Source organism: Kineococcus auxinigenes, assembly GCF_050871525.1.
GTDB lineage: Bacteria > Actinomycetota > Actinomycetes > Actinomycetales > Kineococcaceae > Kineococcus.
The window spans coordinates 1-57,671 of record NZ_JBKBCT010000001.1; the positions used below are offsets into that span (position 1 = coordinate 1).

49 protein-coding genes and 1 other annotated feature (1 of these 50 running past the window's edge) are annotated in these 57,671 nt (G+C 75.1%); of the genes, 21 read left to right on the forward strand and 28 right to left on the reverse strand.

The genetic code is table 11. The annotated features are described in order from the left end of the window. Nucleotides 1–47: 47 nt before the first annotated feature. Nucleotides 48–161: a sequence feature (AL1L pseudoknot), on the reverse strand. The 3 genes from ACRYR9_RS00005 to glgX form a co-directional block, all read right to left on the reverse strand. Further along, nucleotides 122–439 carry a transposase gene (locus ACRYR9_RS00005; protein ID WP_432492937.1) on the reverse strand — a complete coding sequence of 106 codons (318 nt, stop codon included), beginning with the start codon at nt 437–439 and terminating at the stop codon, nt 122–124. Its footprint overlaps the feature before it by 40 nt. A 169-nt stretch (nt 440–608) precedes the next feature. Further along, complete coding sequence (locus ACRYR9_RS00010) at nt 609–1,436, reverse strand: alpha/beta fold hydrolase (RefSeq protein ID WP_432492939.1); 828 nt, start codon at nt 1,434–1,436, stop codon at nt 609–611. Then, nucleotides 1,406–3,592 carry a glycogen debranching protein GlgX gene (gene glgX / locus ACRYR9_RS00015; protein WP_432492941.1) on the reverse strand — a complete coding sequence of 729 codons (2,187 nt, stop codon included), beginning with the start codon at nt 3,590–3,592 and terminating at the stop codon, nt 1,406–1,408. Before glgX ends, ACRYR9_RS00010 begins: the two co-directional genes overlap by 31 nt. A gap of 91 nt (nt 3,593–3,683) precedes the next feature. Between glgX and ACRYR9_RS00020 the strand changes: the two genes are divergently transcribed. Beyond that, complete coding sequence (locus tag ACRYR9_RS00020) at nt 3,684–4,925, forward strand: cysteine desulfurase family protein (RefSeq protein ID WP_432492943.1); 1,242 nt, start codon at nt 3,684–3,686, stop codon at nt 4,923–4,925. After that, complete coding sequence (gene mnmA / locus ACRYR9_RS00025) at nt 4,925–6,013, forward strand: tRNA 2-thiouridine(34) synthase MnmA (protein WP_432492945.1); 1,089 nt, start codon at nt 4,925–4,927, stop codon at nt 6,011–6,013. The genes ACRYR9_RS00020 and mnmA overlap by 1 nt, the downstream gene beginning before the upstream one ends. Before the next feature lie 43 nt (nt 6,014–6,056). Here mnmA and ACRYR9_RS00030 read toward each other — a convergent pair whose 3' ends face one another. The 4 genes from ACRYR9_RS00030 to ACRYR9_RS00045 form a co-directional block, all read right to left on the reverse strand. After that, complete coding sequence (locus tag ACRYR9_RS00030) at nt 6,057–7,091, reverse strand: glutathione S-transferase family protein (protein WP_432492947.1); 1,035 nt, start codon at nt 7,089–7,091, stop codon at nt 6,057–6,059. Nucleotides 7,092–7,157: 66 nt separating this feature from the next. After that, nucleotides 7,158–7,829, reverse strand: coding sequence for a hypothetical protein (locus ACRYR9_RS00035; RefSeq protein ID WP_432492949.1), 672 nt, complete (start codon nt 7,827–7,829; stop codon nt 7,158–7,160). A gap of 155 nt (nt 7,830–7,984) precedes the next feature. Continuing rightward, entirely contained in the window at nt 7,985–9,286 is a 1,302-nt protein-coding gene (locus tag ACRYR9_RS00040; protein WP_432492951.1) for a DUF445 domain-containing protein, read from the reverse strand. Between the two features lie 88 nt (nt 9,287–9,374). Continuing rightward, nucleotides 9,375–11,177 (reverse strand): alpha/beta hydrolase, encoded by a 1,803-nt coding sequence (locus ACRYR9_RS00045; RefSeq protein WP_432492953.1) that lies wholly within the window; start codon nt 11,175–11,177, stop codon nt 9,375–9,377. Nucleotides 11,178–11,335: 158 nt separating this feature from the next. On the opposite strand from ACRYR9_RS00045, the gene ACRYR9_RS00050 reads away from it, so the two are divergent. After that, nucleotides 11,336–12,418, forward strand: coding sequence for a uroporphyrinogen decarboxylase/cobalamine-independent methonine synthase family protein (locus ACRYR9_RS00050; RefSeq protein WP_432492955.1), 1,083 nt, complete (start codon nt 11,336–11,338; stop codon nt 12,416–12,418). Further along, on the forward strand, nt 12,411–12,980 hold the full coding sequence (locus ACRYR9_RS00055; protein WP_432492957.1) for a GNAT family N-acetyltransferase: 570 nt from the start codon (nt 12,411–12,413) through the stop codon (nt 12,978–12,980). The genes ACRYR9_RS00050 and ACRYR9_RS00055 overlap by 8 nt, the downstream gene beginning before the upstream one ends. A gap of 10 nt (nt 12,981–12,990) precedes the next feature. Here ACRYR9_RS00055 and ACRYR9_RS00060 read toward each other — a convergent pair whose 3' ends face one another. Beyond that, nucleotides 12,991–14,208: an esterase-like activity of phytase family protein gene (locus ACRYR9_RS00060; protein WP_432492959.1), complete on the reverse strand. Its 1,218-nt coding sequence runs from the start codon at nt 14,206–14,208 to the stop codon at nt 12,991–12,993. A gap of 142 nt (nt 14,209–14,350) precedes the next feature. On the opposite strand from ACRYR9_RS00060, the gene ligA reads away from it, so the two are divergent. Next, nucleotides 14,351–16,513, forward strand: coding sequence for an NAD-dependent DNA ligase LigA (ligA, locus tag ACRYR9_RS00065; RefSeq protein ID WP_432492961.1), 2,163 nt, complete (start codon nt 14,351–14,353; stop codon nt 16,511–16,513). A 3-nt stretch (nt 16,514–16,516) separates the two neighbouring features. Here the strand turns inward: ligA and ddaH are convergent, their stop codons facing one another. From ddaH to nirB (ACRYR9_RS00080), 3 genes are read right to left on the reverse strand one after another with little or no spacing between them, the layout of a single operon-like run. Beyond that, nucleotides 16,517–17,371, reverse strand: a complete 855-nt coding sequence (gene ddaH / locus ACRYR9_RS00070) for a dimethylargininase (RefSeq protein ID WP_432492963.1) — start codon at nt 17,369–17,371, stop codon at nt 16,517–16,519. Continuing rightward, a complete protein-coding gene (locus ACRYR9_RS00075; protein ID WP_432492964.1) occupies nt 17,368–17,706 on the reverse strand; it encodes a Rieske (2Fe-2S) protein in 339 nt (112 codons plus the stop codon). Before ACRYR9_RS00075 ends, ddaH begins: the two co-directional genes overlap by 4 nt. Next, complete coding sequence (nirB, locus tag ACRYR9_RS00080) at nt 17,703–20,312, reverse strand: nitrite reductase large subunit NirB (RefSeq protein WP_432492966.1); 2,610 nt, start codon at nt 20,310–20,312, stop codon at nt 17,703–17,705. Before nirB (ACRYR9_RS00080) ends, ACRYR9_RS00075 begins: the two co-directional genes overlap by 4 nt. Before the next feature lie 202 nt (nt 20,313–20,514). Between nirB (ACRYR9_RS00080) and ACRYR9_RS00085 the strand changes: the two genes are divergently transcribed. Further along, a complete protein-coding gene (locus tag ACRYR9_RS00085; protein ID WP_432492968.1) occupies nt 20,515–22,416 on the forward strand; it encodes a SpoIIE family protein phosphatase in 1,902 nt (633 codons plus the stop codon). Here ACRYR9_RS00085 and ACRYR9_RS00090 read toward each other — a convergent pair. From ACRYR9_RS00090 to ACRYR9_RS00100, 3 genes are all read right to left on the reverse strand, one after another. Beyond that, a complete protein-coding gene (locus ACRYR9_RS00090; RefSeq protein WP_432492970.1) occupies nt 22,406–23,335 on the reverse strand; it encodes a carbohydrate ABC transporter permease in 930 nt (309 codons plus the stop codon). The two genes, ACRYR9_RS00085 and ACRYR9_RS00090, sit on opposite strands and share 11 nt — an antisense overlap. Next, a complete protein-coding gene (locus tag ACRYR9_RS00095; RefSeq protein ID WP_432492972.1) occupies nt 23,332–24,321 on the reverse strand; it encodes a carbohydrate ABC transporter permease in 990 nt (329 codons plus the stop codon). Before ACRYR9_RS00095 ends, ACRYR9_RS00090 begins: the two co-directional genes overlap by 4 nt. Nucleotides 24,322–24,398: 77 nt before the next feature. After that, nucleotides 24,399–25,793: an ABC transporter substrate-binding protein gene (locus ACRYR9_RS00100; protein ID WP_432492974.1), complete on the reverse strand. Its 1,395-nt coding sequence runs from the start codon at nt 25,791–25,793 to the stop codon at nt 24,399–24,401. Nucleotides 25,794–25,973: 180 nt separating this feature from the next. Here ACRYR9_RS00100 and ACRYR9_RS00105 point away from each other — a divergent pair, with 180 nt between their 5' ends. Genes ACRYR9_RS00105 through gatB form a run of 6 tightly spaced genes read left to right on the forward strand, consistent with a single transcriptional unit; the run spans nt 25,974 to nt 33,170 of the window. Continuing rightward, entirely contained in the window at nt 25,974–27,749 is a 1,776-nt protein-coding gene (locus ACRYR9_RS00105; RefSeq protein ID WP_432492976.1) for an ABC transporter ATP-binding protein, read from the forward strand. A gap of 11 nt (nt 27,750–27,760) precedes the next feature. Then, the gene (gene gatC / locus ACRYR9_RS00110; RefSeq protein WP_432492978.1) at nt 27,761–28,060 is read left to right on the forward strand and encodes an Asp-tRNA(Asn)/Glu-tRNA(Gln) amidotransferase subunit GatC; all 300 of its coding nucleotides are present in this window, start codon (nt 27,761–27,763) and stop codon (nt 28,058–28,060) included. Then, complete coding sequence (gatA, locus tag ACRYR9_RS00115; RefSeq protein ID WP_432492980.1) at nt 28,057–29,607, forward strand: Asp-tRNA(Asn)/Glu-tRNA(Gln) amidotransferase subunit GatA; 1,551 nt, start codon at nt 28,057–28,059, stop codon at nt 29,605–29,607. Before gatC ends, gatA begins: the two co-directional genes overlap by 4 nt. Continuing rightward, on the forward strand, nt 29,604–31,004 hold the full coding sequence (locus tag ACRYR9_RS00120; RefSeq protein WP_432492982.1) for an AAA family ATPase: 1,401 nt from the start codon (nt 29,604–29,606) through the stop codon (nt 31,002–31,004). The genes gatA and ACRYR9_RS00120 overlap by 4 nt, the downstream gene beginning before the upstream one ends. Continuing rightward, the gene (locus tag ACRYR9_RS00125) at nt 31,001–31,660 is read left to right on the forward strand and encodes a DUF4276 family protein (protein WP_432492984.1); all 660 of its coding nucleotides are present in this window, start codon (nt 31,001–31,003) and stop codon (nt 31,658–31,660) included. Before ACRYR9_RS00120 ends, ACRYR9_RS00125 begins: the two co-directional genes overlap by 4 nt. Beyond that, nucleotides 31,650–33,170 (forward strand): Asp-tRNA(Asn)/Glu-tRNA(Gln) amidotransferase subunit GatB, encoded by a 1,521-nt coding sequence (gatB, locus tag ACRYR9_RS00130; RefSeq protein WP_432492986.1) that lies wholly within the window; start codon nt 31,650–31,652, stop codon nt 33,168–33,170. Before ACRYR9_RS00125 ends, gatB begins: the two co-directional genes overlap by 11 nt. 70 nt (nt 33,171–33,240) lie before the next feature. Here gatB and ACRYR9_RS00135 read toward each other — a convergent pair whose 3' ends face one another. Continuing rightward, complete coding sequence (locus ACRYR9_RS00135; RefSeq protein ID WP_432492988.1) at nt 33,241–34,029, reverse strand: sulfite exporter TauE/SafE family protein; 789 nt, start codon at nt 34,027–34,029, stop codon at nt 33,241–33,243. Between the two features lie 179 nt (nt 34,030–34,208). Here ACRYR9_RS00135 and pflB point away from each other — a divergent pair, with 179 nt between their 5' ends. The 4 genes from pflB to ACRYR9_RS00155 all read left to right on the forward strand — a co-directional run bounded on the left by pflB (nt 34,209) and on the right by ACRYR9_RS00155 (nt 39,423). Further along, a complete protein-coding gene (gene pflB / locus ACRYR9_RS00140) occupies nt 34,209–36,500 on the forward strand; it encodes a formate C-acetyltransferase (protein WP_432492990.1) in 2,292 nt (763 codons plus the stop codon). 7 nt (nt 36,501–36,507) lie between these two features. Beyond that, nucleotides 36,508–37,302, forward strand: coding sequence for a pyruvate formate-lyase-activating protein (pflA, locus tag ACRYR9_RS00145; RefSeq protein ID WP_432492992.1), 795 nt, complete (start codon nt 36,508–36,510; stop codon nt 37,300–37,302). A 158-nt stretch (nt 37,303–37,460) separates the two neighbouring features. Then, nucleotides 37,461–38,660 (forward strand): acyltransferase family protein, encoded by a 1,200-nt coding sequence (locus ACRYR9_RS00150; RefSeq protein ID WP_432492994.1) that lies wholly within the window; start codon nt 37,461–37,463, stop codon nt 38,658–38,660. Between the two features lie 85 nt (nt 38,661–38,745). Beyond that, the gene (locus ACRYR9_RS00155; RefSeq protein ID WP_432492996.1) at nt 38,746–39,423 is read left to right on the forward strand and encodes a response regulator transcription factor; all 678 of its coding nucleotides are present in this window, start codon (nt 38,746–38,748) and stop codon (nt 39,421–39,423) included. Here the strand turns inward: ACRYR9_RS00155 and ACRYR9_RS00160 are convergent. Next, nucleotides 39,396–40,844, reverse strand: coding sequence for a sensor histidine kinase (locus ACRYR9_RS00160; protein WP_432492998.1), 1,449 nt, complete (start codon nt 40,842–40,844; stop codon nt 39,396–39,398). The genes ACRYR9_RS00155 and ACRYR9_RS00160 overlap by 28 nt on opposite strands. Nucleotides 40,845–41,030: 186 nt before the next feature. Between ACRYR9_RS00160 and ACRYR9_RS00165 the strand changes: the two genes are divergently transcribed. After that, nucleotides 41,031–41,774: an SDR family oxidoreductase gene (locus tag ACRYR9_RS00165; protein WP_432493000.1), complete on the forward strand. Its 744-nt coding sequence runs from the start codon at nt 41,031–41,033 to the stop codon at nt 41,772–41,774. Between the two features lie 61 nt (nt 41,775–41,835). Here the strand turns inward: ACRYR9_RS00165 and ACRYR9_RS00170 are convergent, their stop codons facing one another. After that, nucleotides 41,836–42,441, reverse strand: a complete 606-nt coding sequence (locus ACRYR9_RS00170; RefSeq protein WP_432493002.1) for a DedA family protein — start codon at nt 42,439–42,441, stop codon at nt 41,836–41,838. A gap of 6 nt (nt 42,442–42,447) precedes the next feature. Further along, a complete protein-coding gene (locus ACRYR9_RS00175; RefSeq protein ID WP_432493004.1) occupies nt 42,448–42,840 on the reverse strand; it encodes a PPOX class F420-dependent oxidoreductase in 393 nt (130 codons plus the stop codon). Nucleotides 42,841–42,918: 78 nt separating this feature from the next. Here ACRYR9_RS00175 and ACRYR9_RS00180 point away from each other — a divergent pair, with 78 nt between their 5' ends. After that, the gene (locus ACRYR9_RS00180) at nt 42,919–43,386 is read left to right on the forward strand and encodes a hypothetical protein (RefSeq protein WP_432493006.1); all 468 of its coding nucleotides are present in this window, start codon (nt 42,919–42,921) and stop codon (nt 43,384–43,386) included. 22 nt (nt 43,387–43,408) lie between these two features. Here ACRYR9_RS00180 and ACRYR9_RS00185 read toward each other — a convergent pair whose 3' ends face one another. After that, on the reverse strand, nt 43,409–44,617 hold the full coding sequence (locus tag ACRYR9_RS00185) for a PQQ-dependent sugar dehydrogenase (protein WP_432493008.1): 1,209 nt from the start codon (nt 44,615–44,617) through the stop codon (nt 43,409–43,411). Nucleotides 44,618–44,675: 58 nt separating this feature from the next. On the opposite strand from ACRYR9_RS00185, the gene ACRYR9_RS00190 reads away from it, so the two are divergent. The 3 genes from ACRYR9_RS00190 to ACRYR9_RS00200 all read left to right on the forward strand — a co-directional run bounded on the left by ACRYR9_RS00190 (nt 44,676) and on the right by ACRYR9_RS00200 (nt 47,443). Continuing rightward, complete coding sequence (locus ACRYR9_RS00190) at nt 44,676–45,596, forward strand: 2-hydroxyacid dehydrogenase (protein WP_432493010.1); 921 nt, start codon at nt 44,676–44,678, stop codon at nt 45,594–45,596. A 418-nt stretch (nt 45,597–46,014) separates the two neighbouring features. After that, on the forward strand, nt 46,015–46,875 hold the full coding sequence (locus ACRYR9_RS00195; RefSeq protein ID WP_432493012.1) for an alpha/beta fold hydrolase: 861 nt from the start codon (nt 46,015–46,017) through the stop codon (nt 46,873–46,875). Continuing rightward, a complete protein-coding gene (locus ACRYR9_RS00200; RefSeq protein WP_432493014.1) occupies nt 46,868–47,443 on the forward strand; it encodes a TetR/AcrR family transcriptional regulator in 576 nt (191 codons plus the stop codon). The genes ACRYR9_RS00195 and ACRYR9_RS00200 overlap by 8 nt, the downstream gene beginning before the upstream one ends. Before the next feature lie 9 nt (nt 47,444–47,452). Here ACRYR9_RS00200 and ACRYR9_RS00205 read toward each other — a convergent pair whose 3' ends face one another. The 9 genes from ACRYR9_RS00205 to ACRYR9_RS00245 all read right to left on the reverse strand — a co-directional run. Further along, nucleotides 47,453–48,124, reverse strand: coding sequence for a Pr6Pr family membrane protein (locus ACRYR9_RS00205; RefSeq protein ID WP_432493016.1), 672 nt, complete (start codon nt 48,122–48,124; stop codon nt 47,453–47,455). 52 nt (nt 48,125–48,176) lie between these two features. Further along, nucleotides 48,177–48,923 carry a sirohydrochlorin chelatase gene (locus tag ACRYR9_RS00210; RefSeq protein ID WP_432493018.1) on the reverse strand — a complete coding sequence of 249 codons (747 nt, stop codon included), beginning with the start codon at nt 48,921–48,923 and terminating at the stop codon, nt 48,177–48,179. Next, the gene (locus ACRYR9_RS00215; RefSeq protein ID WP_432493050.1) at nt 48,920–50,089 is read right to left on the reverse strand and encodes a uroporphyrinogen-III synthase; all 1,170 of its coding nucleotides are present in this window, start codon (nt 50,087–50,089) and stop codon (nt 48,920–48,922) included. Before ACRYR9_RS00215 ends, ACRYR9_RS00210 begins: the two co-directional genes overlap by 4 nt. Before the next feature lie 5 nt (nt 50,090–50,094). Next, on the reverse strand, nt 50,095–51,435 hold the full coding sequence (gene cobA, locus ACRYR9_RS00220) for a uroporphyrinogen-III C-methyltransferase (protein ID WP_432493020.1): 1,341 nt from the start codon (nt 51,433–51,435) through the stop codon (nt 50,095–50,097). After that, nucleotides 51,432–51,770 carry a Rieske (2Fe-2S) protein gene (locus tag ACRYR9_RS00225; protein WP_432493022.1) on the reverse strand — a complete coding sequence of 113 codons (339 nt, stop codon included), beginning with the start codon at nt 51,768–51,770 and terminating at the stop codon, nt 51,432–51,434. The genes cobA and ACRYR9_RS00225 overlap by 4 nt, the downstream gene beginning before the upstream one ends. Beyond that, nucleotides 51,767–54,364 carry a nitrite reductase large subunit NirB gene (nirB, locus tag ACRYR9_RS00230; RefSeq protein WP_432493024.1) on the reverse strand — a complete coding sequence of 866 codons (2,598 nt, stop codon included), beginning with the start codon at nt 54,362–54,364 and terminating at the stop codon, nt 51,767–51,769. Before nirB (ACRYR9_RS00230) ends, ACRYR9_RS00225 begins: the two co-directional genes overlap by 4 nt. A gap of 5 nt (nt 54,365–54,369) precedes the next feature. Then, nucleotides 54,370–54,717 (reverse strand): molybdopterin oxidoreductase, encoded by a 348-nt coding sequence (locus tag ACRYR9_RS00235; protein ID WP_432493026.1) that lies wholly within the window; start codon nt 54,715–54,717, stop codon nt 54,370–54,372. A 71-nt stretch (nt 54,718–54,788) separates the two neighbouring features. Further along, nucleotides 54,789–56,180, reverse strand: coding sequence for an MFS transporter (locus ACRYR9_RS00240; protein ID WP_432493028.1), 1,392 nt, complete (start codon nt 56,178–56,180; stop codon nt 54,789–54,791). Between the two features lie 180 nt (nt 56,181–56,360). Further along, a protein-coding gene (locus ACRYR9_RS00245; RefSeq protein WP_432493030.1) for a molybdopterin-dependent oxidoreductase crosses the window boundary here: on the reverse strand, nt 56,361–57,671 show its 3' portion. Its footprint extends 2,769 nt past the window's final position; 1,311 of the gene's 4,080 nt are visible here — the last part of the coding sequence; its start codon lies beyond the right edge, outside the window; it ends in the stop codon at nt 56,361–56,363.

Below are 57,671 nucleotides of genomic sequence, written 5' to 3' on the forward strand. Positions count from 1 at the left end.
ATCGACCGCTTCGAGGTCGGTCGAGTGCGGGCGGCGTAGTAGGTGCTCGGGGCGATCTGCAATTCTCTGCAGATCGGCTCGACCCCGAATTGGTCCTTGTGCTCGTCGATGTAACGGTGGGTCAGTGGGAGGGGCGGTCGAGCTCCGCCGCGAAGAAAGCCGATGCTGACCTCAAGATCGCGTTGGCCCGGCGAAGCTCGCGCACTTCCTTCTCCAGCTCGGCCAGGCGGGCGGCGTCGTCGGTGGTCGTTCCGGGCCGGTCGCCGGCATCGACCTCGGCCTGGACGACCCAGTTGCGCAGCGTTTCGGGGTTGATGCCGAGCTGACCGGCGATGCGCTTCAGCGCCCCGTTCTTGGTGGTGGGGTCCCGGCGGGCGTCGACCGCCATGCGGATCGCCCGCTCACGCAGCTCGTCGGGGTACTTCCTGGGTGCAGCCATGGAGACCATCATCCTCTCGAAGGCGTTGTTTGGAGGTCTCCATCAAACCCGGGCCTTGACAAGGCCGAGTTGCTCGGCGATGCAAGCGGCTGGGCGATGCGCGCGGTCATCCCGCGTTCCATGCGCGGTCACGACTGCGTGCCACCACGATGATCCGCAGGGCAGGGGACTAGCGGGTGCCCCTCGCCGGTGACGGCGAGGGGCCGTGCGCTCCACCTGCCGCCTCGCCGTCGAGGAAGCCCCGCAGCAGGTCGTTCACGGCCGCCGGCTCGACCAGGTGCGGCCAGTGCCCCGCCGCGAGCGCCCGCAGGTCCGCCGAGGCCGCCAGCGGGTTCAGCGCCCGCAGCCGCCCGCCGTCCACGTCGCGGGTGCTGCGCACGTGCAGCAGGGGCACCCGCGCGGCCCGCAGCAGCGGCCGCGGGTCCAGCTCCAGGACGTCTGCCCACAGCGGCCGCACCACCGCGGCCGGCGTGGCGGCGATGCGCGCCACGACCTCCTCGCGCAGCAGCGGCAACCGTCCGCCCCACGCGGCGCGCATGGAGGCGACGAGCACCTCGTGCCAGCCGTCGGCGCGCGCCGCCGCCGCCCGCGCCCGCTTGGCGCGCACGGCCTGCTCGGTGACCGGCACGTTGGAGTCCAGCAGGACCAGCCGGCGCACCAGGCCGGGCCGCCGCACGGCCAGCGCCAGGCCGACCACGCCGCCGGTGGAGTGCCCCACGAGGTCCACCGCGTTCGACCCGGCCACCCGCGCGACGCGCTCGCCCACCTCCGCGGCCACCGCGTCCAGGCCGGCCGGGCCCGCCACCGGCTCCTGGTCGCCGTGCCCGGGCAGCTCCAGCGGCACGGCGCGGCGCCCGGCGGCGGCCAGCGCGTCGCGCTGCGCCGACAGCTCCACCGCGCGGCAGCCCACGCCCGGCAGCAGCACCACCGGTGGCCCGCCCGCGGCGCCCACCCGGCGCGGCCCGCTCAGGCGCTCGCCAGCACGCGCACGGACCACGCCGGCACCCGCAGCGCCGCCCCCGCCGGTGCGGCCCGGCGGCGCCGGTCGGGCGTGCTGCTCCAGCGCGGGTGGAAGCGGGGCAGGCCCTCGACCGCGGGCAGCACCACGTCCCGCTGGCGCGCGCCGGCGTTGACGACCACCAGCACCGACGCCAGGCCCCGGTCCCGCCCGTCGACGAGCACCTGCAGGATGCGCCGGCCCGCGTCGTGCCAGTGGCCCACGGTCATCGGCGTGCCGTCCTCGGCGAACCAGCGCAGGTCCTCGCGCTGCTCGCGCACCGGGTGCCCGCGGCGGACCCCCGCCTCGGCCAGCACCGGGTAGCGCGTGCGCAGCGCCACGAGCTCACGGGTGTCGGCCAGCAGGTCGCGCTGCCAGTCGGCCAGGTCCCAGTCGATCCAGGACACCTCGTTGTCCTGGCAGTAGGCGTTGTTGTTGCCGCCCTGCGAGCGCCCGAACTCGTCGCCCGCGGTGATCATCGGAACGCCCGAGGACAGCACCAGCGTCGCCAGGAGGTTGCGCACGCTGCGCCGCCGCGCGGCCAGCACGGCCGCGTCGTCGGTGGGCCCCTCCACGCCGTGGTTCCAGCTGGTGTCGGAGTCGCTGCCGTCGCGGTTGCCCTCGCCGTTCGCCTCGTTGTGCTTGCGGTCGTAGGAGACCAGGTCCGCCAGGGTGAACCCGTCGTGGGCGGTGACGAAGTTGACGCTCGTCAGCCGCCCGCGGGTGACGTCGAAGGTGTCGGCCGACCCGGCGAAGCGGGTCGCGAACTCGCGCAGCCCCCGCCCGGCCGCGTCCGGCACCGCGTGCCCCAGCGCCACCTCCCGCGCGTCGGTCAGCCAGAAGCGGCGCACGCCGTCGCGGAAGCGGTCGTTCCACTCGTGCACGGGCGGCGGGTACTGGCCGGTGCGCCACCCGAAGGGGCCGATGTCCCAGGGCTCGGCGACGTGCTTGACCTGCGCCAGGACCGGGTCGGCGGTCAGCGCCACCAGGAACGGGTGGTCGGGGGTGAAACCCTCCCGGCCGCGCGCGAGCGTGGTCATGAGGTCGTAGCGGAAACCGTCCACCCCGTACTCGCTCACCCAGTGCCGCAGCGAGTCCAGGGCCAGCTGCACCACGCGCCGCTCGCCGAAGTCCAGCGAGTTGCCGCAGCCGGTGACGTCGAAGGGCCGCCCGCCGGCGTCGCGCAGGTAGTACGTGGCCTCGTCCAGGCCGCGCAGCGACAGGTGCGCGCCGTCGGGGCCCTCCTCACAGGTGTGGTTGTAGACGACGTCCAGCAGCACCTCGATGCCCGCCTCGTGCAGGCCCGCGATCGCGCGGCGGAACTCCTCGCGCACGGCGCCCGCACCCGCCGCGCGCGCCGCGGCAGTGGCGTACCCGGGGTGCGGGGCGTTGAAGGCCAGGGTGTTGTAGCCCCAGTAGTTGACCAGCCCCCGCCGGCGCAGGTGCACCTCCGAGGTGCTGGCGTGCACCGGGAGCAGCTCCAGCGCGGTGACGCCCAGGCCCGTCAGGTGCTCCAGGACCGCGGGGTGGGCCAGGGCCGCGTACGTGCCGCGCAGCTCCTCGGGCACGTCCGGGTGCCGCTTCGTCAGGCCCTTGACGTGCGCCTCGTAGACGACGGTGCGCGACCAGGGCGTGCGCGGCTGCTCGCCGGGGCGCACCCGCAGCGGCTCGGGCATCGGGCCCAGCACCACCCCGCGCGGCACGTGCGGTGCGCTGTCGCGCCCGTCGGGCACCGCGAGGTCCCCGCGCAGGTCGGCGTCCACGGCGTGCCCGAAGACCTCCGGGGCCAGGGCCACCTCGCCCTCCACGCCGTGCGCGCACGGGTCCAGCAGCAGCTTGGCCGGGTTGTGCCGCAGGCCCCGCTCGGGCTCCCAGCGCCCGTGCACCCGCAGGCCGTAGCGGCTGCCGGCGCGCAGGTGCGGCACGTGCCCGTGCCACACGCCCAGCTCCACGTCCGGCAGGGGGGTGCGCACCTCGCGGCCGGAGTCGTCGAACACGCACACCTCCACCCCGTCGGCGTGGGCCGCGAGCACGGCGACGTCGGCGCCGCCGCCCTCGTCCTCCGGGCGCAGCGTGACGCCCAGGGGGTGCGGGGCGGCCCCCCGCCGGTCGGTGCGGGTGGTCGGTCCGTCGCGGCGCGTGGTCGGAACAGGCACCGGCGCAGTCTGCCCGAGCGGAGGCGCGCTTGTCGGGCCGAGGGGCGCTCGCGCGGTCCCGGGCCGCCGCCGCGCTCCTACACTGGTGGCCGTGACGGCGTACCTCGACCACGCCTCGACGACCCCCCTGCGGCCCGAGGCCATCGAGGCGTACGCCTCCGCCGCCGCGCTGACCGGCAACCCCTCGTCGCTGCACTCGAGCGGCCGCCGCGCCCGCGCGGCGGTGGAGGAGTCCCGCGAGGCGCTGGCCGCGGCCGTGGGGGCGCGCCCGTCGGAGGTGGTGTGGACCTCCGGCGGCACGGAGGCCGACAACCTCGCCCTGAAGGGGCTGTACTGGGCGCGCCGCGCCGCCGACCCGCGCCGCCGCCGCGTCCTGGTGGGGGCCGCCGAGCACCACGCCGTGCTGGACGTGGCGCAGTGGCTCGCCGAGCACGAGGGCGCCGACGTGCGCCTGGTCCCGGTCGACGCCGCGGGCCGCACCGACCTGGACGCCCTGCGCGAGGCGCTGGCCGACGGCGGTGACGAGGTGGCGCTGGTGTCGCTGATGTGGGCGAACAACGAGGTCGGCACCGTGCAGCCGGTCGCCGAGGCGGCGGAGCTGGCGCACGCGGCCGGGGTGCCGCTGCACACCGACGCCGTGCAGGCCGTGGGGCACCTGCCGGTGGACGTCGCCGCCGCCGGCGTGGACGCCCTGTCGCTGTCGGCGCACAAGTTCGGCGGCCCGGTGGGCGCCGGTGCCCTGGTGCTGCGCCGCGGCACGCCGCTGGTGCCGCTGCTGCACGGCGGCGGGCAGGAGCTGGGGGCGCGCTCGGGCACGCTGGACGCCCCCGCCGCCCGGGCGACCGCCGCCGCGCTGACCGCGGCGGTCACCGCGATGCCGGAGGAGTCCGCCCGCGTCGCGGCGCTGCGCGACCGGCTCGTGGCGGGCCTGCTGGCCTGCGCGGACGGAGTGGTGCTGCGCGGCGACCCCGTCCTGGGCCCCGCCCACCGGCTGCCGGGCAACGCCCACGTCACCGTGGCCGGCTGCGAGGGCGACTCCCTGCTGTACCTGCTGGACGCCGCCGGCGTGGAGTGCTCCACCGGCTCGGCGTGCCAGGCGGGCGTGCCCCGCCCCAGCCACGTCCTGCTGGCCGCGGGCCTGGACGAGCGCGAGGCCGCCGGTGCGCTGCGCTTCTCGCTGGGGTGGAGCTCCACCGGCGCCGACGTGGACGCAGCCCTGGCCGCGGTCGGTCCCGCCGTGGAGCGGGCCCGGCGCGCCTCGGCGCCGGCGCGCGGCTCGCGGGGCCGCCGCCGACCGCCGGCAGCGCCGGTCGCCGGGACGGTGGCGTCCTGATGCGGGTGCTGGCCGCCATGAGCGGCGGGGTGGACTCCGCGGTCGCCGCCGCCCGCGCGGTGGACGCCGGGCACGACGTCGTCGGCGTGCACATGGCGCTGAACCGCGCACCGGGCACCCTGCGCACCGGCTCGCGCGGCTGCTGCACGATCGAGGACGCCCTGGACGCCCGCCGCGCCGCGGACCTGCTCGGCATCCCCTTCTACGTGTGGGACCTGTCGGAGTCCTTCGTGCAGGAGGTGGTGGAGGACTTCGTCGCCGAGTACGCGGCCGGGCGCACCCCGAACCCCTGCGTGCGCTGCAACGAGCGCATCAAGTTCGCCGCGCTGCTGGACAAGGGCGTCGCGCTGGGTTTCGACGCCGTGTGCACCGGGCACTACGCGCGGGTCCTGCGCGGGGCGGACGGTTCCGCCCAGCTGCACCGCGCCGCGGACGCCGCCAAGGACCAGTCGTACGTGCTGGCCGTCCTGGACGCCGACCAGGTGGCGCACGCGATGTTCCCGCTCGGCGACGCGCCCACCAAGGAGCAGGTGCGCGCCGAGGCCGAGCGCCGCGGCCTGCCGGTGGCGCGCAAGCCCGACAGCCACGACATCTGCTTCATCCCCGACGGCGACACCCGCGGGTTCCTCGCCGACAAGCTGGGCGAGGAACCCGGGGAGGTGCTCGACGAGGACGGCGCGGTGCTGGGCACCCACACCGGCACCTACGGCTTCACCGTCGGGCAGCGCAAGGGCCTGGGGCTGCGCCGCCCCGCGCCCGACGGCCGGCCCCGGTACGTGCTGTCCATCGAGCCGGTGCGCCGCACCGTCACCGTCGGGCCCGCCGAGCGCCTGGCGGTGGGGGAGCTGCACGCGCTCGAGGCGGTCTGGAGCGCGCCGGAACCCGTCGGCCCGGTGGAGGTGCACGTGCAGGTGCGCGCGCACGGCGAGGCCGTCCCGGCGGTCGCCGAGGTGACCGGCGAGCAGGTGCGGGTGGTGCTGCGCACGCCGCTGACCGGTGTCGCCCCCGGGCAGACGGTGGCGTTCTACGCCGGAACGCGCGTGCTGGGTTCGGCCACGATCTCCGGGACCTCCCCCGCACGGAGCTGAGGCCCGCAGGCCCCCGACCCGGCGGTGCGCCGGGTCGGGCGGGTCAGGCGGGTGGCTGTGGCGCGTGCCCGGCCGGTACGACCTCGGCGGGCAGCGGCGGACCGGGCGGGGTGCCGTCGCCGAAGGGGCGCCCGCCCAGCTCCTCGCGGTGGTGCGGTTCCCACCAGCCGGATGTGTCCGGGCCCTTCGGCACCACGCCGGTGGGGTTGATGTCCCGGTGGACCTCGTAGTAGTGCGCCTTGATGTGCACCAGGTCGATCGTGTCGCCGAAGCCGGGGGTCTGGAACAGGTCGCGGAAGTAGGCCCACAGCACCGGCATCTCGATGAGCTTGCTGCGGTTGCACTTGAAGTGGCCGTGGTAGACGGCGTCGAAGCGCGCCAGCGTCGTGAACAGCCGCACGTCCGCCTCGGTGATGGTCTCGCCCACGAGGAACCGCTGCCGCGACAGGCGTTCCGAGAGGGCGTCCAGCCGGGAGAACAGCCGGTCGTACGCCCGCTCGTACGAACCCTGCGTGCCGGCGAAACCCGCCCGGTACACCCCGTTGTTGACGTCGCGGAACACCGCCTCGTTCAGCTCGTCGATCTGCTCGCGCAGGTGCTCGGGGTACAGGTCCGGGGCGCCGTCGCGGTGGTGCTCGCGCCACTCGGTGGACAGGTCCAGCGTCATCCGCGGGAAGTCGTTGGTGACGACCTGCCCGGTGGCGACCTCCACGATCGCGGGCACGGTGATGCCGCGCGGGTAGTCCGGGAAGCGCGCGAAGTACGCCTCCTGCAGCCGCTCGATGCCCAGCACCGGATCGCGACCGCCGGGGTCCAGGTCGAAGGTCCAGCTGCGCTCGTCGTGGGTGGGGCCGCAGATCCCCAGCGAGAGCACCGGTTCCAGCCCCAGCAGCCGGCGCACGATGCTCGCCCGGTTCGCCCAGGGGCACGCACGGCTGACCACGAGCCGGTACCGGCCCGGTTCCACGGGGTACCCGTCGCGGCCGTCGGCGGTGATGCGGGTCGTGATGTAGCGCTGGTCGCGCTCGAACGAGCCCTGGGGGTTCACGTACCCCGTGCTGCCTGCGCTGTCGGCCATGCAGCGACCGTAACGGCCGTGCGGCCGGGGCGCCCGGTCAGCCCGGGCGCTCCGCGGCGCCCCGGCTCAGCGCCAGGTGATCGGCCCGTCGACGTCCGGGGAGTACGCGGTGTCGTAGGGGGCGAAGCGAACGCCTGTCGCAGGGGCGTCCGCGGGAGCGACACCGACCCGGCAGGTCGTGAACGACTGCCCGGGGGCGAGCCCCGTCGGTGCGCCCTTCTGGGGGCAGCGCTCCCAGTCGCCGAACACGACGAGGTGGCCGGCCGGTCGACCGCTGGGCAGGGTGACGTCCATCTCCGGGCCCCAGTGCTCCAGGTCCTCGCTGCTGCCGGCGACCGCGGTGATCGTCACCCAGGCGTAGGTGGGCACGTACCCGGCGGCGTCCTCGACCCCGAGCTCGACGAGCTCCGCCTCGGTGCCCTGCTCGATCCTGTCCACGCGCAGGCTGACGATGCCCGGGTTCCCGTCCCCCTCGTCGAGCGGGACCACCGCCGACTCGCCGGTGCGCAGCGCGGAGCCGGGGGCGGTGAGGTCGCTGCCGGCGACGGGTGCGCCCGAGGCCCCGGCGGGCGAGGCGCTCGGCGCCGGTGCCGAGGCGGTGCCCGACGGGGACGGTGACGCGCTCTGCGTGACCGTCACCGTGGCGGGTGCCGGGGCGGCGGCGGTGCGACCGCTGCAGGCGCTGAGGGCGACGACGGGCAGCAGGCAGGCGGCGGCGAGGGCGCGCGTGGTGTTCACAGGGGATCCTCCGCAGGACGTGGGTTCGCTCCCGGGGTGCTGGCGGTCCTGCGCCCGCACCCTCGTCGTTCACCCGCGCGCCCACCGGCGCACCCGGGCGGAGCAGCGCCCGTGCCGCGGACGACCCAGGGCCGTCACGAGCCGTGCGAGGACGGTCAGCTCACCAGCACCGTCACCGCGTGGATGAGCAGACCCACCAGGGCCCCCACGACGGTGCCGTTGATGCGGATGAACTGCAGGTCCCGCCCGACGAACAGCTCGATGCGGTTCGCGGCGTCGTCGCCGTCCCAGCGCGCCACGGTGTCGGAGATGACCGTCGCCAGTTCCGGGGCGAAGCGGCGCACCACGTGCCCGGCGGCGTCGGTGAGGTGGCGCTCCACGCGCGCGGCGAAGACGGCGTCGTCCACCAGGCGGTGGCCCAGGTCCACCAGCGCCTCCTCGCTGCGGGTGCGCAGCGAGGAGGCCGGGTCGGCCAGGGCGTCGTTGAGGTAACCGCGCACGCTCGTCCACAGACCGGCGAGGGTGTCGGCCAGGCCGGGGGAGGTCAGCAGCCGCCGCTGGAACTCGTCCGCCTTCGCGCGGGTGTCCGGGTCGTTCTGCAGGGCGTCGGCGTAGCGGGCCAGCAGGTCGTCGATGGCCTTGCGGCCGGGGTGCTCGCGGTCGGCGGCCACGTCGTCCACCCACCGCTGCGCCTCGGCGTGCACCCGCTTGCCCAGGCGCTCGTTGAGCCAGTCCGGCGCCCACAGCGGTGCCCGCTCCTCCACCAGGCGGCGCACCGTGTGCTCGTTGGCGCGCAGCCAGCGCTGCGCCTCGGCGAGGGTGAGGTCCACCACCGGGCGGTGGGTGCCGTCGCGCACCACCTCGGCCAGCAGCCGGCCCAGCACCGGGCTCCAGGGCTCCGCGGCCAGGCGGCGCACCACGACCTGGTCCAGGACGCCGGTGACCTCCTCGTCGCGCAGGATCCCCAGCGCACCCGTGAGCACCGTGGCGGCCTCGTCGACGACCCGGGCGGCACCGCCGCGGCCGTGCAGCCAGGAACCGACCCGGGCGGGGACCCCGGCGCGCTGGACCTTGTCGCGCACGACGTCCTCGGCCAGGAAGTTCTCGGCGACGAACTGCTCCAGGCTCTTGCCCAGGGCCTCCTTGCGCCGGGGGATGAGCGCGGTGTGCGGGATCGGCAGCCGCAGCGGGTGGCGGAACAGCGCGGTGACGGCGAACCAGTCCGCCACCGCGCCGACCATCGCGGCCTCGGCCGCGGCGTTGACGAAGCCCCAGGCGCCGTCGCGGCCCAGCGTCGCGCCGTACACGACCGCGGCCACCACCAGCAGGCTCGTGGCGACCAGCCGCATGCGCCGCAGCCCGCTGCGGCGCTCGGCGTCCCCCTCGCCGTCTCCGGGCAGGCCGGGGGCGGCGGGCGGGGCGGGGGTGCGCGGCGCGGGGTGCGTGGTGCTGCTCACCGCGCCATCCTCGCCCACGCGCGGCCCGCCCACGCGCCGCCGCCCCTCACGCCGCCACCCCCGCCACCACGACCGCCCCGCCCTCAGCTCACGGGGTGACCGCGGAGCGCACCGCCTGCTGCACCGAGGTCAGCCACTGCGAGCCGGGCGCCGGCACGCCCGTCCCGGCGCAGGTCACGTCCTGCTCCGGGGCGACGCCGGTGGTGAGGAACTCGTCGACGACCGCGTCCACGCACGGGTTGCCCGCCGAGGCGTACAGGGCGTGGTCGCCCTCGTCCTCCACGGTGACCATGACCGACGACCCCAGCGCCTCGTGCGTCTCGACGGCGCCCTCGTAGGAGGTCGCCGGGTCGTGGCGCGACTGCACGATGAGCAGCGGCGGCAGGTCGCGGCCGTCGGGCCGCGGCAGGCTCAGCGGGGCGCGGTCCCAGTACCCGCACGGCTGCTGGGTCACGGACCAGCCGCGCAGCGGGTACTGCGAGCCCTGGATCTGCCCCAGGTCGTTCCAGGAGTCCTCCCCACGGGTCCACGCGGTGTCGTTGCACGTGGTGGCCAGGAACGTCGCCGCGAAGGAGTCCGCGTGGGCGGGGCGCTCCTCGGCCAGGCGCTCGGGCAGCAGCGCCTGCACGCGCCCGGCCAGGTCGGCGGCCGCGGCGTCCAGGGCCGCGCCCGCCGCCGGGTCCGCACCCGCGGCGGAGCGCAGGCCCGTCACCACGTCCAGGCCCCGCAGGATCCACGCCAGCTGCTCGAACAGCGTCTTGGAGTACATGGCCTGCGCGACCAGGCCGTCCACGACCCGGCCGTCCACGAGGACGACCCCGGCCACCTGCAGCGGCCGGGCGGCCAGCTCGGCGCGCACCCTCTCGTAGGTGCCCTCGACCGCACCGGCGGTGGGCCCCAGGCCGAACAGCCAGTCGTAGCTCGCCGCCCAGGTGGCGAAGTCGGCCTCGAAGCGGCGCTGGAAGGCCGGCGGCTGGTTCTCGCTGAACACCTCCTGGAAGGCGGCGGTCGCCTCGACGCTGGAGTCCAGCACGAAGCGGCCCACCCGGGCGGGGAAGTAGGTGGCGTACTGCGCGCCCAGCCAGGTGCCGCCGGAGTAGCCCACCCAGTCGATCGTCTCGCGGTCCAGCGCGTGCCGGACCAGGTCGACGTCGGCGATGGTCTGCTCGGTGTTCACCACGTCGACCAGCGGGTCGTCTTCGCAGGCGGCCGCGGTGGCCCGCATCGCCTCGGCGGTGGCCGCCAGCGCCTCGGGCGAGCGGTCGCGCGGGTCGGGCGCCTGGAGCATCGCAGCGTTCGCCTCCGCCCCGCACGTCAGGACCGAGCCGGCGCCGGTGCCGCGCACGTCCAGGCCGATCACCTCGGTGCCCGCCAGCGCCGGCTGCCCGCCGAGCGTGGCCAGCGACAGGCCCGCACCGCCCGGGCCGCCGGGGTTGGTGATGATCGTGCGGGCCGGGCGCTCGCCGGTCTGCGGCAGCCGGCTGATCGCGATGCGCAGCGGCTCGCCGGCGGTCGGGTCGAGGTGGTCGCGCGGCACGAGCACCTCGGCGCACTCCAGCAGGGGGGCGAGCTGCGCGGAGCCCACGGCTTCGGCGGTGCACGGCGCCCACGCCGGTTCCTGCTCGCGGTAGAGCGCCGGGTAGCGCTGCTCGAACTGCTGCTGCGCCTCGGCGAGCGTGGCCGGGCGGGCCGTGGCCAGCGCGGACAGCGGCGCGTCGCCCGGCAGGGCGGCGGTGGGGGCGGTGGTGGTGGGTGCGGACGCCGCCGAGGCGGTGCCGCCGGCGAGCAGGGTGGCGCCGAGGGCGACGGCGCCGGCCGCGGCCAGCGACCGGCGGTTCCGGGGGGTCGCGGTGGGCGGTGCGGTGCGGCGCGGTGCCGGCTGCTGGTGCATGGGCGGCCTCTCCGGTGGGGCTGGTGGGACGACCGCCTGCGTCTGTGCGGCGGCTGTGGACCCATCCACCCGTACCCACCGGGTCCGCGTCCAGTGACGACCGGCTCGCTCCGGGTCCGACGTTCGTCGCACCCGCCGCGCCGGTAGCGTGCGCGGACGTGCCCGACGCCGATCCCGCGCCCGTCGCCGACCCCGCCGCCGACCCCGCCGCTGAACCCGCCGTCGAGCCTGCCCCCCAGCACGGCCCCGGTGCCGTCAGCGCCCCCGCCGCCCTGCCGGGCACGGACCCCCGCGAGGCCGTGCGGACCGTCTTCGGCGAGCTGGGCGAGCCCCCGCACGTGCCGCACCTGCCGCAGCTGCCCGCCCGCGGCCCCGGCGCGGACCCGGTGGGGCGCGCCGCCGCGCTGCTGGTGGACCTGCCGGTGGACCTGCAGCCGTCGGGGTGGCGGTTCACCGACGCGCCCGGCCGCGACCAGGAGCGCGCGCGCTCGTACCTGCGCGCCGACCTGGACGAGCTCGCCGAGGCCGCGGAGGGCTGGCGCGGACCGCTGGTGCTGGCGGTGCTGGGCCCCTGGTCGCTGGCCGCCGCCGTCGAGCTGCACCGCGGCGAGCGCAGCGCGTCCGACCACGGGGCCCGCCGCGACGTGGTCGCCTCCCTCGCCGAGGGGATCGCCGCCCACGTCGCCGACCTGCGGCGGCTGGTGCCGGGTGCGCGGCCGGTCGTGCAGCTGCAGGAGCCCTCGCTGCCCGCCGTGCTCGCCGGGCGGCTGCCCACGCAGTCCGGCTACGGCAGCCTGCGCGCGGTGGACCGCGCCGAGGTGCGCGCCGGCCTGCGCGCCGTGGTCGACGCGGTGCGCGCCGCCGGCGCCGAGCCCGTGGTGCGCCTGGCCCCGGACGAGCCGCCGCTGGCGCTGGTGCGCGAGGTGGGCGCAGCCGGTGTCGCGCTGGACGTGGCGCGCCTGGGAGCGCACGGGTGGGAGTCGCTGGCCGCGAGCGTCGAGGACGGGGTGCGCCTGTGGGCGGGGGTCCTGCCCGCCGTGGCCGCTCCTCCGGCGGTCGCGGCGCTGGTCGACGCGGTGCGGGGCCCCTGGCGCCGCGTGGGGCTGCCCGCGGCGGACCTGGCCGGGGTGGTCCTCACCGGTGCCGAGGGCCTGCAGGACCTGCCGCCGGACGCCCTGCGCGGTGTTCTGCGCCGGTTGCGCGAGGCGGGCGCGGCGCTCGCGGAGGCCTCCGGTGACTGAGGTGGCACCGCTGTTCCGCGAGGCCGGGCCGGCGGACGTGCCGGACGTGGTGGCGCTGGTGGAGTCCGCCTACCGCGGCGAGGCCAGCCGGGCGGGCTGGACCACGGAGGCGGACCTGCTCGACGGCCGGCGCACCGACGAGCAGGGCGTCGCCGCGATCGTGGCGGACCCCGACGCGGTGCTGCTGCTGGCCGAGCGCCCCGCGGGGGAGCCGGCCGGTGCGCGCCTGGTGGGTTGCTGCGAACTGCGCCGGACCGGGGACGCCGCCTACTTCGGCACCTTCGCGGTGCGCCCGGTGCTGCAGGGCGGAGGCATCGGCGCTGCACTGCTGGCGCACGCCGACGCGGAGGCGGTGCGGCGCTGGGGTTCACGGGCGCTGGAGATGACGGTCATCGCCCAGCGCGCCGACCTCATCGCCTGGTACGAGCGGCGCGGTTTCACCGCCACGGGGCAGCGGCGGCCGTTCCCGCACGGCGACGAGCGGTTCGGGGTGCCGCGGCGCGACGACCTGGAGTTCCTGGTGCTGCGCCGGGCGACCGGCTCGTCGCCCGGCGCAGCCTGAGGGGCGGGCCTCAGCGCAGGTCGGCCTGGACCTCGATGGTGAGGAACTCGTCGTCGTCCGGCACGCCCTCGGTGCGCCCGGCGGAGAACGGGAAGTTGTTGTCGTTGCCGACGACGATCGTGTGCTCGTCCACCACGTCCACGCTCTCGATCGTCTGGAACGGGAACGTCACGTAGCCCGACTCCGCGCTCAGCTCGCCGGCGACGCCGTCCGGGTCCGGCACGGCCATGAGGTTGACCAGCTGGGTCTTCAGCGGGTGCCCGGCGGCGTCGGTGCGGCTGGTGTCGACGAGGAACACGGCCTTGAAGACGGCGGTGGCGCCCTGGCCGTTGTCGCGCTCCAGCACCAGGTAGCGGTGGTCGTCGACGCGGGTGAAGTCGCCGATGGCGTTCTTCGGCGACTCCAGCCGGTAGGTGAACTCCTCGCCGCGGTAGCGCTGCTGCTTCGTGTCGTAGCGCAGGACCCGCAGGTCCTGGGGGTCGTCGCCGGCGACGGGGCCCTCGAGCATCGGGAACAGGTAGCGCCCGTCGGCGGACATCGCCATGCCCTCGAAACCCTTGCTGCCGCCGAGGTTGGCCTCGGCCTCGCCCAGCAGGGGGTTGTCGGGGGAGGCCACGCCGGGCAGCGGCACGGGCGCCTCGATCAGCCGGCCGGCGGCGTCGGTGTGCAGCAGGTACGGCCCGAACTCCTCGCCGAACCAGAACGTGCCGTCGGGGGCCTGGCGGAAGGACTCCACGTCGAAGTCGGCCCCGGTCAGGCGACGGTCCTCGCGCGTCAGCTGCCAGGTGACCTTCCGGTACGGGTCGGACAGGGTGAACCCGCCGGGGACCACGGCGACGGAGCCGTCCTCGGCGGGCTGCAGGCGGTGCACCGCCAGCAGGAAGTCGGCGCTGTTCGCCTTGGCGCCGTACCCGTTGTCGGAGAGCACCAGCCAGCTGCCGTCGGGCTGCACGAGGTTGCCGGAGAAGCCCTGCACGGGCTGCGCCTCGAACGGCACGCTCACGCCGTTGGCGCCCTCGATCGCCGAGCCGCTGGGCACGGGCTCGCCGAAGGTGGCGGCGGGCAGGACGTGCCGGTCCACGAGGCGGGCGGACTGGGCGGGGAAGTCGTCGTCGAAGCGGTCCTCGCGGGCGGAGGCCGCCGTGGTCCCGGCGAAGGTGCCGGCGAGCACGGCACCGGTCAGGACGAGGGGGAGTGCGGCGCTGCGCCGCGGGCGGGAGGAGGTCACGGGCGGGGACGCTAGGGCAGCGCGCCGGACCCCTGGACGGACGCCGGGCGTCGCCCGGGTGAACGCTGGGTGCCCGCTCGGTACCGCTGCCGGCCCTCCGCCAGGGCTCCCCGCCCGGCGCGTGTCGGTGCGGCGCGGCAGGATGTCCCGCGTGAGCCAGAGCGCCGAGAGCACCGCCGGGAGCACCGCCGAGGACCCGCTGGACGGGCAGGTCCCCGCCGCCGCGCGGCACCGCTGGCAGGAACTGGCCCAGCGGGTCGAGGCCGCCCGGTTCGCCTACTACGTGCGCAACGCCTCGCCCATCAGCGACGGCGAGTACGACGCGCTCGAGCGCGAGCTGCGCGCCCTGGAGGACGAGCACCCGGCGCTGCGCACCCCGAGCTCGCCGACGCAGACGGTCGGCGGCACGTTCTCCACCGAGTTCACCGCCGTGGACCACCCCGAGCGGATGCTCAGCCTGGACAACGCCTTCTCCACCGACGAGCTGTCCGCGTGGGCGGCGCGCGTGGAGAAGGAGGTCGGCACCGGCGCGCGGTACCTGTGCGAGCCGAAGATCGACGGCCTGGCCGTCGACCTCGTCTACGAGGACGGCCGCCTCGTGCGCGGCGTCACCCGCGGTGACGGGCGCACCGGCGAGGACGTCACCCTCAACGTCCGCACCATCGCCGACGTCCCGCAGCAGCTCACCGGCGAGGACCTCCCGGAGTTCCTGGAGGTGCGCGGGGAGGTGTTCTTCCACGTCGCCGCCTTCGAGGAGCTCAACGCCCGCATCATGGACGCAGGCAAGGCCCCCTTCGCCAACCCCCGCAACGCCGCCGCCGGCTCGCTGCGGCAGAAGGACCCGCGGGTCACCGCCTCCCGGCCGCTGCGCGTCCTCGTGCACGGCATCGGCGCCCGGCGCGGCATGGAGAACGCCACCCAGTCCGAGGCGTACGCCAAGCTCGCCGCGTGGGGCCTGCCCACCTCCTCGCGCGCGAAGGTCGTCGACACGCTGGAGGAGGTCGCCGAGTACGTCCGGTACTACGGCGAGCACCGCCACGACGTCGAGCACGAGATCGACGGCGTCGTCGTCAAGGTGGACCAGGTGCCGCTGCAGCGCCGGCTGGGCGCCACCTCCCGAGCACCGCGCTGGGCGATCGCCTTCAAGTACCCGCCCGAGGAGGTGACCACCAAGCTGCTGGACATCAGCGTCAACGTGGGCCGCACCGGCCGGGTCACCCCGTTCGCGCACCTGGAACCCGTGAAGGTCGCCGGCTCCACGGTGCAGCTGTCGACGCTGCACAACTCCGACGAGGTCGAGCGCAAGGGCGTCCTCATCGGCGACACGGTCGTGGTGCGCAAGGCCGGCGACGTCATCCCCGAGGTCGTCGGCCCCGTCCTGGACCTGCGCACCGGGGACGAGCGGGAGTTCGTCTTCCCCGCGCACTGCCCCGAGTGCGGCACGCCGCTGCGCCGGATGCGCGCCGACGACGTCGACATCCGCTGCCCCAACGCCCGCAGCTGCCCCGCGCAGGTGCGCGAGCGCATCTACCACGTCGCCGGCCGCGGGTCCTTCGACATCGAGGCCCTGGGGTACGAGGCGGCCACCGCCCTGCCGGAGGCGGGGGTCGTCACCGACGAGGGCGACCTGTTCGACCTCACCGAGGACGACCTGCTGCGGGTGCCGCTGTTCACCAACAAGAGCGGCACGCTGTCGGCGAACGGCCGCCGGCTGCTGGCCAACCTCGAGGCGGCCAAGTCGCAACCCCTGTGGCGGGTGCTGGTCGGGTTGTCGATCCGGCACGTGGGCCCCACGGCGGCGCGCGCGCTGGCGGGACGGTTCGGCTCGTTCCAGGCGATCGAGGAAGCGTCCCCGGAGGAGCTGGCGGCCACCGAGGGCGTGGGGCCCACGATCGCCGAGGCGGTGCACGAGTGGCTGGACGTCGACTGGCACCGCGCCGTGGTGGACAAGTGGCGCCGCGCCGGGGTGCGCATGCAGGACGAGCGCGACGAGTCCACCCCCCGCACGCTGGAGGGCCTGACGGTCGTGGTCACCGGCTCGCTGTCCGGGTTCACCCGCGACGAGGCCAAGGAGGCGATCCTCGCGCGCGGCGGCAAGGCGTCCGCGAGCGTGTCGAAGAAGACGAGCTTCGTCGTCGTCGGCGACGCGCCCGGCTCCAAGGCGGACAAGGCCGAGCAGCTGGGGGTGCGGGTCCTCGACGAGGACGCCTTCCGCGCGCTGCTGGACGGTGGTCCCGACGCGGTCGCACAGACCCCTCCCGAGGGCGAGCGCGAGGGCGAGGACGGCGGCGACGGGGAGGTCTGAGCCCTACCGCCGCAGCACGAGCGTGCAGCACTTCGCGCCCCCGCCGCCGCGCAGGAGCTCGGACAGGTCCACCGGCACGGGCACGTACCCGCGCTGCGTGAGCTGCTCGGCGTAGCGCTGCGCGCGCGGGGAGAGCACCACGTGCCGCCCGTCGCTGACGGCGTTCATGCCCAGCACCTGGGCGGTGGCGGCGTCGGTGCGCAGCGCGTGCGGGAACAGCTCCTGCAGCGCCCGCTGCGACTCCTCGTCGAACGCGCCGGGGAAGTACGCGACGTCCGGGTGCTCCGGGTCGTCGTCCAGCACGGTCAGCGCCGTGTCGAGGTGGTAGAAGCGCGGGTCCACCAGCCGCAGCGAGGTGACCGCCCGGCCCAGAACCTCCGCCACCTCGCGGTGCGCGGCGAGTTCCGTGCGGAAGCCGTGCCCGGCGAGCAGGTGCTCGCCCACCACGAGCAGGTCGCCCTCGCCCTCGTTGACGTGCACCGGCCGGTGCACCGGGCCGAGGCCGTGCTCGTCCAGCCAGGTCGCGTACGCCTCCGCCTCCCCGGCGCGCTCGGGGTGGGTGAAGCGCACCCCGACCGACCCCTGCGGGGTGACGAGCGCGCCGTTGGCGGCGTACACCATGTCCGGCAGGCCCGGCACGGCCGGCAGCACCTCCACCTCGTGGCCCAGCCGCTCGAACGTGGCGCGCAGCTGACGCCACTGCGCCAACGCTCGGCCCGCGTCCACGGGGGTGGCGGTGTCCATCCACGGGTTGATCTCGTAGGAGACGGTGAAGTGCTCCGGAGCGCACATCAGGAAGCGCCGAGGGCGGGCGACGCGCTCGCCGGGGTGCGTGCCGTCGTGGGAGGGGGTGCTCATCCCCGTGCGGGCCCGACCACCACGCTGCCGTCGCCCTCGACGCGGCACGGGTGCACCCGCAGCGCGGGTTGCCCGGTCGTGGACTCGCCGGTGTCCAGGTCGAAGGTGTTCTGGTGCAGCGGGCACACGACGACGCGCTCGTCGATCTGCCCGTCGGCCAGGGGTCCACCGGCGTGCGGGCAGGCGGCCTGCACGGCGCTGACCTTCCCGCTGCGCCGGCGGAACACCGCGACCTGCTCGTCGCCGACGACGTAGGCGCGCCCCTCGCCGGGGGGGATCTCGTCGACGTGGGCGACGCGCACCTGTGTGCCGTCGTCGCGCGTGGGAGCGCTCACCGCGCCACCTCCGTGGTCTTCGGGACGGCGTTGCTGTTGGAGTTCACGTGCGGGACCAGGCCACCGGGGTGGCCCGCGGGGCGGTCGGGCACCAGCGGCAGGTCCACCAGCGGCAGCGAGGTGCGGAACTGCCCCGGGGTGGCGGGGTGCTCGCCCTCCTCGTGCCAGGGGTCGCGGTAGTTGTCCACCGTGGCCTTCATGCGCTCGTCCAGCCCCGCGGCCAGGCCGTCGGAGTCGTCCACGAGGACGGCGCGCAACCGCTCGATGCCCATGCGCGGCACGAACTCGTAGGTGCGCTCCAGCCAGTTGCCCCACTCGCGGTAGAACTGCATGAAGCGGCCCGTCAGGGTGATCACCGCATCCGCCCCGGTGACCGTCGCGAGCAGGTCCGCCTTGCGCACGTTGGCACCGGCCGCACCACCCACGTGGACCTCCCAGCGGCCGTCGCCGATGGCGATGACGCCGACGTCCTTCACGTACGCCTCGGCGCAGTTGCGCGGGCACCCGACGACACCGAGCTTGAACTTCGCGGGCGTCTCGATGCCCTGGAAGCGCGTCTCCAGGTCGATGCCGAGCTGGGTGGAGTCGTCCAGGCCGAAGCGGCAGTAGTCGCGGCCCACGCACGTCTTCACGGTGCGGAAGCTCTTGCCGTAGGCGAACCCGGACGGCATGCCCAGGTCCTTCCAGACCTTCGGCAGGTCCTCCTTCTTCACCCCCAGCAGGTCGATGCGCTGCCCGCCGGTGACCTTCACGAGCCCGACGTCGTACTTGTCGGCGACGTCGGCGATGGTGCGCAGCTGCTCGGGGGTGGTGACCCCGCCCTTCATCTGCGGGACCACCGAGAACGTGCCGTCGCGCTGGATGTTGGCGTGCACGCGGTCGTTGATGAACCGGGAGTCCAGCTCCTCCTCGATGCCCTCGGGCCACACCGTCCGCAGCAGCGAGGTCAGGCCCATCTTGGACTTGGCGTCCTCGGCGCCGCCGGGGGCCAGTTCCCGGAAGACCGCGGAGACGGACTTCAAGCCCCTGGCGCGGATCGCCGCCACCAGGTCCGGCTTGCTCATCGGGATGCCGGGCACGTACCAGTTCGCCGACTCGTCCACGGCGAGCGCACCGCCGGCGGCCCACTCGGTGATCTGCCCGACGAGGGTCTTGCACGACCCGCAGCCCTTGCCGGCGCGCGTGGCGTCCATCACCGACTTCAGCGAGGTGCAGCCGTTGCGGACGGCCTCCACGATGGTCCCCTTGGAAACGCCGTTGCAGTTGCAGACCTGCGCGTCGTCGGCGAGCTCGGCCACGCTCACCTCGGTGGAGGGCGTGCCCATGTCGAACAGCAGCGAGATCCGCTCCTCCGGCAGCGGTGAGCCCTGCGTGAACGCCTGCAGCAGGAAGGACGTCTTGGCGACGTCACCCAGCAGCGTCGCGCCGATGAGGTGCCCGTCGCGGATGACGACGTTCTTGTAGACGCCGCGGCGGGGTTCGGAGAACTCCACGAACTCGTCGTCGCTGCGCTCGGCGGAGCTGACGCCCATGGCGGCCAGGTCGACGCCGGCGACCTTCAGCTTCGTCGTGGTGCGCGAGCCGTGGTACTCGGCGCCCGGGTCCGCGCCGGTGAGGTGGTCGGCCAGGACGCCGGCCTGCTCCCACAGCGGCGCCACCAGGCCGTACGTCTGGCCGCGGTGCTGCACGCACTCGCCGACGGCGTACACGTCGGGCAGCGCCTGCCCGTCCTCGTCGCTGCACGCCATGCGGTCGTCGACGACGATGCCGCGCTCGACCAGCAGGCCCGAGGCCTGCGCCACGTCGACGTTCGCCCGGATCCCGGCGGCCACCACGACGAGGCCGGCCTCCAGGCGGCGCCCGTCCGCCAGCACCACCCCGTCCACGTGCCCGGTGCCGGTCACGGAGGCGACGCGGGCGCCGGTGTGCACCCGCAGGCCCAGCTCCTCCAGTTCCCGCTGCAGGACGGAGGAGGCCACCGGGTTCAGCTGCTGGCTCATCAGGTGACCGGCGAACTCCACGACGTCGACCTCGACGCCGTGGTTCTGCAGGCCCCGGGCGGCCTCCAGCCCGAGCAGGCCGCCCCCGACGACCACCGCGCGCGTCTGCTGCTGCGCCTCGGCGACCATCGCCCGGGTGTCGTCCAGGGTGCGGAAGCCGAAGACGCCGCCGAGCAGGCCGCCGTCCTCGTCGCGCAGGCCCGGCACCGGCGGGAAGAACGGCGAGGACCCGGTCGCGATGACCAGCACGTCGTACGGGGTGCTGCCGCCCGCGTCGTCGTGCACGGTGCGGGCCTCGCGGTCGACGTGGGTGACGCGGGCGCCGACGCGCAGGGCGACCCCGTGCTCCTCGTACCAGGGCAGGGCGTTGAGGAAGACGTCCTCCTCGTCCTCGTCGCCCGCCAGCACGTGGGAGAGCATGATCCGGTTGTAGTTGCCGTAGGGTTCCGCGCCGATGACGGTGACGTCGAAGCTCTCGCCGCCGCCGCGCTCGAGCACCTCCTCGACGAAGCGGGCGCCGGCCATGCCGTTGCCGACGACGACCAGCCGCCGTCGTTCGCGGCCGTCGGCGGGGGGAGCGCTGGTACTGCCGAGGGTGGTGACCACCGGGACTCCTCGCGGGGCACGGCTGTCGAGCGGCGCACCGCTCGTCACGGACGGTGCGAGCCTAGTGACCGCGGGCTGGGTGTGCAGGGTCGTCGGGTGTCCCGGGCGGGATCGGGGACGAAGGTCCCCCGCCAGCTCCGACCACGCGGTGCCGGCCGCGCCTGCGCTGGCGGTGCGGGCCGCGGGGTGGTCGGGTTGTCCCGTGTGCGACGGGACGGGAACGGGCGGGTCGAGGGCGGCGGTCGCACGGGGCGCGCTGCCCCGGCCGGACTTCGCGCAGGTCTTCGACCTCGCGCCGGCCCCCTTCCTGCTGCTGACGCCCGACCTCGTCATCGTCCACGCCAACCGCGCCCGGCTGGAGGCGACCGGCACCACGCTCGAGGAGCAGGTGGGCCGCTCCCTGTTCGAGGTGTTCCCGATGAACCCCGACGACCCGTCCGCCGACGGCCTGCGCAACCTGCGCGCCTCGCTGGAGCTCGTCCGCGACACCCGGCGCCCGCACACCATGGCGCTGCAGAAGTACGACATCCCCGTCCCCGGGGGCGGCTTCGAGGAGCGTTTCTGGAGCCCGCGCAACGTGCCGGTCATCGACGAGGACGGTGAGGTGGTGCTGCTGCTGCACCGCTCCGACGACATCACCGACTACGTCCGCGACCGCGAGGCCGCCCGGCGGGCGGCCGCCGAGGGCCGGCAGTGGTCCGAGCGGGTCCAGCAGGTCGAGGGTGACCTGTTCGAGCGCACCCGTGAGCTGGAGGAGCTGAACGCCGAGCTGCGCCGCTCCGGCGAGCGCGAGCGGCGCACGGCGGGCCGCCTCGCCGGACTGGCGGCGGCGGCCTCCGCGCTCGCGGCGGCCGAGGGGGTGGCGGACCTGCTGCGGGGTGTCGGCCTGCACGGGCGCGCCGCCACCGGCGCCGAGGCGGTGGTCGTGGCGCTGCGGGAGGGGGAGGAGCTGCACCTGACCTTCCTGGGCGAGGACGCGGGGCGCAGCGGGGACCAGCCCGGTGCCGCCCCGGCGGCCCGTCTGCCGCTGGACGCGGACGTCCCCCTCGCCGCGGCCGCACGCGGCCGGGTGGTCCTGCTGCCCGAGGGGTGCGAGCACGCCGCGGGGGTGCCGCTGCCGGGTGCCGCGGACCTGGCGGCGTGGGCGGCGCTGCCGCTGACGAGCGCCGGGGAGCTGCTGGGCTCGCTGGCGGTGGGCTGGTCCGCGCCGCGACCGCTGGGGCCGGAGGAGGTGCGGCTGCTGGAGGCGTTCGCCGCCCAGTGCGCCCAGGCGCTGGAGCGCGTGCGGCGCCTGGAGGAGGAGCGCCGCCGGGCGCACGCCACCCGTTCGCTGGCCGAGGCCCTGCAGCGCTCGCTGCTGACCGACCCGCCGCAGCCGGACCACCTGCAGATCGCGGTGCGCTACCTGCCGGCCGCGGAGGAGGCCCAGGTGGGCGGGGACTGGTACGACGCGTTCCTCACCGCCGACGGCTCGACCACCGTCGTCATCGGTGACGTCACCGGTCACGACAAGGTGGCCGCCGCCGAGATGGGCCAGTTGCGCGGGGTGCTGCGCGGTGTGGCGCAGGCGGTGACCGATCCGCCGGCGAGGATCATGTCGGTCTTCGACCGGGCGCTGCACCGGCTGGGGGTGAACACCCTGGCCACCGCCGTCCTGGCGCGCGTGGAGCAGACGCGGGCCGAGCGGGCCTCGGGGGTGCGCAGGCTGCGCTGGTCCAACGCCGGGCACCCGCCGCCGCTGCTGCTGGAGCCCGGGCGCGCGCCCCGCCTGCTGCAGGCTCCCGCCGACCTGCTGCTCGGCCTGGACCCGGGCACCGAGCGCGGGGACCACGAGACGTCGCTGCGGCCGGGGTCGACCGTCCTGCTGTACACCGACGGCCTCGTCGAGCGCCGCGACGAGGCCCTGGACACCGGGCTGGCCAGGCTGCTGGCCAGCGCCGGGGAACTGGTGCACCTGCCGCTGGAGGAGTTCGTCGACGCGCTGCTGGCGCGGGCCGTGCCCGAGCCCGGCGACGACGTGGCCGTCGTGGCGCTGCGCGCCCACCCCGAGGACCGCCCGCGCCCGGACGGCGCGGGCGGTCCGCCCGGGCGCGTCAGCCCTTGACGGACCCGGCCAGCAGGCCGCGGACGAAGAAGCGCTGCAGGCCGAGGAAAACGGCCAGCGGCACGGCCATCGCCAGGAACGCGCCGGGCGCCAGCAGGAACCAGGCGTTGCCGCGGGTGCCGGCCAGGTCGGCGATCGCGGAGGTCAGCGGGGTCGCGTCCCCGCCGGCGAACGTCAGGGCGATGAGCAGGTCGTTCCACACCCACAGGAACTGGAAGACGCCGAAGGCCGCGATGGCCGGGACCAGCAGCGGCAGCAGCACCTTGAAGAACACCGTCACGTGCCCGGCGCCGTCCATGCGCGCCGCCTCCACCAGGGACGCCGGGACGTCCTTCATGAAGTTGTGCAGCAGGAAGATGGCCAGCGGCAGGCCGAACATGCTGTGCGAGAGCCACACCGTCCAGAACGAGCCGGCGATCCCCAGGTCGACGTACAGGCTCAGCAGCGGGATGAGCGTGACCTGCAGCGGCACCACCTGCAGGGCGAAGACGGCGACGAACAGCACCTCGCGGCCCCGGAAGGGGATCCAGGCGAACGCGTACGCCGCCAGCAGAGCCAGCGTGATGGGGATGACCACCGCAGGGATCGTGATGACCAGGGTGTTGACGAAGTTGTCCCCGAGCCCCGTCTCGAGCGCGGAGACGTAGTTGTACCCGGTGAACAGCGGGCGGGTGAAGACGTTCCACCAGCCGTCGGCCTGGATGTCGCTCTCGACCCGGAAGCTCGTCACGAGCAGGCCCAGGGTGGGGACCGTCCACAGCGCGGCGATGAGCAGCGCGATCACCGAGGCGGCGGGGGAGCTGAGCCGGTTCTTCGCGGCGACGGCGCGCTTCTCGGCCCGGGTGAGCTTGCGGGGCCGGGCCTCGATCTCCCCGGTGGGGTTGGTGACGACCCGCGTGGTGTCGGCCTGCCCGCTCACCGGACCTCCTCCGCCATGCGCATCTGCCGCACGTTGTAGACGATGATCGGGATGACCAGGACGAAGAGCAGGACGGCCAGCGCCGCGCCCAGCCCCTGGTTGAACTGCCGGAAGGACTGCGAGTAGAACTCGCTGGCCACGACCGAGGTGCCGAACTGGCCGCCGGTCATCACGTACACGATGTCGAACACCTTCAGCGTGCTGATGGCGACGGTCGTGAGGACGACGACCAGGGCCGGGCGGATGCTGGGCACGGTCACCGAGCGGAACATCTGGAACGAGGACGCCCCGTCCAGGCGCGCCGCCTCCACGATGTCGTCGGAGATGGCCTTGATCGAGGCCGACAGCACCGTCATGGCGAAGCCCGCGTTGATCCAGATCATCACGACGATGAGGAAGAACGTGTTCCAGGGCTGGTGGAGCAGGAACTGGTACGGCTCCAGGCCCAGCCAGACCAGCAGCTGGTTGAGCAGGCCGATCTGCTCGATGCCCGGCTGGTCCGGGCGGTACTCGTAGACGAAGCGCCAGATGAGCCCGGCGGCGACGCCCGAGATGGCCATGGGCAGGAAGATGAGGGCCTTGGCCAAGGACTCGAAGCGGGTGCGGTCCACCAGGTAGGCGTAGACCAGCCCGAACGCGGTGGAGATGAGCGGCACCAGGACCACCCACAGCACGGTGTTGCGCAGGACCAGCTGGAGACCGTCGCTGGTGAACACCTGCGCGTAGTTGTCCAGGCCCACGAACGTGCTGCCGTCCCGGGACTTGAACGACAGCCACAGCGTGTTCAGGGCCGGGTACACCAGGCCGATCGTGACGAGCAGCAGCGCGGGGCCGACGAAGCCGGCGACGACCACCCAGGTGGGGACCCGCTTGGGCTTGTCGACGGCGAAGAGGATGACGCCCATCACCACCACGAAGGCGAGGACGGCGAAGACCATGAGGGCGAGCTTGTGAGCGGTGCTGTCGGCGTCGAGCAGCCAATCCACCGGGGGACCTCCTCAACGAGGTGCGGGCGAGGGAGGGGCCGGGCACCGCCGCGCGGTGCCCGGCCCCAGGGGGAGCGTCAGCTCGCGGGCCAGGCGGCCTCGATGTTGTCGAGGGTCGTCTGGGTGTCCTGACCGGCGGCGATCCACGCGGTCAGCTCGCTCCACTCGGCCGCCGAGCCGACGGCGGCGGGCATGAGGTCCGAGGCGTCGAAGCGGAAGGTGACGGACTCGTCCTGCAGCTGCTCGGCCGCCAGGCGGTCGATCGGGCTGGCGAGGTTGTCCAGCTCCAGGCCCGTGTTGGCGCTGAGCCAGCCGGGGCCGGTGGCCTGGGCCTTGAGGTTCGCCCACTCCGGGGTGGACAGGTAGTACTGCAGCGCCTGCACCTCGGGCCGGTCGGCGAACGCGGCGACGAACTCACCGCCGCCGACGACCGTCTTGCCGGCCGACTCCCCGATCTGCGGGAACGGGAAGGCGAAGACGTCGCCGTCCTCGGCGACCTCGGTGCCCTCGGGCCAGTTGGCCTGGTAGAAGGACGCCTGCCGGTGCAGCCAGCAGTTCCCCTGGGTGATGGGGACGCCGGCGTCCTGGAAGGTCGTCGTCGCGATGGAGGCCACGTCGCCGAAGCCGCCGTTGACGTAGTCGGGGTTGCGCAGGATCGAGCCGACGCGGTCCAGCGCGGCGACGATCCGCGGGTCGTTGAACGGGATCTCGTGCGCGATCCACTGGTCGTAGACGTCCGGCCCCAGCTCGTGCAGGACGACGTCCTCCAGCCAGTCGGTGGCCGGCCAGCCGGTGGCCTCGCCGGAGCCGATGCCGGCGCACCACGGCTTGGTGTCCGGGTTGTCCTGGACGATCCGGTCGGTCAGGGCGATGAGCTCGTCCCACGTCTGCGGGACCTCGTAGCCGGCCTCCTCGAACGCCGAGGGGGAGTACCACACGAAGGACTTCGTGTTCGCGCCCAGCGGGGCGGCGTAGAGGGTGCCGTCGACGGAGCCGTAGTCGCGCCAGGCCTCGCTGAAGTACTCCTCGACGTTCTGGGCCACCGCCTCCGGCGCGGCCACGACCTCGCCGGTGGAGACCATGCGCTCCAGCAGGCCGGGCTGCGGCAGGAAAGCGATGTCCGGCGCGTTGCCGGACTGCACGCGCACGGGCAGTTGAGCTTCGAACTGCTTGGTGCCGTTGTAGTTCACCGTGATGCCGGTGCACTCGGTGAACGGCGCGAAGGTGTCGATGAAGGGCTGGTCCTCGGGGGTGACGATGGAGGTGTAGACCTCCACCTCGGTCCCGTCGAGGCTGTCGCCGAACTGGTCGAACTGGGAGCAGTCGATCTCGGCCCCGGCGACGTCGGTGCCGCCGCCGGCGCTCTCGTCGACCCCGGCCTCCTCGGCGGTGGCGCAGCCGCTCGCGGCGATCGCCAGTCCGAGTCCGCCGGCCAGCAGCGCGAGACGACGGGCACGGGTGCGGACGGTCATCGGTGTTCTCCTCTCAGGTGCGGCCGCTTCGCCGCACCGGACGTGCGCCCATGATGACCCACGCGCACAGGTGCTGCGCGCGTGTCCCCGATCACAAGGTGGACACGCAGCCGTTCGCCGGACGCGGGCGGCGACGAGCGGCGGACGCGCACCACCGGCCCGCCCGGCCACACTGCGCCCGTGAGCGCCTCCGAGACGCCCGAGGTCCTGCCGCTGCGCGAGGCCGGCCGGCTGCTGCTGCCCCACCTTCGCCCGCACCGCGCTGCGATCTCCGTCGCCGTGCTGCTCTCCCTGGTCGGCGCGGCCACCGCGCTGGCGCAACCGCTGGCCGTGGCCGCCGTGGTGCGGGTCGTGCAGGACGGTTCCGCGCTGGCGCCGGTGGCGATCGCGCTGGTGGCGGTGGTGCTGCTCGGCGCCCTCGCCGACGGCGCGCGGCAGTACCTGCTGGAACGGGCCGGCGCCGGCGTCGTGCTCGCCGTGCGCACATCCCTGGTCACCCGGCTGGCCCGCCTGACGGTCGCCGCCCGCGACGCGCGCGCCTCCGGCGACCTGCTCTCCCGGGTGTCCGGCGACACCACCGCCCTGGCCGCCGTCGTCACCTCCGGGCTGTTCGACCTGCTCGCCACCGTCCTGACGTTCCTGGGCGCCGTGGTGCTCATGGCGCTCCTGGACACGGTGCTGCTGGCGGTGACGCTCGTCGCGATCGCCGTGGCCGGCACCGCCATCGCGATCGCCTCCAGCCGGCTGGGCCGGCTCACCCTGGCCACCCAGACCGAGGTGGGCGCGATGAGCTCCGCGGTCGGCCGCGTGCTCGGGGCGCTGCGCACCCTGCGCGCCAGCGGCGCCACCGACCGCGAGCTCGACGGCGTGGTCGCCGCCGCCCGCCGCGCCCGCGACGCCGCCGTGCGCGCCTCCCGGGTGCGCGCCCTGCTCGGCCCGGCGATGCAGGTGTCCGTGCAGGGCGCCTTCGTCGCCGTCCTGGGCGTGGGCGGTGCCCGCGTCGCCTCCGGCGCCACGAGCGTGGCCGAGCTCGTCGGGTTCGTGCTGCTGCTGTTCACCCTCGTCGCCCCGCTGGGCCAGCTCGTGCAGACCTGGACGGTCGTGCAGAGCGGGGCGGCGGCCCTGACCCGCGTGCAGGAGGTGCTCGCACTGCCGGTGGAGCAGGACGAGCCTCGCCCCGCGCCCGCCCTCGCCGTGCCCGCCCAGCGCGCCCGGCAGGACGTCCCGCTGCTGGAGTTCGACGACGTCGCCTTCGCCTACCCCGACGGCACCCCCGCCCTGCGCGGGGTGGGCTTCGCCGTCCCGCGCGGCACCCGCACCGCGCTCGTGGGCCCCTCCGGGGCCGGCAAGTCCACGCTCCTGTCGCTCGTGGAGCGCTTCCACGAGGTCTCCGCCGGCAGCGTGCGCCTGGACGGCGTGGACGTGCGCGAGCTCCCGCTGGCCGCGCTGCGCGCCCGCCTGGGCTACGTCGAGCAGGACGCCCCCGTCCTGGCCGGCACCCTGCGCGAGAACCTCGTCCTGGCCGCGCCGGACGTCACCGACGAGCAGGTCCTCGCCGCCCTGGACGCCGTCGGGCTGCGCGAGCTCGCCGAGCGCGGGCCGGGCCTGGCCGCCGAGGTCGGCGAGCGCGGCGTGCTGCTCTCCGGCGGGCAGCGCCAGCGCCTGGCCATCGCCCGCGCCCTGCTGGCGCCGGGGGAGCTGCTGCTGCTGGACGAGCCCACCGCCAGCCTCGACGCCCGCAACGAGGCCCTGCTGCGCGACGCGCTGGCCGCCGCCGCCGACCGGCGCACCCTCGTCGTCGTCGCGCACCGGCTGTCCACGGTGGTCGACTCCGACCAGATCGTCGTGCTGGAGGAGGGCCGCGCCACCGCCTCCGGCACGCACGCGCAGCTGCTGGAGCGCTCACCCCTGTACCGGGAGCTCGCCACCACGCAGCTCCTGGTGGGCCCGTCCTAGACTCACCCGTCGTGTCCACCATCTCCCGTCCCGAGGTCGAGCACCTCGCGCGCCTGGCGCGCATCGACATGACCGACGAGGAGCTGGACCGGATGGCCGGCCAGCTCGGAGCGGTCCTCGACGCGGTCCAGCAGGTCGCCTCCGCCGTCTCCGACGACGTGCCCGCCACCTCGCACCCCGTGCCCCTGACCAACGTGACCCGCCCCGACGTGGTGCGTCCCGGCCTCAGCGCGCAGGAGGCGCTCGCCGGCGCCCCCGAGGCCGAGGACGGGCGCTTCCGCGTCCCGCAGATCCTGGAGGAGGACGCGTGAGCGGCGTCTCCGAGCTCGTCCGCTGGGACGCCGCGCGCCTGGCCGAGGGCCTGCGCGCGAAGGTCGTCTCCTCCGAGGAGGTCGTCCAGGCGCACCTGGAGCGCATCGAGGCCGTCGACGGGCCCACCTCCGGGGAGAACCCCGACGGGGTGCACGCCTTCCTGCACGTCGACGCCGAGGGTGCGTTGGCCCGCGCCCGCCAGGTGGACGCCGACCGCGCCGCCGGGGCGGTGCTCGGGCCGCTGGCCGGGGTGCCCGTCGGCGTGAAGGACGTGCTCACCACGAGGGGCATGCCCACCACCTGCGGCTCGCGGATGCTCGAGGGCTGGGTGCCGCCGTACGACGCGACCGTGGTGCGCGAGCTGCACGCCGCCGGCCTGGTGGTGCTCGGCAAGACGAACATGGACGAGTTCGCGATGGGCTCGACCACCGAGCACTCCGCGTTCGGCCCCACCCGCAACCCCTGGGACCCCACGCGCATCCCGGGCGGTTCCGGCGGCGGGTCCGCCGCGGCGCTGGCCGCGTTCGAGGCGCCCCTGACGATCGGCTCGGACACCGGCGGCTCCATCCGCCAGCCCGCGGCCGTCACCGGCACCGTGGGCGTCAAGCCCACCTACGGCGGCGTCTCGCGCTACGGGCTGGTGGCGCTGGCCAGCTCCCTGGACCAGGCGGGCCCCTGCGGGCGCACCGTCCTGGACACCGCCCTGCTGCACGCCGTCATCGGCGGCCACGACCCGTACGACTCCACCTCCATCCCCGCCCCGGTGCCGGACGTCGTGGGCGCCGCGCGGCAGGGCGCCACCGGCGACCTGACCGGTGTGAAGGTCGGCGTGGTGCGCGAGCTGTCCGGCGAGGGGTACGAGCCCGGGGTGCTGGCGCGGTTCACCGAGGCCCTGGACGAGCTGCGCGCCGCCGGTGCCGAGGTCGTCGAGCTGAGCCTGCCGAACATCGTGCACGCCCTGGCCGCGTACTACCTGATCCTGCCCAGCGAGGCGTCCAGCAACCTCGCCAAGTACGACGGCATGCGCTACGGCCTGCGGGTCACGCCCCCCGGTGAGGGCGTCACCGCCGAGCAGGTCATGCGCGCCACCCGCGCCGCCGGTTTCGGCGACGAGGCCAAGCGCCGCATCGTCCTGGGCACCTACGCCCTGTCGGCCGGTTACTACGACGCCTACTACGGCAGTGCGCAGAAGGTGCGCACCCTCGTGCAGCGCGACTTCGCCGCCGCCTTCGGGCAGGTGGACGTGCTGGTGTCCCCGACGGCGCCGACCACGGCGTACCGGCTGGGGGAGAAGCTGGACGACCCGCTGGCGATGTACGCCGGCGACGTGGCGACCATCCCGGCGAACCTCGCCGGCATCCCCGGCATGTCCCTGCCGGTCGGCCTGTCCGACGGGCTTCCGGTGGGGCTGCAGGTGCTCGCCCCGCAGCAGGCCGACGACCGGCTGTACCGGGTGGGCGCCGCCCTGGAGGCGCGCCTGGTGTCGAAGTGGGGCGGGCCACTGCTGGCGCAGGTCCCGGAGTGGAAGGGCGCGAGCCCGGCGTGATCACCAAGCTGGAGGTCGACGGGTTCAAGTCGTTCGCCGGCTTCTCCGTCGACCTCCGCCCGTTCACCGCGATCGTCGGAGCCAACGCCAGCGGGAAGTCGAACATCTTCGACGCGCTCACGCTGCTGTCGCGCCTGGTGTCGATGCCGGTGGCTCAGGCGCTGGCCGGTGGACGGGGGGAGGCCGCCGAGCAGTTCCGCCGCCACGGCGACCAGGCGGCCTCTCGGATGAGCTTCGCTGTGGAGCTCCTGCTCGACCCCGAGGTGGTGGACACCTTCGGTACTCGCGAGGTCCTGCCGCACACACGCGTCCGGTACGAGATCACCCTGGAGGTGCGCGAGGGTGATGATGGCATCAACCGCCCCTGGGTGGAGTCGGAGTTCATCTTCCCGATCAAGGCCTCCGCGGACCCTCTGCGCAAGGTGGTGAGCCGCGACTTCGCGGACACCTACCTCAAGTACGGCGCCAGCCAGTGGAAGATCCTGGTCACCGAGGGGGAGCAGGACAAGCGGTTCACGTTCACCGGACGGCGGGTGGGTGTCAACCGTCAAGGGGCACCACGCCGCCTGCCGGCGAGCAACGCCACGGCGTCCGTGCTCACGAGCGTGCCGACCGCTGACTACTCGCCGATCTTGTACGCGGTGCGGCGGGAGATCGAGCGCTGGCGCGTCCTGCAGCTCGACCCCGCGGTTCTCCGCCAGCCCTCGCCGGTCGGGCAGGCGGCCGACCGGCTGCAACGGGACGGTTCCAACCTCGCCTGGGTGCTGGAGACCATCGCGCGCGCCTCCCGGAGGGGCGGTCCAGGTCTCGACGCGCTAGCGGCGGACCTGGCTCGGGTGGTCCGGGGGTTCTCGGCCGTGGAGGTCGCGGAGAACAACGCGCGGGGCCAGTGGGAGGTGGTGCTGCGGAGCAGGGACGAGGGGACCATCAGCGCCCGTGTCGCCTCGGACGGCACCCTGCGCCTCCTAGCGGTCCTGGCCGCGTTGTACGAGCCCGTCAGCCCGGGCGTCCTGTGCTTCGAGGAACCGGAGAACGGCATCCAGCCGGCACGACTCGGCCCCTTGATCGAGGTGCTGCGGGACCTGGTGACCGACACGCAGGCCGAGGTGGTGCTCGACTCCCACGGCAAGCCGCCTGCTCTCGTCCAGTTGCTGGTGTCCAGCCACTCGCCCAAGCTTCCGCTGACCTCCCTCGTCGACGAGCTCGTGGTGGTCGACTCCACGGCGCGGGTCGAGGCTGGAGCGGTGTCCCGGGTCACCCGGGCCCGCCGTGTGCTCGAGGAGGGCGAGGCGCTCCCCGAGGATGCCGACGCCCAGCTCGTGCTGCCCTTCGACGTGCGAGCTGAGCAGAGCGGACTGACGCGCGGGGAAGCTGAGCGGGTGGTGAACCCGCGGTGAGGTACCTGGTCGCACTGACTCTCCTGGAGGGGGGCAGTGACGAGGAGTTCCTGCCCGTGGTCGTCCAGCGCTCGCTGCAGGACGTCTGCCACCGGCTCGTCGAGTCACCGGTGGAGGTGGACGTCCGCCCGATCGTGGTGAGCAACCCGGGTGACGTGAGCAGGGAGAGGTGGATCCTCGACAGGTCCAGGCGAGAGCGTCCGCTCGACGTGGTCCTGCTGCACGTCGACGGGTCCGCTGACGTCGATCGCGAGCTCCGCAAGTCCTTCGCGCCCGTCGAGGAGGCGTGGCAGCGCGAGGGTGGGCCAGGCGCGCTGCTGCCGCTGGTGCCCGTGCGCGAGATGGAGGCGTGGGCTCTCGCCGATGCGGAGGTGCTTGAACGCGTCCTGGGGACCGGCGTGGACGCGACGCGGGTGCACGAGGCCGACCGAATCACTGAGCCCGAGAGGTTGAGCGATCCGAAACTGACGCTGCGTGACGCGGCTGCCCTGGGTGTACGACCCCGTCGCAGGGCTCCCGGGCCTGGGGCTTACCTGCCGCTCCTGGCGGAACGCCTACCGCTCGCGTCCCTGCGGCGACTGCCTTCCTTCCGTGCCTTCGAGCACGACATCGAGAACCTGCTGGACACCCTTGGATGGAGGACCCGTGACCGTTGACCTGATCGACTACGACGAGGCCGTGGCGCAGTTCGACCCGGTGCTGGGCCTGGAGGTCCACGTCGAGCTGTCGACCGCGACGAAGATGTTCTCCGCGGCGCCCACCGAGTTCGGCGCCGAGCCGAACACCCAGGTGGACCCGACGTCCCTGGGCCTGCCCGGCGCGCTGCCGGTGCTGAACGCCAAGGCGCTGGAGTCCGCGGTGCGCATCGGCCTGGCGCTGAACTGCACGATCGCGTCGTACTGCCGCTTCGCCCGGAAGAACTACTTCTACCCGGACATGCCGAAGAACTTCCAGACCTCCCAGTACGACGAGCCCATCGCGCACGACGGGTGGCTGGACGTCGACGTCCCCGCGAGCGAGGACGGCTCCAGGCCGGCGTTCACCTACCGGGTGCTCATCGAGCGCGCCCACATGGAGGAGGACACCGGCAAGTCCCTGCACGTGGGTGGTTCCACCGGCCGCATCCACGGCGCGGAGTACTCCCTGGTGGACTACAACCGCGCCGGCATCCCGCTCATCGAGATCGTCACCAGGCCGCTGGAGGGCACCGGCGACCGCGCCCCCGACGTGGCGCGCGCCTACGTCGCCGCGCTGCGCGACCTGCTGCGCGCCCTGGACGTCTCGGACGTGAAGATGGAGCAGGGTTCGCTGCGCTGCGACGTGAACCTCTCCCTGCGCCCGAGCCCGGAGTCCCCGCTGGGCACCCGCTCGGAGACGAAGAACGTCAACTCGCTGCGCTCGGTGGAACGGGCCGTGCGCTACGAGGTCTCCCGGCACGCGGCGGTCCTGCGCGCGGGGGAGAAGGTCGTGCAGGAGACCCGCCACTGGCACGAGGACACCGGCCTGACCACGTCGGGGCGGGAGAAGTCCGACGCGGAGGACTACCGCTACTTCCCCGAGCCGGACCTCGTGCCCATCACGCCAGACCCGGCGTGGGTGGAGGAGCTGCGCGCCACGCTGCCCGAGCCGCCCGCGCAGCGGCGCAAGCGGCTGCAGGCCGAGTGGGGGTTCTCCGACCTGGAGATGCGCGACACCGCCAACGCCGGTGCGGTCGACCTCGTGGAGGCCACCGTCGCGGCCGGCGCGTCACCGGCCGGCGCCCGCAAGTGGTGGACCGGTGAGCTCTCGCGCCGCGCGAACGCCGAGGGCGTAGAGCTGTCCGCGCTGCGGGTGGGCCCGGCCGACGTCGCCGAGCTGCAGGCGCTCGTGGAGGCCGGCACCCTCACCGACCGCCTGGCGCGCGAGGCGCTGGACGGCATGCTCGCCGGGGAGGGCAGCGCCGCCGAGGTCGTCGAGGCGCGCGGGCTGGCGGTCGTCTCCGACGAGTCCGCGCTGGTGGCCGCGGTGGACGCCGCGATCGCCGCGAACCCCGGCGTGGTGGAGAAGATCCGCGGCGGCAAGGCCCAGGCCGCCGGAGCCCTCATCGGTGCGGTGATGAAGGAGATGCGCGGCAAGGCCGACGCCGCGCGCGTGCGCGAGCTCGTCGTGGAGCGCGTCGGGAGCTGAGTCCCGGCGCGGGGGCCCGGGCCGGTGCGGCACCGGGCCCCCGCCGTGCTCGGGCGGTCCTGGCGCCCCGTCAGCGCACCAGGACGACGAACGACGTGACCCCCAGCAGCACGATGAACGCCCGCAGCACCGGCGCGGGCAGTCGCCGGCCGAACCGGGCCCCCAGCGTGCCTCCGACGAGGGAACCGGCCGCCACCAGGCCGGCTGCCGCCCAGTCGACGCGGTGCGCCGCGGTGACGACGTACGCCACCGCCGCGACCGCGTTGACCACCGACGTCAGGACGTTCTTGACCGCGTTCAGCCGTTGCAGGGGCAGGCGCACGAGCAGGCCGAACACGCCGACCTGCAGGACGCCCTGGCTGGCGGCGAAGTAGCCGCCGTAGGTCCCCGTGGCGTACGCGCCCAGGACCAGGCCGGCCAGGCGCCGCGGGGTCACGACGGGCGTGGGGGCGTCCACGGGAGCGGCACCGTCCCGGTCGCGGGCGATCCGGGTGGCGATCAGGGGCTGGAGCACCACGAGGAGCACGGCCAGCGCCACCAGGGCGGGGACGACCGCGCCGAAGGCCGCGGCGGGCAGGTGCAGCAGCAGGAAGGCCCCGGTGACGGCACCGAGCGCTGAGGCGGGCAGCAGGCGCAGGACCAGCGGGCCCAGCCCGCGCAGCTCGCGCCGGTACCCCACCGCGCCGGCCAGGTTCCCGGGCACCAGGCCCATCGAGTTGGTGATCGTCGCGCTCACCGGCGGCAACCCCGCGGCCAGCAGGGCGGGGAACGTCACCAGCGTGCCGGAACCGACGACGGCGTTGATCGCCCCGGCGGCCACGCCGGCCAGTGCCACCACGACCGCGTCCCACGGGGACATCGCACCACCTCTCGCCACCCGCTCCGCGGGTGGTCCTCGCCGCCCGGCGCAGCATAGGCGGGGCCCTCGCGGCGAGACGGAGCTCACCCCGCCACCCGCCGGGGTCGGGACCTTCGCCCCGTGAGCCGGCCGCCGCGCGTGCCGAGACTGGTAGCACCGGCACGAGGAGGAGAAGGACGATGACCGCGACGACCGAACGCCCGGCGAGCACGACCACGGGGACGCACGACCCGGGTGCGCAGGACCCGGCGCCCTGGCGCGGGTTCACGCCGGGCCGCTGGTGCGAGCAGATCGACGTCCGCGACTTCATCCAGCGCAACTACGAGCCCTACACCGGGGACTCCTCCTTCCTGACCGGCCCGACCGAGCGCACCCGCGCCGTGTGGGCGAAGCTCACCGCGATGTTCCCCGCCGAGCGCGCCAGGGGCGTGCACGACGTCGACGTGGACACCCCCTCGACGATCACCAGCCACGCGCCCGGGTACGTCGACCCCGAGCTGGACCTCATCGTCGGCCTGCAGACCGACGCCCCGCTGCGCCGGGCGATCATGCCCAACGGCGGGCTGAAGATGGTCCAGGACGGGCTGGCGGCCTACGGCTACGAGCTGCCCGAGCGCGTCGCGGAGATCTTCACCACGTACCGCAAGACCCACAACCAGGGTGTCTTCGACGCCTACACCCCGGCGATCCGCGCCGCACGCCGCTCCCACGTCATCACGGGCCTGCCCGACGCCTACGGCCGCGGCCGCATCATCGGCGACTACCGCCGCCTGGCCCTGTACGGCACCGCGCGCCTGGTCGAGGGCAAGCAGGCCGAGCGCGCCCTGCTCGACGCCCGACCCAGCACCGCCGAGGTCGTGCAGCTGCGCGAGGAGAACTCCGAGCAGGTCCGCGCCCTGGACGAGCTGCGGCGGATGGCAGCCTCCTACGGGTACGACGTCAGCCGCCCCGCCCGCACCGGCCGCGAGGCGATCCAGTGGCTGTACTTCGCCTACCTGGCCGCGGTGAAGGAGCAGAACGGCGCGGCGATGTCCCTGGGCCGCACCGCCACGTTCGTCGACGTGTTCCTGCAGCGCGACATCGCCGAGGGGCGCCTGAGCGAGCAGGACGCGCAGGAGCTCGTCGACGACTTCGTCGTCAAGCTGCGCATCGTGCGGTTCCTGCGCACCCCCGCCTACGACGAGCTGTTCTCCGGCGACCCGACCTGGGTGACGGAGTCCATCGGCGGCATCGGCGAGGACGGCCGCCCGCTGGTCACCCGCACCTCCTTCCGCTACCTGCAGACCCTGTACAACCTCGGCCCGGCTCCCGAGCCGAACCTCACGGTGTTCTGGTCCCCGAACCTGCCGCAGGGCTTCAAGGAGTTCGCGGCCCGCGTGTCCATCGACACCAGCTCCATCCAGTACGAGAGCGACGACCTGATGCGCCCGGTCACGGGTGACGACACCGCCATCGCGTGCTGCGTGTCGGCCATGACGGTCGGCAAGCAGATGCAGTTCTTCGGCGCCCGGGTGAACCTCGCCAAGACGCTGCTCTACGCGATCAACGGCGGGCGCGACGAGGTCAGCGGAGTGCAGGTGGCCCCGGCCGCCGAGCCGGTCACCGGCGACGTCCTGGACTACGACGACGTCGTGGCCAAGCTGGAGCCGATGATCGCCTGGCTGGCCGAGACGTACGTCAGCGCCCTGAACGTCATCCACTACATGCACGACAAGTACGCCTACGAGCGCATCGAGATGGCGCTGCACGACCTGGTCGTCGACCGCACCCTGGCCTGCGGCATCGCGGGGCTGTCGGTGGCGGCGGACTCCCTCTCGGCCATCAAGCACGCCACGGTCCGCCCGGTGCGCGACGAGACCGGTCTCGTCGTGGACTACGCGGTCGAGGGCGACTACCCCGCCTACGGCAACGACGACGACCGCGCCGACGACATCGCCCTGTGGCTGGTGCACCGGTTCATGCAGGAGATCCGCCGGCACGAGACGTACCGCGGTGCCCGCCACACCCAGTCGGTGCTGACGATCACCTCGAACGTCGTCTACGGCAAGAACACCGGCAACACCCCCGACGGCCGCCGCGCCGGGGCGCCGTTCGCGCCCGGGGCCAACCCCATGAACGGTCGCGACCGGCACGGCATGGTCGCCGCGGCGCTGTCGGTGGCGAAGATCCCCTACGAGGACGCCCTGGACGGCATCTCCCTGACCACGTCGGTCACCCCCGACGGGCTGGGGCGCACCGCGCAGGAGCGGGTGGGCAACCTCGTCGGCGTCCTCGACGGGTACGTGGCCTCCGGCGGTTTCCACATGAACGTCAACGTCCTGGACCGGGCCACCCTGCTGGACGCCATGGAGCACCCGGAGCTGTACGGCCAGCTGACGATCCGCGTGTCCGGCTACGCCGTCAACTTCGTCCGCCTGACGCGCGAGCAGCAGCTGGACGTCATCAACCGCACCTTCCACGGCTCGTTGTGAGGACCCGGTGAGCACCACCTCCGTCGCCCGGCCCCTGCCGGGAGCCTCCCTCGACGGCGTCGACATCGACGCCGTCGAGGGCAGGCTGCACTCCTGGGAGCTCGTCACCGCCCTGGACGGTCCCGGCACCCGCCTGGTGACCTGGGTGACGGGGTGCTCCCTGCGCTGCCAGTACTGCCACAACCCCGACACCTGGGACGTCGGCGGCGGCACCCCGGTCACGGTGGGCGAGCACGCCCGCCGCCTGGTGCGCTACCGCTCGTTCCTGCGCGCCTCCGGCGGCGGGGTGACGATCTCGGGCGGCGAACCGCTGATGCAGCCGGCGTTCACGGCGGCGTTCCTGCGCCGCGCCAAGGAGCTGGACCTGCACACGGCGCTGGACACCTCCGGCTACCTGGGCGCACGGGCGAGCGACGAACTGCTCGACGACGTGGACCTCGTGCTCCTGGACGTCAAGAGCTCGGACCCGGCCACGTACAAGCGCGTCACCGCCCGCGCCCTGGCGCCGACGCTGCGCTTCGCCGAGCGCCTCGCCGAGCGCGGCAACCGCACGTGGATCCGCTTCGTCCTGGTGCCCGGGCTGACCGACGAGGCCGGGAACGTGGCGGGCGTGGCGCGCATCGCCGCCGCGCTCGGGCCGGTCGTCGAGCGCGTCGAGGTCCTGCCGTACCACAGCATGGGCCGCTCCAAGTACGAGCGGATGGGCCTGCCCTACCCGCTGGAGGGCACCCCGGCGCCCACGGCGGAGCAGGCCGAGCGCGCCCGCGACGCCTTCCGCGCCCACGGCCTGACCACGTACTGACCACGTACTGACCTCGTACCGACCTCGTACCGACCACGTACTGGCCCGCGCACCGCCCCCGGACCCGCCGTCTTCAGCGTCCTCTCAGCGTCCCCGTGCCAGCCTGCGCGTCGGCAGCCCGCGCGGGCAGCGGGCAGGACGAGCGGAGGGAGGGCGGCGTGACGGTCGCCGGCATCGGGCGTGAGCGGCACCGGGACGCGCAGGCGCACGGGAGCGGCAGGGGTTTCCGCCCCGACGTGGAGGGGCTGCGGGCGGTGGCCCTCGGCATGGTCCTGCTGTTCCAGGCCGGCGCCCCCGTGGTCCGCGCCGGCAACATCGGGGTCGACGTGTTCTTCGTCATCTCGGGCTTCCTCATCACCGGTCTGCTGGTGCGCGAGGCGGAACGGACCGGCCGCGTCTCGCTGCGCGACTTCTACGCCCGCCGGGTCCGCCGCATCCTGCCCAGCGCGGCCGCCGTGGTGCTGGCCACCCTGCTGGGCGCGGCGCTCCTGCTGCCCGCCGAGCGGGTCTCGGCGATCGCCCGGGACGCCGTCGCGGCGAGCCTGCAGGTGGCGAACTGGTGGCTGCTCTCGTTCGGGCACGACGCGCTCGGCGAGGAGGTCGCCCACAGCCCGCTGAAGCACTACTGGACGCTGGCGGTGGAGGAGCAGTTCTACCTGGTGTGGCCGCTGCTGGTGCTGGTGGTCGCCCGTCGCGCCCGCGCCGGCCGGCTGCGGCGCGACCTCACCGTCGCCCTGGCGGTGCTGAGCGCCGCCTCCTTCGCGGCGTGCGTCGTGCTCACCGCGCGCGCGGGGTTGTTCGGCTACCTGAGCACCGTGACGCGGGCGTGGCAGTTCGGCGCCGGCGGGCTGCTGGCCCTGGCCGTCCCGTGGATCGGGGCCCGGTGCGCCGGTGGGCGCGGTGCCGTGCTGCTGCGCTCCGCGGGCTGGGCCGGAGCCGTGGTGCTGGCGCTCAGCGCCGTCGTCGCCAACCGCCTGCCGTACCCGGGGGGCATCGCCCTGGTGCCCACGCTGGCCACGGTCGCCCTCATCGCCGCCGGGACCGGCGGTTCGGGGCGCGGCTCGGTGGGACGGGTCCTGTCGTCGGCACCGCTTCGCGCCTGCGGGCGCCTGTCGTACGTCTGGTACCTGTGGCACGTGCCCGCCGCGGTGCTCGCCGTCGACGTGCTGGGCGTCACCTCGTGGTGGGCGGTGCTGGCCGTGGAACTGGCGGCCGTGGTGCCGGCACTGCTCACGGCCCGGTTCGTGGAGGGTCCCCTGCGGTTCTCCCCGCTGGTGGCCGCCTCCGCCCGCCGCGGGCTCGTCCTGGGCGTCGTGACCACCGCGCTCACCCTCACCGCCGGTCTCGCGCTGGCCTGACGCCCCTGCGGCCGTCCGGGTGCCGCCGGCCCCCGCGCCGCGCCCCGCCCGCCTACCCTGCCCCCGTGGGCACGGGGAGGGCGTCGTGAAGGTGCTGGTGGTCGAGGACGAGGTGGCCCTCGCCGAGACCCTGCGCCGGGGCCTGTCCGCCGAGGGGTTCAGCGTGGACGTCGCCCACGACGGGCGCGAGGGGCTGTGGCGGGCGGGGGAGTTCACCTACGACGTCGTCGTGCTGGACCTCATGCTGCCGCTGCGCAACGGCTACGAGGTGTGCCGCGACCTGCGCGCCGCCGGCGTGTGGACGCCCGTGCTCGTCCTGACCGCCAAGGACGGCGAGTACGACGAGGTCGACGCCCTCGACCTGGGCGCCGACGACTTCCTCACCAAACCGTTCTCCTTCCCCGTCCTGGTCGCGCACCTGCACGCGCTGGTGCGCCGCGGCGCCCCCGAGCGGCCGGTGGAGCTCCGGGCCGGCGACCTGCGCCTGGACCCCACCACCCGCCGGGTGCACCGGGGTGCGACGCCGATCGAGCTGACCGCTCGCGAGTTCGACCTGCTGCACCACCTCCTGCGCCACCGCGACGAGGTCGTCAGCAAGGCCCGCATCCTGGACGCCGTGTGGGACCCGCACGCCTGCACCGACCCGAACGTGGTGGAGGTGTACGTGCGCTACCTGCGCCGCAAGGTCGACCTGCCCTTCGAGCGCGCCTCCATCCAGACGGTGCGCGGCGCCGGCTACCGCCTCGCCGCGGACGGCGGCTGACCGCCGCCGGGCCCGGGGCCCTCGGCCTGGCCGGTGTCGTCGTCGGTGTCGTCGCCGGCGTGCCCGGGCGCCAGCGGCAGCCGGACCTCGAACACCGCGCCGGACCCCCGTGCCGGGGCCGTGCACCGCACCGACCCGCCGTGCGCGGCCACCGCCCCGGCCACGATCGCCAGTCCCAGGCCGGTGCCCCCCGAGCTCCGGTCCCGGCTGCCCTGCAAGCGCACGAACCGGTCGAACACCCGCTCCCGCTCGGCCTCCGGCACGCCGGGGCCGTCGTCGCTCACCGTCGCCACCGCCTCGGGCCCGTCGGTGGCCACCGCCAGCACCACCCGGCCGCGCGCGTGCCGGGCGGCGTTGTCGGTGAGGTTGCGCACCACCCGCGTCAGCTGCGCCGGGTCGCCCAGGACGCGCGCCGGCGCGGTGCGCACCGCCACCTCCAGCGCCGTGCTGGCCCGCAGCCGCGCGCCCTCGGACTCCAGCAGGGCGTCCAGGTCCACCTCGGCGCGGGCGGTGCGCACCGCCCCCTCGTCGGCGCGGGCCAGCAGCAGCAGGTCGCTCACCAGGTGCTCCAGCCGCACGGCCTCACCGCCCACCAGGTCGGCGAACCGTTCCGGGGGTGTGCTCCCGGGGTGCCGGCGCTGCACCTCGGCGGCCGCGCGCAGCGTCGCGACGGGGCTGCGCAGCTCGTGGCTGGCGTCGGCGACGAAGCGCCGCTGGGCCCGCTGCGCGGCCGCCAGCCGTTCGAGCATCGCGTTCATCGTCCGCGCCAGGCGGGAGACCTCGTCGTCCCCGGCGGGCACGGGGACCCGGTCCTGCAGGTCCGTGGAGGTGATGCCGTCGACCGTGCGGCGGATCGCCTCCACCGGGCGCAGCGAGCGCCCCACGAACACCCGGGTGCCGACCCCGGCGGCCACGAGCAGCAGCGCACCGCCGGCGGCGAGCAGCGCGGCGGCGGTGCGCAGGGTGGTCCGCGCGCCGACGGTGCTCTCGGCGACCACGACGGTGTACCGCCGGCCGCCCGCGCTGGCGCCGAGCACGGCCACCAGCCAGGGTTCCTCGCCCAGCGCGGGCAGCGTGCGCACCTCCACCTCGGCGTCCGCGACCGCCGGCACCCGCGCGGACAGCGGCGGCAGCCCGTCCAGGGCGTGGCTGGCCGTGACGACGGCCCCGTCGGCGACCACCTGCACGTGCGTGCCGCGGGCCTCGTCGGCGCCGACCAGGGCGTCCACCCGGGCGCGGGCGGCCGGGTCGCCGCCGTCGAGCACGCCCGGAGTCACCGCGACCCGCACCAGCCTGGCCTGCACCAGCGCGGAGGTGGCGACCGTCTCCAGCAGGGAACGGCGCAGCACCAGCAGGCCGCCGGTGCCGGCGGCGGCGGCGATCAGCGCCAGCACCAGCACGGCCGCCACGGTGGACCGCACCCGCATGCCCGCCGCGGCCCACCAGCGGAGCGCTCGCGCGCGGGGGCGCCGGCGCGGGGGTTCGGCGGGTGCCACGGGTTCCTCCGGGGGGTCGGCGCACGGGCAGGCTAACCACCGCGAGCCGGCACCGGGGCGTCGCGGACGGCCCCGTTCGCCCGTCCGGGGGCGTCCCCCTAGGTTCGGGGCATGGAGCTGAGGGGTGAGGTGGCGCTGGTCACCGGTGCGGGCAGCGGGCTCGGTGCCGCGATCGCGAAGGAGCTGGCCGCGGCCGGCGCGAAGGTCTGGGTCAGCGACGTGCGGCAGGAGGCCGCCGACCGCACGGTGGCCGAGATCGCGCAGGACGGCGGGGCCGCCGCGCCGCTGGTGCTGGACGTGGGGGACCCGGTGGCCGTGCAGGCCGCGGTCGCCTCGGTGCGCGCCCAGGACGGGCCCGTCGACGTGCTGGTGAACAACGCCGGTTTCGACGTGTGCACGCCCATCGAGCACCAGAGCGCCGAGCAGGCCCAGCGCGTCGTCGCCACGAACCTGCTGGGTCCGATGTACCTGGTGGCCAACACGTACCCGGCGATGCTGGAGCGCAACCACGGCTACGTGGTCAACACCCTGTCCACCGCCGCGCGGCGGGTGTGGACGGAGGCGTCGGCGTACGCGGCCAGCAAGCACGGCCTGCGCGCCTACACCGCCGCGCTGTTCAAGGAGGCGCAGCGCGACTGCAAGCAGCGCCACGGGTCCATCGGCGTGGGGGTCAGCGGCCTGATCCCCGGCGGGATGGCCACCCCCTTCGTCACCGACCGCTTCCCCGACGCGGACCTGACGAAGCTGCAGCAGCCCGCCACGGTGGCGCGGGCGCTGATGACGGTGTTCGCGACCTGGCCGGACAGCGTCGTCCCCGAGCTGGCGGTGCTGCCCCCGGGCGAGTCGTCCTGGTGAACCCCGACCGGTGAACCCCTGCTGGTGGACCGCGGCCGGTGGCTCCCGCACCCCCCCGGGCTCAGGCCCGGGGGTGCGGGCGCAGCACCTTCTGCAGCACCGCGTCCACGGCGAACCCCAGCACCAGGGCGACGGCGATGCCCACGAGCGCCCCGGCCACGGGGGTGGACTCCACCCACTGCCCGGCCAGGGTGCCGATGAGCACCGAGTACGCCGCCCACGTCAGCGCGGCCAGCGCCGACAGGCCCACGAACCGCCGCCGCGGGAAGCGGGCGGCACCGGCGGTCAGGTTCACCGCGATCCGCCCCACCGGCACGTAGCGGGCGGCGAGGACCGCGAACGCGCCGCGCCGGTCCAGTTCCCGCTCGGCGCGGGCGAAGGCGCGCTCCAGGCGCCGGTGCCGCGAGACCCAGCGCCGCAGGGGCGAGTGCCGGCCCAGCGCGTAGGTGAGGTTGTCGCCGCAGAACGCGCCGACCAGCGCGCACGCGCCCAGCAGCAGCGGGTCCGGGGCGCCGGTGTCGGCGGAGACCGCCGACAGCGCGATGACGACGGACTCGCTGGGCAGCGGGGGCACGAAGCCGTCCAGCGCCGACAGGGCCAGCACCACCAGCGGAACCCACCACGCCGCGGCGTGCTCCGCGACCAGTCCACCGACGCGCTCGAACACCCCCGCTCAGCCCACGACGCGGACCTTGTCGACGGCGATGCTCAGGACCACGCGCACCTGGTCCCGCCCGCCGTACCAGGGGTACGGGCCGCCGGTGTACTTCCGCGACAGCGCCTCGATGTGCTCGGCACCGCCCTCGGTCGTGGCGGCCACCACGTGCCCGCGCACCTCGGCGTAGCGCGACGGGTTCGCCGGGTCGGACACCGCCAGGGCGACCCGGGGGTCGCGCTCGACGTTGCGCAGCTTCTGGAAACCCCGCACGGTGTTGACGACGACGTGCTCGCCGTCGGTGTCCACCCAGGTCTGGGTCAGCTGCGGCGAGCCGTCCGGCATCGTCGTCGCCAGGTAGCAGCTGCTCGGCGCGCGCAGCAGCTCGAGCAGCTCGGGATCCAGGCCCACGGTTCCTCCTCGGGTCGTCGGGTTCACCACGACGCTACGGCCTGGTGCCGCACCCCACCCGCCGGTAACGTCGCTGCGGTGATCACCGCGGCGGGGACGGGGACGGACGTGCGGGTCGTGCGGCGCGAGCAGACCGTGGTCGTGGGGTTCCCCGTGGTGGGTCCCTTCGCCGAGCTCGGCGCGCTGGTGCCGGCCGCCTGGCAGCGGGTGTTCGCCCGCCGCGACGAGCTCCCGCAGCCGGTGGACGGCGCGTTCGCCGAGCTCAGCTGCTACCTCGGCGACGGCGCCTACCACGAGGTCGTGGGCGTGGCGCTGCCCCGGCCGCCGCGGGTGCCGGGCAGCTGGGTGGTGGCCGTGGCCCCCGAGGGCGAGTACGCGCACCACCGCCACGAGGGACCGGTCGAGGCGATCGGGGAGGGGTTCGGCGTCCTGCTCGACGCCGTGCGGGCGCAGGGGCGCACCCCCGGGGGCGTCAAGCTGGACGTCGGGTACCGCGCCGACGGGCGGCCCGGCCCCCACGACCTGTACGTGCACCTGCCCGGCTGACGCCCTGCGCGGCCCGCCCGCGTCAGCGCAGCGGGATGCTGACGAGCCGGTCGTCGCCGGCGCGCGGCTCCCCCCGGAACGTGTTCGACGTCAGGACCCACAGCGAGCCGTCCGGGCCCACCTCGACGCTGCGCAACCGCCCCAGCGCCCCCTGCAGGTGCGCCTGCGGCGTCCCCGTCGGCCCGTCCGGGGTCAGCGGCACCCGCCACAGCCGCTCACCGCGCAACCCGGCCACGTACACGGCGTCCGGGGTGACGGCGATCCCGCTGGGGGAGGCCTCCGCGGTGGGCCACGTCTGCACGGGGGCGACGAACCGCCCACCGCCGTCCCCGGGACCCTCCACCACCGGCCAGCCGTAGTTCCCGCCGGGGCGGATGACGTTCAGCTCGTCGTAGGCGTCCTGGCCGAACTCCGCGGCGATGAGCCGGCCGGCGGAGTCCCAGCCCAGGCCCTGCGGGTTGCGGTGCCCGTACGACCACGTCGGGGAGCCGGCGAACGGGTTGTCCGGCGGCACCTGCCCGTCCGCGGTGATGCGCAGGACCTTCCCGCCCAGGGCACGGGGGTCCTGGGCCGCGGCGCGGTCCTGCGCGTCCCCGGTGGCCACGTACAGCATGCCGTCGGGGCCGAAGGCGATCCGCCCGCCGTTGTGGGTGGAGCTCTTGGGGACCCCGGTGAGGACGGGGCGCGGGTCGGTGAGCCTGTCGTCCGCGTAGGTGTACCGCACGACGCGGTTGTCGTCGCGGGCGGTGAAGTACAGGAACACCTGCCTGTCCTCGGCGAACCCCGGGGACAGGGCGACGCCCAGCAGGCCGCCCTCGCCGCTGGGCACCACGCCGTCGACCGCGCCGCCCTCGCCGGTGGCGGCCACCTGCGCCAGGACCCCCGGTCCGGTGCGCACCACGCGGGCCTGGTCCCGCAGCGTCACCAGCGCCGTGCCGTCGGGCAGCACGGCCAGCCCCCACGGCACGTCCAGCCCCGTGGTCACGTCCACGGGGTCGCCGGGGAACCCCACGGCTGCGGCTGTCGCGTCGTCCGGGGCGGTGGTCGTGGACGGGACCGCCGTGCCCGCGGGGGTGGTGGCCGTGGTGCTGGTGCCGGTCGGGGTGGCGGTGGCGCCACCGGTGGCCTCGCCACCGGTGGACGGCCCGGACGTGCACCCCGCTGCCAGCAGCAGGGCCACCAGGGCCCCGGCGGCCCGCGGACGGACGGGGCGGTGCGTCGTCGGGCGCATGACCCCATCGTCACCCGCGCTCCACCGGCGCGCACCGGCTGGTGGGTAGCGTGCGCGGGTGAGCGCTCCCGAGCCCCTCGTCGTCAGCCTCCCCTCGCCGTCCTGGGTTCGCGCCGTCGGCCCGCTGGAGGGCGTGGAACTCGTCGTCTGGGACGGCGCCGGCGCCCCGCCCGCCCCGGCGCCCGCCCTCGTCGTCCCCCCGTACGTGGCGACCCCGGACCTGACCGGCGTCGCCGGTTGCGCCGCGGTGGAGGCGGTGCAGCTCATGACGATCGGTTTCGACGGGGTGCCGCAGCAGCTGCCCGGGCACGTCGTGCTGTGCAACGCCGCGGGGGTGCACGAGGCGTCCACCGCGGAACTGGCGGTGGGGCTCGTGATCGCCCGGCTGCGGGGGATCGACGACGACGCCCGCGCCATGGCGCACGCCCGCTGGGCGCCTTCGCGGCGCACCGCGCTCGCGGACCGGCGGGTCCTGCTCGTCGGGTTCGGCGGCGTCGGGCGCGCCGTCGCCGCACGCCTGGCGCCGTTCGAGGTGCAGGTCACCGCGGTCGCCTCCCGCGCCCGCACGCAGGACGGGGTGGCGGTGCGCGCCGTCGCGGACCTGCCCGCCCTGCTGCCCGAGCACGACGTCGTGGTGCTGGCCTGCCCGCTCACGCAGGACACCCGGGGCCTGGTGGACGCCGGTTTCCTGTCCGCGATGCCCGACGGCGCGATGCTGGTGAACGTGGCCCGCGGCCCCGTGGTGGACACCGCCGCCCTGCTCGCCGAGGTCCGCACCGGCCGCCTGAGCGCCGCGCTGGACGTCACCGACCCCGAACCGCTGCCGCCGGAGCACGAGCTGTGGCGCACCCCCGGCGTCCTCGTCACCCCCCACGTCGGCGGGAACAGCACGGCGTTCCGGCCGCGCATGGTGCGGCTGCTGCGCGAGCAGGTGCGGCGGCGGCTCGCGGGGGAGGGGTGGCTGAACGTCGTGCGCTGACCCTGCGCCGTGCGGTTCCGTGGTCGCGGGGGTGCGCCGGTGGCGGGTGCTGCGGCCGGCTCTCCGCCCGCGACCGGGTGCACCGCGTCACCTCGACCCGAGGGGCGGGCTCCGGACGCCGGCCTCCGCACCCGCCACCGACCCTCGTCCTTTACCTCGCGCAGGGGTGAGGGACGGGGAACGGGGAGGAGCCGTGTGCGGTGCCGTCTCCCGAGGTGGGGCTGAAGGGTGGCGGACTGGTCCCGGCGGCGGGCGTCCGGAGCCCGCGCCCGACGGGGGCGGGTGAGGTTCCCGCGGAAGGGGGCGCGGGCGGAGAGCCCGCCAGAGGGAGCAGTCCGCCACCCGGGCGAGGACCCCGGCGCCGACGAGTGCGGATACCCCCTTGAACTAAAGAGCTAATGGCATTAACTTCGTCGACATGACCCCCACGGAGTTCCTGGACCGCCCCGGCGGCCGCATCGCCACCACGAGCACCGGCGCCGGCCCCCTCGTCGTCGCCGTCCCCGGCATGGGGGACGTCACGAGCGTCTACCGCGACCTCGCCGGTGAGGTGGTGGACGCCGGGTTCCGCCTCGTCCTGGCCGACCTGCGCGGCCACGGCGCCTCGGACACCACGTTCCGCGAGCACGGCGACGAGGCGACCGCCGACGACCTGATCGCGCTGCTCGAGGACGCCGGCGAACCCGCCGTCCTGGTCGGGAACTCCATGAGCGCCTCCGCCGCCGTGCTCGTCGCCGCGCGCCGGCCCGACCTCGTCACCGGCCTGGTGCTGATCTGCCCCTTCCTGCGGCCCACCGCCCCGCGCCGGGCCGAGCCGTTCCTGCGCCTGGCGTACCGGGTGCTGCTGGCCCGCCCGTGGGGCGCTCGCACCTGGACGGCGGTCTACGCGCGGCTGAACCGCGGGCGCCGCGCCCCCTGGCTCGGCGAGCACCTGCGCGAGCTGTGCTCCTCCCTGTCCGACCCCGCGCGCCTGGCGTCGCTGCGCCGCCTCGCGGTCTCCCTCGACCACTCGGTCGTGCCGCCGCACCTGCCCCGGGTCAGCGCGCCGACCCTCCTCGTCGTGGGCGCCCTCGACCCCGACTACCCGGACCCGGCCGCCGAGCTGTCCTGGATGGCTTCCCGGCTGCCCGCCGAGACGCTCCTGGTGACCGAGGCCGGGCACTACCCGCACGCCCAGCGCCCGGACGTCGTCACCCCCCGGGTCGTGCGGTTCCTGCAGCGGGTGCGCAGCGGCACCGCCGGTACAGCCGGCACCGCCGGGACCGTCGCCGGTGCCTAGGGCCGGGCTGTCCAGGAGCGCGGTCGTCGCCCTGGCCGTCGAACTCGTCGAGGGTTCCTGGAGCGGGCCGTCTGAGCTCTCGTTGTCCGCCGTCGCCGCCCGCGCCGGGGTGTCCACTCCCAGCCTCTACAAGCACGTCGCCTCCCTCGCCGAACTCCGTGCCGAGGTCGCCCTCGTGGCGGTGCGCGAGCTGACCGGCGCGTGCACCGCCGCGACCGTCGGCCGTTCCGGCGAGGACGCGCTGCGCGTCCTGGCCGGTGCCGTGCGCGGGTTCGCCCGGGACCGGCCCGGCCTGTACGCGGCGGCCCAGTTCGACGCCGCTGCCGGCACCACCCCCGAGCTGGCGGAGGCGGCCGCCGCGCTCGTGGCCCTCTTCTCGGCCGTCCTGCGCGGTTTCGGCCTGCCCGGGGAGCGTTCGGTCGACGCCGTCCGCGCCGTGCGCTCAGCCGTCCACGGCTTCGTCGTCCTGGAGTCCCAGGGAGGTTTCCAGCTCCCCGACGACGTCGGCCGCAGCCTCGACACCCTGCTCGACGTCCTCGCCGCGGGACTGCGTTCCCTCGCCCCCTGATCCGGCGCCTCAGCGCCCGGGCGAGCGCGGGAGCCGGGGGTCGAGCACCCGCAGCACCGCCGCCAGCACGATCCCCGCGACGAGCACCACGCCCGTGCCCGCCAGCGCCGCCGGCACCCCGATCACGCCCGCGTCGAGGAACGGGTACGGGTACCAGCCCGTCGCGGCGCCGTGCGCGAACGTCCACGCCACCCACGCCAGCGGCCACGCGAACGCCAGGACGAGGGTGCGCCGGTCCAGCCGGGGCCGGGGGCCGAACAGCAGCCAGCCCAGCACGGTCGCCACCGGCGAGGCGTAGTGCACGGCGGCGTTGAGCCACCAGTCGATCCCGTCGTGCTGCAGGCCCGGGCCCAGGACCGTCACGTACACCACCCCGGTGATCGCGATGCCCAGCAGCGAGTCCAGCCGCAGCACCCGCCACGCGGGGCCGTCGCGGTCCGGCCGCAGCGCCAGGGAGAGCGCGGCGGCCAGCACCAGGACGTTGCTCTGGATGGTGAAGTAGCTGAACAGCCGCACCAGGGCGGTGCCGGTGCCGACGCCGGCCTGGGCGCCGCCGGGGTTCACGTCGGTGCCGGCCCGCACGAGCAGGACGACCTGCAGCACGAGGGCGCTGCCCACGAGGGCGGCGAGGGCGGCGTGCCAGAGGCGCGACGCGGTGCGGGTGGGGGGCTCGGTGCTCACCGGCCGATCGTCACCCGGGGCGCGGGGTCGGCGCTCACCGGCCCCGCGCGCCTCACCGGGTCGCGGCCAGCGCGGCGGCCTCGTAGCGGCGCAGCACGAGGTCGACCAGCAGCGGGTGCGGGCCCATCGGCTCGGCCACCGCGTCGGCGCCCGCGGCGGCCAGCCGCCGCGAGAACACCCCCGGCGCCAGCAGGTAGCTGGCCACCGCGACCCGCCGCGCCCCCGCGCGGCGCGCGGCGGCCACCGCGTCGGCGACGGCCGGTTCCTGCGCCGAGAGGAACCCCGTCGTCACCGGTGCGCGCAGGCGGGCCCCCAGCAGGCCGGCGGCGGCGCGCACGTCGCCCTGGGCGACCGCGTCGGAGGACCCGGCGGCGGCCAGCACCACCGCACCGTCGAAACCGGCGGGGTCCTCGCCCAGCGCCTCGCCCAGGCGCTGCAGCACCACGTCGGTGACCTCCTCGCCCGGGCCCAGGGCCGCGCCCGCCACGGAGAGCCCGCCGCTCGCGGCGACGGCCTCGGCGATGTCCACCCGCACGTGGTAGCCGCTGGACAGCAGCAGCGGCACCACGACGCTGCGCCGGCCGGCGGCGCTCAGCTCGCCGACCACCTCGGGCAGTTCGGGCCCGTGGACGTCGACGTGCGCGGCGCGCACGTCGAGGTCCGGGCGGGCGGCCGCCACGGCGGCGCGCAGCGCGTCCACGGTGCGACGTCCCTGCTCCGAGCGCGTGCCGTGCGAGCAGGCGACCAGGACGGGCCGGTCGGCGGAACGGTCGTCGGTGTCGTGCTCTGCGGGGTTCACGCGTCCTCCAGGACGTCCAGGCGGTAACCGCGCTTGACGAGGGTGCGCACGAGGTCGGGCGCCGGCAGGCCGCTGCGCAGCCGGGCGACGGTGACCTCCACGGCGTGCGCGTCGTTCGCGCCCGGCAGCACGCCCAGCAGCTCCTCGCGGGTCACGACGGCGCCGCGGGCGCGCGCCAGCCGGCGCAGCACCGCCAGCGGACCGGGCGCCAGGTCCAGCACCTGCCCGTCCAGGACGGCCGCCTGCGCCCGCAGCACCAGTTCCCCGCGCGCGGTGGCGACCCGCTCCAGCGGGTTGCCCGCCAGGTGCTCGGTGAGGGTGCGCAGCAGCGCGCCCAGCCGCCAGCGGTCCGGCACGAGCGGGTCGACGCCCGCCGCCCGCAACGGCTCGGCGGTGACGTCGCCCACGGCGCAGGCGACGGTCCCGCCGGCGAATGCGCGCAGCACCTCCTCGCGGCGGCCCGCGGCGCCCGCGGCCTCCAGCAGCGCGACGGCACCGGGGGCGCTGGTGAAGACCACCGCGTCCACCCGGCCGGCGGCGGTGAGGTCCACCAGTCGCTGCACGGCGTCGGGGTCCTCCGGCGGCAGCCAGCGGTACACCGCGATCCCGCGCACGCGGGCTCCGGCGGCGACCAGCGGCGCCAGCTGGCGCTCGTCGGCCGCGCCGTGCAGCTGCACCACGACCGAGCGGCCCGCGACCCCCTCGTCGACCATGTGCTGCACCGCTTCGGCGGTCTGCTCCGAGGCCGCCGACCACGCCTCGCGCAGCCCGTTGGCGCGGATGACGCCGGTCGCCTTGGGGCCGCGAGCCAGCAGCCGGGCGCGTCCGAGGGTCGTCAGCAGGTCGTCGGCCAGCCCGGCGGCGTCGGCGGCCTCCACCCAGCCGCGCAAGCCGATGCCGGTCGTCACCAGGACGTCGTCGGGCGGGTCGGCGATGACGTCGCGCGTGCCGGCCAGCAGCTGCTCGTCTTCGGTGAGCGGGACGATGCGCATGGTGGGGGCGTGCACCACGCGGGCGCCCTTGCGGGTGAGGCTGGCGATCATGTCGTCGGAGCGTCGGTCGCTGGTGATCCCGACGGTCACGCCGAGCAGCGGGGTCCCCGCGGCGGCGGGTTCGGGTGCCCGCGGAGCCGGCGGGGTCGGGAGCGCGGGGGCCGCGGCCGGCATGTCGTTCACCCTCCCGGACAGTAGGCGACGGCGCTGGCGGGCGCCACGAGCCCACCGGTGCCGGCGGTCCGCGAGGGGCGCGCCGAGGCGACCTGCCCGATCGTGGCGGCGAGGTCGGCGACCGCGCCCACCACGACCACGGCGGGCGAGCGCACGCCGCGCTCGGTGGCCACCCGCGCGATCTCGCGCAGCGGGGCGGTGGTGGTGCGCTGGTGCGTGGTCCAGCCCCGCTCCACCACGGCCACCGGGGTGGAGGGGTCCTTGCCGTGCGCGATGAGGCCCTCCGCCAGGGCCGCCAGGGTCGTCACGCCCATCAGGACCACGAGGGTGCCCTCCAGGGCGGCCAGCGCCGTCAGGGCCGCGGGGCCGGGCACGTCGTGGCCGGTGAGGACGGTGACGGAGCGGGCCAGGCCGCGGTGGGTGACGGGGATCCCCGCGGCGGCCGGCACCGAGAACGCGCTGGTCACCCCGGGCACGACCTCCACCTCGACGCCCGCCGCGCGGCAGGCGAGGACCTCCTCGCCGCCGCGGCCGAGCACGTAGCCGTCGCCGCCCTTGAGGCGCACGACGTTCCGCCCGGTGCGGGCGGCCTCGACGAGCAGGCGGTTGATCTCCTCCTGCGGCACGGGGTGGTGGTCGGGGGTCTTGCCGACGTCGACGACCTCGACGTCCTCGCCGAGCTCGGCCAGGACGCCGGTGGGTGCGAGGCGGTCCACCACCACGAGGTCGGCCTCGGCCAGGCGCCGCCGTCCGCGCAGGGTGAGCAGGTCCACCTCGCCGGGGCCGCCGCCGACGAGGGTGACCCGCCCGGGCCCTCCCGCCCCGCGCCGCAGCGGCGCGGCACCACCGTCCAGCCAGCGGCCCAGCGCCTCCTTCAGGGCCCGCGCGCGGCGCGGGTCGCGCCCGGCTGAGACGGAGAGCGTCACGGTGCCGCCGTCGACCTCGCGGCGCACCACCGCGGGCGTCCAGGCCGCCGAGGCCGCCGCGTCGTCGGCGCGCACGCACCAGGTGCGCCGCTGCTCGGCCGCCGCCGCGAGGGCCGCGTCGGTGCCGGGGTCCCCGGTGGCGGTGTGCACGAGCCACGCGCCCTCGACGTCCTCGGCGACGGCCTCGCGCTGGTGCCACGTCAGCCGCGGCAGCAGGTCGCGCAGGTCCTCGCACACCGCCGGGGCGACGAGGTGGACGTCCGCGCCGGCTCCCAGCAGGTCCGCGGTGCGCCGGGCGGCGACGGGGCCGCCGCCGGCGACCAGCACCCGGCGGCCGGTCAGGTCCAGGTGCAGCGGGTAGTGCACCGCCGGGTCGTGCACCGCCGGGTCGTGCACCGCCGGGTCGTGCCCGGTGCTCACAGCTCCACCGAGACGCGGCCGTCGGGGCCCACCGAGCAGGGGTGCACGGCGAGCGGGGGCTGCCCGCTCGTGGACTCCCCGGTGTCCAGGTCGAAGGTGTTCAGGTGCAGCGGGCACACGACGACGCGCTCGTCGATCTGCCCGTCGGCCAGCGGGCCGCCGGCGTGCGGGCAGGCGGCCTGCACGGCGGTGACCTTGCCGCTGCGCCGGCGGAACACGGCGATCTGCTCCCCGCCGACGGCGAAGGCGCGGCCCTCGCCGGGCGGGATGTCCTGAAGCGAGCACAGGTCGTGCCGGGTCCGGGTGGGGTCGGCGGGACGGGTGGGGACGCTCATCGGGGGACCTCCGCGGTCGAGGGGGCGGCCTCGGCGTTGGCGTGCACCTCGGGCAGCAGGCCGCCGGGGGCGCCGGCCGGCCGGTTCGGCACCAGCGGCAGCGCGACCAGCGGCAGGGACGGGCGGAACTGGCCGGGGGTGACGGGCTGCTCGCCCTCCTGCCAGGGGTCGCGGTAGTTGTCCACCGTGGCCTGCATGCGCTCGTCCAGCCCCTCCGCCACGCCGTCGCTGTCCTCGACGAGGACGGCCCGCACGCGCTCGATGCCCAACCGTGGCACGAACTCGTAGGTGCGCTCCAGCCAGTTGCCCCACTCGCGGTAGAACTGGATGAACCGGCCCGTGAGGGTGAGCACCTCCTGGGGCGAGTCCACGGTGGCCAGCAGGTCCGCCTTGCGCACCGAGGCGCCCGCGGCGCCGCCGACGTGCACCTCCCACTTGCCGGCCCCGATCGCCACCACACCGATGTCCTTGACGTACGCCTCGGCGCAGTTGCGCGGGCAGCCCACCACGCCCAGCTTCAGCTTGGCGGGGGTCTCGATGCCCTGGAACCGCGTCTCCATGTCGATGCCGAGCTGGGTGGAGTCACCCAGGCCGAAGCGGCAGTAGTCGGTGCCCACGCACGTCTTCACGGTGCGCACGCTCTTGCCGTACGCGTACCCCGACGGCATGCCCAGGTCCTTCCAGACCTGCGGCAGGTCCTCCTTCTTCAGCCCCAGCAGGTCGATGCGCTGCCCGCCGGTGACCTTCACCAGGCCGACGTCGTACTTGCGGGCCACCGCCGCGATCTTCTCCAGCTGCTCCGGGGTGGTGACGCCGCCCTTCATCTGCGGGACCACCGAGAAGGTGCCGTCGCGCTGGATGTTGGCGTGGACGCGGTCGTTGATGAACCGCCCGTCGCGCTCCTCCTCGATGCCCTCGGGCCACATCATCCGCAGCAGCGAGGTCAGGCCCATCTTGGACTTGGCGTCCTCGGCGCCGCCGGGGGCCAGTTCCCGGAAGACCGCCGAGACGGACTTCAGGCCCTTGGCCCGGATCGCCGCCATGAGTTCCGGCTTGGCCATCGGGATGCCGGGCACGTACCAGTTCGCCGACTCGTCGACGGTGAGGGCGCCGCCGGCGGCCCACTGGGTGATCTGCTCGACCACGGACTTGCAGGAACCGCAGCCCTTGGCGGCCCTGGTGGCGCCCATGACGGCGTTCAGCGAGGTCGCCCCGCCCTCCACCGCCTGCACGATGGCGCCCTTGGTGACGCCGTTGCAGTTGCAGACCTGCGCGTGGTCGTCGAGCTCGGCGACACCGACCTCCTCGCCGGGGGTGCCCAGGTCGAACAGCAGCGACATCCGCTCCTCCGGCAGCGGAAGCCCCTGGTCGAACGCCTGCTGCAGGAACGCGGTCTTGCGCACGTCGCCCAGCAGGGTCGCCCCCACCAGGCGGTTCTCGCGGATCACGACGTTGAGGTAGACGCCGCGGTGCGGTTCGGAGAAGACGACGAACTCGTCGTCGTCGCCCTCCGGGCCGGGCAGGCCCATCTGCACCACGTCGACCCCGGCGACCTTCAGCTTCGTGGCGGTGCGCGAGCCGTGGTACTCCGCGTCCGGGTCGGCACCGGTGAGGTGGTCGGCCAGGACGCCGGCCTGCTCCCACAGCGGCGCCACCAGGCCGTACGTCTCGCCGCGGTGCTGCACGCACTCGCCGATGGCGTACACCTCGCCGGCCTCGCCCTCGCAGCGCATCCGGTCGTCCACGACGACGCCGCGCTCGACCTCCAGGCCCGAGCGCAGCGCGACCTCCGTGTTCGGGCGGATGCCCGCCGCGACGACCACGAGGTCGGCGTCGAGCACTTCGCCGTCGGGTAGTTCCACGCCGGTGACCCGGTCGGTGCCGTGCACGCCCTTCGTGCGGACCCCGGTGTGCACGCGGATGCCCAGCGCCTCGATGGAGCGGCGCAGCACCCGCCCGGCCTCGGGGCCGAGCTGCTGGTTCATCAGGTGCTTCGGGGAGTGCACCAGGTCGACCTGCACGCCGTGGGTGGCCAGGCCGTGGGCGGCTTCCAGGCCGAGCAGGCCGCCGCCGATGACGACGGCGCGGCGGTGCGTGCGGGCCGCGGCCAGCAGGGCCCGGGTGTCGTCCAGGGTGCGGAACGCGAACACCCCGTCCAGCAGGGAACCGTCCTCGCGGCGCAACCCGTCCATGGAGGGGAAGAACGGCGTCGCACCCGTCGCCAGGACCAGCACGTCGTACGGCGTGGTGGCGCCGGTGGCGTCGTGGACCACCTTGGCGAAGGTGTCGACGCGTTCGACGGCGACACCGGCGCGCAGGTCGATGCCGTTCTCGGTGTACCAGGGCAGGGAGTTCAGGACGATGCCGTCCTCGTCCTCCTGCCCGGCCAGCACGTGCGAGAGCATGATGCGGTTGTAGTTGCCGTAGGGCTCGGCGCCGAAGACGGTGACGTCGAACTGCTGGGCGCCGCCGCGTTCGAGGACCTCCTCCACGGCGCGGGCGCCGGCCATGCCGTTGCCGACGACGACGAGCCGGCGCTTGCGGCTGCGCTGGTGCGGCAGCTCGGCGGTGCGGGTGCTGGTGGTCGTGGTCACGGCGCTCACACCTCCACCAGGCCGAGGTCGACGACGACGGTGCCGCTCAGCCCCTCGGGGGCGGCGACGCGCAGCTCGATCGTCGCGGGCGCCTCCAGGTCCTCCACGATGCGCAGCGGCACGTGCGTGGACCCGGCCGCCGCGATGGGGAACCAGCGCATCGGGACCCCGTCGCGCAGGAGGACGACGGACACCATCTCCGGGGTCGAGTTGCCGCCGCGGAAGTACACGGCCTGGGCGCGGGAACCGTCGGGGACGGTGTACGACTCCAGGCCCTCGATGACGGTGGGCTTCTCCAGCCCGGTGCCGGTGAACCGGTAGGCGCCTTGCAGGAAGCGGGGGGTCGAGCTCACGGGGTCCTCCTCGAGGTCCGGTGCGTGGTGGTCGGGACGCTCGGTCAGGTGTCGATCGGGTGGGACGGGGATCAGATGGCCGTGCCGGCGAACCGGGTGGCGCGGCCTCGGACGTAGACGGCGGCGGTGACGGCGGCGCAGAGGGCGTAGAAACCGATGAAGCCGACCAGGGCCGGAGCCAGGGAGCCCGTGGCCGTGATGGAGGTGGCGAAGACGCGGGGGATGATGAAACCGCCGTAGGCGCCGATGCCGGCGGCGATGCCGATGCACGCCGCGGCCTCCCGCTTGGCCAGCGTCAGCGCCGCGGTGTCCCCGGGGGCGATCCCGGAGCGGAAGATCGCCGGGATCATGCGGTAGATCGAGCCGTTGCCCATGCCGCTGGCGACGAACAGCACGAGGAACGAGCCGAAGAACAGCGTGAAGCTGCCGATGCCCAGGGCCGCGATGACGCCGATCGCACCGAGGGACATGACCGCGTAGGCGCCGATGCTCACGCTGGCGCCGGAGAGCCGGTCCGAGAGCCGGCCGCCGTAGGGGCGGGCCAGCGAGCCGACGAGGGCGCCGATGAAGGCCAGCGTCAGCGGCACCGCCGGCAGGCCGATGAAGCCCCAGTCGAAGGACACCTCGGGGAACTGGTTCCTGATGAGCGTGGGGAACACCCCGGCGTAGCCGATGAAGGAGCCGAAGGTGCCGATGTAGAGGAAGGAGACGACCCAGGTGTGCTTGTTGCGCAGGGCCGCCGCGTAACCGCTGAAGTCGGCCCTGGCGGTGGACAGGTTGTCCATGTACCGCCAGGCCAGGACCGCGGCGAGCACCGCGAGCGGGACGATCATCAGCCCGGCGCGCTCCAGCGCGAGGCCGCCGCCGACGATGACGACCACCGGGACGATCAGCTGCACCACCGCCACGCCCAGGTTGCCGCCGGCCGCGTTCAGGCCCAGGGCCGCGCCCTTCTCCCGCTCGGGGAAGAAGAAGGAGATGTTGGCCATGCTGCTGGCGAAGTTGCCGCCGCCGACGCCGGCGGTCGCGGCCACGAGCACCATGAGCCAGAACGGCGTGTCCGGGTTCTGCACCACGACCGCCAGGCCGACGCACGGCACGATCAGCAGCAGCGCCGACACGACGGTCCAGTTGCGCCCGCCGAAGCGGGGCACCGCGAACGTGTAGGGGAAGCGCAGCGTGGCTCCCACGAGGTTCGGGATCGCGATGAGCCAGAACTGCTGGTTCGCGCTGAGCGCGAAACCCGCCGCGTTCAGCGAGGGCGTCACGATCGTCCACAGCTGCCACACCGAGAAGCCGAGGAACTCCGCGAAGATCGACAGCCACAGGTTGCGGCGGGCGGCCGGGCGGCCGGTGGACTCCCACTGGCTGCGGTCCTCGGGGTCGTAGTGGTCGACCCAGCGGCCGGGGCGCGGGCGCGGGATCGTGCCGGTCGCGTCGTCGTGCTCCTCGGTGACGGCCATCGTGCTGACTCCTCAGGGGTGCGGGGTCCTGGCCCGGTGGGGCAGCGGTGCCGGCGGAGCCGCTGGTGCACCGCCGTGTCCCCGACGCTAGGGACGGCGTGTTACCGCTCCCGCTCGCCCGTGTTTCACCGACGACACGTTGTCCTCACCTGTCGGGCCCGCCCCTGTGAGGAACGCGGGTCAGTACACGTCCCGCAGGTACCGCCCGGCGGCGGCCAGCTCCCTCACGTGGTCGGCGGCCTCCTGCTCGTCCACGCGGCCGTGGACCTCCACGACCCGCCGCAGGGCGGCGTCGACGTCCTTGGCCATCCGGCTCGCGTCGCCGCACACGTACAGGAAGGCCCCCTCGCGCAGCCACGCCCACAGCTGCTCGCCGTGCTGGAGCATGCGGTCCTGCACGTACACCTTCTCGTCCTGGTCGCGCGAGAACGCCAGCGTCAGGCGGGTGAGGAAGCCGTCGTCGCGCATGTCCTCCAGCTCCTCGCGGTAGTAGTAGTCCGTCGTGGAGCGGCGCTCGCCGAAGAAGAGCCAGTTGCGACCGGTGTGCCCCAGCGCCCGCCGCTCGTGCAGGAACGCGCGGAACGGCGCCACCCCGGTACCGGGGCCGACCATGACCATCGGGGCGTCGGGGTCGGCGGGCGGGCGGAAGGACGTCGCGGGCTGCACGAACACCGGCACCCGCTCGCCCTCGCGGCACCGGTCCGCCAGGAACGCCGAGCACAGCCCGCCGCGGGCGCGGCCGTCCACCTCGTAGCGCACGACGCCGACCGTGAGCTGCACCTCGCGCGGGTCGACCAGGGAGGAGGATGAGATCGAGTACTGCCGCGGCTGCAGCCGCTTGAGGACCGCCGCCCACTCCTCGCCGTCGGCGCGGGCGGGGAAGCGGGCCAGCACGTCGGCGACCGACCGCCCGTGCAGCCAGCCGCGCAGCTCGCCGGAGCGCGCCGGGGCCAGCAGCCCGCCGAGCTCAGCGCCGCGGGTGCGCGCGGCGACCAGGCGCAGCAGGTCCGGCCCGGCCCGCCGCAGGTCCAGGTGCCGGGTGGCGGCCTCGCGCCAGCTCGTCTCCCCGACCCCGTCCAGGACCACCGCGCCGTCCGCGTCCAGCCCGCTCGCGCGCAGGAAGCCGTGCACCTCCGCCGCGTCGTTGGCGGCCCACACGCCCAGCGCGTCGCCGGCCCGGTAGGTCACGTCCTCGGGCAGGGCGAAGCCGAAGCGGCGCACCTCCTTGCCGGAGGCGGGGGCGGTCAGGAGCTCGTTGCGCACCAGGGGGGCGGGTACCGGCGCGCTGCGGCTGCCGCCGTGCGCGCGCCGGGGGCCCGTGCCCACCCCGTGGCCCACCTCGCGGCCCACCCGCTGGGCCGGCACGGCGGGGTGCGCCGGCGCCGCGGACGGTCCCAGACGCTCCACGACGGTGCGGAACCACCGCTCGGCCTTGTCCTCCTCGCCCGGTTCGCAGTCCGTGCGCTCGGCGAGGCGCGTGGCGCCCAGCTC

Excerpts from the sequence above, each read along its gene's own strand:
- ACRYR9_RS00005 (WP_432492937.1), bottom strand. The coding sequence starts at position 439 with ATGGCTGCACCCAGGAAGTACCCCGACGAGCTGCGTGAGCGGGCGATC.
- mnmA (WP_432492945.1), top strand. The coding sequence starts at position 4,925 with ATGCGGGTGCTGGCCGCCATGAGCGGCGGGGTGGACTCCGCGGTCGCC.
- ACRYR9_RS00030 (WP_432492947.1), bottom strand. The coding sequence starts at position 7,091 with ATGGCCGACAGCGCAGGCAGCACGGGGTACGTGAACCCCCAGGGCTCG.
- ACRYR9_RS00045 (WP_432492953.1), bottom strand. The coding sequence starts at position 11,177 with ATGCACCAGCAGCCGGCACCGCGCCGCACCGCACCGCCCACCGCGACC.
- ligA (WP_432492961.1), top strand. The coding sequence starts at position 14,351 with ATGTCCCGCGTGAGCCAGAGCGCCGAGAGCACCGCCGGGAGCACCGCC.
- ddaH (WP_432492963.1), bottom strand. The coding sequence starts at position 17,371 with ATGAGCACCCCCTCCCACGACGGCACGCACCCCGGCGAGCGCGTCGCC.
- ACRYR9_RS00100 (WP_432492974.1), bottom strand. The coding sequence starts at position 25,793 with ATGACCGTCCGCACCCGTGCCCGTCGTCTCGCGCTGCTGGCCGGCGGA.
- ACRYR9_RS00135 (WP_432492988.1), bottom strand. The coding sequence starts at position 34,029 with ATGTCCCCGTGGGACGCGGTCGTGGTGGCACTGGCCGGCGTGGCCGCC.
- pflB (WP_432492990.1), top strand. The coding sequence starts at position 34,209 with ATGACCGCGACGACCGAACGCCCGGCGAGCACGACCACGGGGACGCAC.
- ACRYR9_RS00165 (WP_432493000.1), top strand. The coding sequence starts at position 41,031 with ATGGAGCTGAGGGGTGAGGTGGCGCTGGTCACCGGTGCGGGCAGCGGG.
- ACRYR9_RS00185 (WP_432493008.1), bottom strand. The coding sequence starts at position 44,617 with ATGCGCCCGACGACGCACCGCCCCGTCCGTCCGCGGGCCGCCGGGGCC.
- ACRYR9_RS00195 (WP_432493012.1), top strand. The coding sequence starts at position 46,015 with ATGACCCCCACGGAGTTCCTGGACCGCCCCGGCGGCCGCATCGCCACC.
- ACRYR9_RS00215 (WP_432493050.1), bottom strand. The coding sequence starts at position 50,089 with ATGCCGGCCGCGGCCCCCGCGCTCCCGACCCCGCCGGCTCCGCGGGCA.
- ACRYR9_RS00225 (WP_432493022.1), bottom strand. The coding sequence starts at position 51,770 with ATGAGCGTCCCCACCCGTCCCGCCGACCCCACCCGGACCCGGCACGAC.
- ACRYR9_RS00240 (WP_432493028.1), bottom strand. The coding sequence starts at position 56,180 with ATGGCCGTCACCGAGGAGCACGACGACGCGACCGGCACGATCCCGCGC.